At 70.9% G+C, this 57,671-nt stretch carries 43 protein-coding genes, 3 pseudogenes and 1 riboswitch; of the genes and pseudogenes, 17 read left to right on the top strand and 29 right to left on the bottom strand.

Annotated elements, in window-relative coordinates; translation table 11 throughout:
• Positions 1-423 precede the first annotated feature (423 nt).
• Positions 424-630 (top strand): annotated as a pseudogene (locus tag CED_RS22095) (transposase domain-containing protein); the annotation flags it as partial.
• A 150-nt stretch (positions 631-780) separates the two neighbouring features.
• Here CED_RS22095 and CED_RS02885 read toward each other — a convergent pair.
• Positions 781-1,356, bottom strand: a complete 576-nt coding sequence (locus CED_RS02885; protein ID WP_035908505.1) for a hypothetical protein — start codon at positions 1,354-1,356, stop codon at positions 781-783.
• A gap of 258 nt (positions 1,357-1,614) precedes the next feature.
• Between CED_RS02885 and CED_RS02880 the strand changes: the two genes are divergently transcribed.
• The 3 genes and pseudogenes from CED_RS02880 to CED_RS25990 form a co-directional block, all read left to right on the top strand.
• The gene (locus CED_RS02880) at positions 1,615-2,175 is read left to right on the top strand and encodes a GNAT family N-acetyltransferase (protein ID WP_035908504.1); all 561 of its coding nucleotides are present in this window, start codon (positions 1,615-1,617) and stop codon (positions 2,173-2,175) included.
• Between the two features lie 587 nt (positions 2,176-2,762).
• Entirely contained in the window at positions 2,763-3,809 is a 1,047-nt protein-coding gene (locus CED_RS23330; protein ID WP_035908503.1) for a DUF1003 domain-containing protein, read from the top strand.
• A gap of 42 nt (positions 3,810-3,851) precedes the next feature.
• Positions 3,852-4,790, top strand: a pseudogene (locus CED_RS25990) (D-alanyl-D-alanine carboxypeptidase family protein); the annotation flags it as partial.
• Between the two features lie 476 nt (positions 4,791-5,266).
• On the opposite strand, the gene CED_RS02860 reads toward CED_RS25990, so the two are convergent.
• The 3 genes from CED_RS02860 to CED_RS02850 all read right to left on the bottom strand — a co-directional run bounded on the left by CED_RS02860 (position 5,267) and on the right by CED_RS02850 (position 8,365).
• Entirely contained in the window at positions 5,267-6,445 is a 1,179-nt protein-coding gene (locus CED_RS02860; protein ID WP_369807769.1) for a YihY/virulence factor BrkB family protein, read from the bottom strand.
• Between the two features lie 86 nt (positions 6,446-6,531).
• Positions 6,532-7,194 (bottom strand): 2'-5' RNA ligase family protein, encoded by a 663-nt coding sequence (locus tag CED_RS02855; protein WP_035908499.1) that lies wholly within the window; start codon positions 7,192-7,194, stop codon positions 6,532-6,534.
• Between the two features lie 274 nt (positions 7,195-7,468).
• The gene (locus CED_RS02850; RefSeq protein ID WP_035729730.1) at positions 7,469-8,365 is read right to left on the bottom strand and encodes a serine hydrolase; all 897 of its coding nucleotides are present in this window, start codon (positions 8,363-8,365) and stop codon (positions 7,469-7,471) included.
• A gap of 469 nt (positions 8,366-8,834) precedes the next feature.
• Here CED_RS02850 and CED_RS02845 point away from each other — a divergent pair, with 469 nt between their 5' ends.
• The gene (locus CED_RS02845) at positions 8,835-10,064 is read left to right on the top strand and encodes an NAD(P)/FAD-dependent oxidoreductase (RefSeq protein WP_369807772.1); all 1,230 of its coding nucleotides are present in this window, start codon (positions 8,835-8,837) and stop codon (positions 10,062-10,064) included.
• Between the two features lie 74 nt (positions 10,065-10,138).
• On the opposite strand, the gene CED_RS24980 is transcribed toward CED_RS02845, so the two are convergent.
• Entirely contained in the window at positions 10,139-10,540 is a 402-nt protein-coding gene (locus tag CED_RS24980; RefSeq protein WP_235186861.1) for a DUF3017 domain-containing protein, read from the bottom strand.
• A gap of 920 nt (positions 10,541-11,460) precedes the next feature.
• On the opposite strand from CED_RS24980, the gene CED_RS02835 reads away from it, so the two are divergent.
• Complete coding sequence (locus tag CED_RS02835; RefSeq protein WP_011435111.1) at positions 11,461-11,784, top strand: hypothetical protein; 324 nt, start codon at positions 11,461-11,463, stop codon at positions 11,782-11,784.
• A 580-nt stretch (positions 11,785-12,364) separates the two neighbouring features.
• Here CED_RS02835 and purH read toward each other — a convergent pair.
• From purH to CED_RS02795, 8 genes are all read right to left on the bottom strand, one after another.
• Positions 12,365-14,011, bottom strand: coding sequence for a bifunctional phosphoribosylaminoimidazolecarboxamide formyltransferase/IMP cyclohydrolase (gene purH / locus CED_RS02830; protein ID WP_035908497.1), 1,647 nt, complete (start codon positions 14,009-14,011; stop codon positions 12,365-12,367).
• The gene (gene purN, locus CED_RS02825) at positions 14,008-14,658 is read right to left on the bottom strand and encodes a phosphoribosylglycinamide formyltransferase (RefSeq protein ID WP_011435109.1); all 651 of its coding nucleotides are present in this window, start codon (positions 14,656-14,658) and stop codon (positions 14,008-14,010) included. The genes purH and purN overlap by 4 nt, the downstream gene beginning before the upstream one ends.
• A gap of 196 nt (positions 14,659-14,854) precedes the next feature.
• Complete coding sequence (locus tag CED_RS02820) at positions 14,855-15,400, bottom strand: helix-turn-helix domain-containing protein (RefSeq protein WP_011435108.1); 546 nt, start codon at positions 15,398-15,400, stop codon at positions 14,855-14,857.
• 180 nt (positions 15,401-15,580) lie between these two features.
• A complete protein-coding gene (locus CED_RS02815; protein WP_035908496.1) occupies positions 15,581-17,068 on the bottom strand; it encodes a DUF6350 family protein in 1,488 nt (495 codons plus the stop codon).
• A 184-nt stretch (positions 17,069-17,252) separates the two neighbouring features.
• Positions 17,253-18,011 (bottom strand): hypothetical protein, encoded by a 759-nt coding sequence (locus CED_RS02810; protein WP_035908494.1) that lies wholly within the window; start codon positions 18,009-18,011, stop codon positions 17,253-17,255.
• A 185-nt stretch (positions 18,012-18,196) separates the two neighbouring features.
• Positions 18,197-19,069: a succinate--CoA ligase subunit alpha gene (sucD, locus tag CED_RS02805; protein ID WP_011435105.1), complete on the bottom strand. Its 873-nt coding sequence runs from the start codon at positions 19,067-19,069 to the stop codon at positions 18,197-18,199.
• 25 nt (positions 19,070-19,094) lie between these two features.
• Positions 19,095-20,261 (bottom strand): ADP-forming succinate--CoA ligase subunit beta, encoded by a 1,167-nt coding sequence (gene sucC / locus CED_RS02800; protein WP_035908493.1) that lies wholly within the window; start codon positions 20,259-20,261, stop codon positions 19,095-19,097.
• 419 nt (positions 20,262-20,680) lie between these two features.
• On the bottom strand, positions 20,681-22,357 hold the full coding sequence (locus tag CED_RS02795) for a serine/threonine-protein kinase (RefSeq protein WP_035908491.1): 1,677 nt from the start codon (positions 22,355-22,357) through the stop codon (positions 20,681-20,683).
• Positions 22,358-22,593: 236 nt separating this feature from the next.
• On the opposite strand from CED_RS02795, the gene CED_RS02790 reads away from it, so the two are divergent.
• Positions 22,594-24,258: a carboxyl transferase domain-containing protein gene (locus CED_RS02790; protein ID WP_051868635.1), complete on the top strand. Its 1,665-nt coding sequence runs from the start codon at positions 22,594-22,596 to the stop codon at positions 24,256-24,258.
• Positions 24,259-24,420: 162 nt separating this feature from the next.
• Positions 24,421-24,987 (top strand): annotated as a pseudogene (locus CED_RS25720) (esterase/lipase family protein); the annotation flags it as partial.
• Between the two features lie 288 nt (positions 24,988-25,275).
• Here the strand turns inward: CED_RS25720 and pcrA are convergent.
• The 3 genes from pcrA to guaA all read right to left on the bottom strand — a co-directional run bounded on the left by pcrA (position 25,276) and on the right by guaA (position 31,107).
• On the bottom strand, positions 25,276-27,792 hold the full coding sequence (gene pcrA / locus CED_RS02780) for a DNA helicase PcrA (protein ID WP_035908489.1): 2,517 nt from the start codon (positions 27,790-27,792) through the stop codon (positions 25,276-25,278).
• Between the two features lie 359 nt (positions 27,793-28,151).
• Positions 28,152-29,306 (bottom strand): threonine/serine dehydratase, encoded by a 1,155-nt coding sequence (locus CED_RS02775; RefSeq protein ID WP_035908488.1) that lies wholly within the window; start codon positions 29,304-29,306, stop codon positions 28,152-28,154.
• A gap of 232 nt (positions 29,307-29,538) precedes the next feature.
• Positions 29,539-31,107 carry a glutamine-hydrolyzing GMP synthase gene (guaA, locus tag CED_RS02770; protein WP_173645780.1) on the bottom strand — a complete coding sequence of 523 codons (1,569 nt, stop codon included), beginning with the start codon at positions 31,105-31,107 and terminating at the stop codon, positions 29,539-29,541.
• Between the two features lie 539 nt (positions 31,108-31,646).
• On the opposite strand from guaA, the gene CED_RS02765 reads away from it, so the two are divergent.
• From CED_RS02765 to CED_RS02750, 4 genes are all read left to right on the top strand, one after another.
• A complete protein-coding gene (locus tag CED_RS02765; RefSeq protein ID WP_035908487.1) occupies positions 31,647-35,552 on the top strand; it encodes a nitrate- and nitrite sensing domain-containing protein in 3,906 nt (1,301 codons plus the stop codon).
• Positions 35,549-35,971 carry a roadblock/LC7 domain-containing protein gene (locus tag CED_RS02760; protein ID WP_084680666.1) on the top strand — a complete coding sequence of 141 codons (423 nt, stop codon included), beginning with the start codon at positions 35,549-35,551 and terminating at the stop codon, positions 35,969-35,971. Before CED_RS02765 ends, CED_RS02760 begins: the two co-directional genes overlap by 4 nt.
• Positions 35,972-35,996: 25 nt before the next feature.
• A complete protein-coding gene (locus CED_RS02755) occupies positions 35,997-36,356 on the top strand; it encodes a DUF742 domain-containing protein (protein WP_011435095.1) in 360 nt (119 codons plus the stop codon).
• Positions 36,337-36,933, top strand: a complete 597-nt coding sequence (locus CED_RS02750) for an ATP/GTP-binding protein (protein ID WP_011435094.1) — start codon at positions 36,337-36,339, stop codon at positions 36,931-36,933. The genes CED_RS02755 and CED_RS02750 overlap by 20 nt, the downstream gene beginning before the upstream one ends.
• 59 nt (positions 36,934-36,992) lie before the next feature.
• On the opposite strand, the gene CED_RS02745 is transcribed toward CED_RS02750, so the two are convergent.
• The 5 genes from CED_RS02745 to guaB all read right to left on the bottom strand — a co-directional run bounded on the left by CED_RS02745 (position 36,993) and on the right by guaB (position 46,176).
• The gene (locus CED_RS02745; RefSeq protein ID WP_011435093.1) at positions 36,993-38,414 is read right to left on the bottom strand and encodes an ABC transporter substrate-binding protein; all 1,422 of its coding nucleotides are present in this window, start codon (positions 38,412-38,414) and stop codon (positions 36,993-36,995) included.
• 134 nt (positions 38,415-38,548) lie between these two features.
• A complete protein-coding gene (locus CED_RS24165; protein WP_160172357.1) occupies positions 38,549-39,826 on the bottom strand; it encodes a hypothetical protein in 1,278 nt (425 codons plus the stop codon).
• A gap of 1,994 nt (positions 39,827-41,820) precedes the next feature.
• Positions 41,821-43,038 (bottom strand): hypothetical protein, encoded by a 1,218-nt coding sequence (locus CED_RS02730; RefSeq protein ID WP_023839777.1) that lies wholly within the window; start codon positions 43,036-43,038, stop codon positions 41,821-41,823.
• A gap of 193 nt (positions 43,039-43,231) precedes the next feature.
• Positions 43,232-44,362 carry a GuaB3 family IMP dehydrogenase-related protein gene (locus CED_RS02725; protein WP_011435090.1) on the bottom strand — a complete coding sequence of 377 codons (1,131 nt, stop codon included), beginning with the start codon at positions 44,360-44,362 and terminating at the stop codon, positions 43,232-43,234.
• Between the two features lie 212 nt (positions 44,363-44,574).
• Entirely contained in the window at positions 44,575-46,176 is a 1,602-nt protein-coding gene (gene guaB, locus CED_RS02720) for an IMP dehydrogenase (RefSeq protein WP_023839778.1), read from the bottom strand.
• 394 nt (positions 46,177-46,570) lie between these two features.
• Between guaB and CED_RS02715 the strand changes: the two genes are divergently transcribed.
• On the top strand, positions 46,571-46,987 hold the full coding sequence (locus CED_RS02715) for a DUF5319 domain-containing protein (RefSeq protein ID WP_023839779.1): 417 nt from the start codon (positions 46,571-46,573) through the stop codon (positions 46,985-46,987).
• Positions 46,988-47,429: 442 nt separating this feature from the next.
• Positions 47,430-47,762, top strand: coding sequence for a WhiB family transcriptional regulator (locus CED_RS02710; RefSeq protein ID WP_011435087.1), 333 nt, complete (start codon positions 47,430-47,432; stop codon positions 47,760-47,762).
• A gap of 216 nt (positions 47,763-47,978) precedes the next feature.
• On the opposite strand, the gene groL is transcribed toward CED_RS02710, so the two are convergent.
• Positions 47,979-49,619 (bottom strand): chaperonin GroEL, encoded by a 1,641-nt coding sequence (gene groL, locus CED_RS02705; protein ID WP_011435086.1) that lies wholly within the window; start codon positions 49,617-49,619, stop codon positions 47,979-47,981.
• Positions 49,620-49,743: 124 nt separating this feature from the next.
• Positions 49,744-50,052 (bottom strand): co-chaperone GroES, encoded by a 309-nt coding sequence (groES, locus tag CED_RS02700; RefSeq protein ID WP_035729604.1) that lies wholly within the window; start codon positions 50,050-50,052, stop codon positions 49,744-49,746.
• A gap of 307 nt (positions 50,053-50,359) precedes the next feature.
• On the opposite strand from groES, the gene CED_RS02695 reads away from it, so the two are divergent.
• Positions 50,360-50,635, top strand: a complete 276-nt coding sequence (locus tag CED_RS02695; protein WP_035908485.1) for a hypothetical protein — start codon at positions 50,360-50,362, stop codon at positions 50,633-50,635.
• Positions 50,636-50,745: 110 nt separating this feature from the next.
• Here the strand turns inward: CED_RS02695 and CED_RS02690 are convergent, their stop codons facing one another.
• Complete coding sequence (locus CED_RS02690; RefSeq protein ID WP_035908482.1) at positions 50,746-51,345, bottom strand: MarR family winged helix-turn-helix transcriptional regulator; 600 nt, start codon at positions 51,343-51,345, stop codon at positions 50,746-50,748.
• Between the two features lie 151 nt (positions 51,346-51,496).
• Here CED_RS02690 and CED_RS02685 point away from each other — a divergent pair, with 151 nt between their 5' ends.
• Positions 51,497-52,132 (top strand): FMN-dependent NADH-azoreductase, encoded by a 636-nt coding sequence (locus CED_RS02685; protein ID WP_035908481.1) that lies wholly within the window; start codon positions 51,497-51,499, stop codon positions 52,130-52,132.
• A gap of 117 nt (positions 52,133-52,249) precedes the next feature.
• Here the strand turns inward: CED_RS02685 and rimI are convergent, their stop codons facing one another.
• The 5 genes from rimI to glyA all read right to left on the bottom strand — a co-directional run bounded on the left by rimI (position 52,250) and on the right by glyA (position 56,875).
• Positions 52,250-52,777: a ribosomal protein S18-alanine N-acetyltransferase gene (gene rimI / locus CED_RS02680; protein ID WP_023839783.1), complete on the bottom strand. Its 528-nt coding sequence runs from the start codon at positions 52,775-52,777 to the stop codon at positions 52,250-52,252.
• Positions 52,778-52,833: 56 nt separating this feature from the next.
• Positions 52,834-53,598 carry a tRNA (adenosine(37)-N6)-threonylcarbamoyltransferase complex dimerization subunit type 1 TsaB gene (gene tsaB / locus CED_RS02675; RefSeq protein ID WP_051868642.1) on the bottom strand — a complete coding sequence of 255 codons (765 nt, stop codon included), beginning with the start codon at positions 53,596-53,598 and terminating at the stop codon, positions 52,834-52,836.
• A gap of 112 nt (positions 53,599-53,710) precedes the next feature.
• On the bottom strand, positions 53,711-54,184 hold the full coding sequence (gene tsaE, locus CED_RS02670; protein WP_011435079.1) for a tRNA (adenosine(37)-N6)-threonylcarbamoyltransferase complex ATPase subunit type 1 TsaE: 474 nt from the start codon (positions 54,182-54,184) through the stop codon (positions 53,711-53,713).
• Positions 54,181-55,452: an alpha/beta fold hydrolase gene (locus CED_RS02665; RefSeq protein WP_035908558.1), complete on the bottom strand. Its 1,272-nt coding sequence runs from the start codon at positions 55,450-55,452 to the stop codon at positions 54,181-54,183. Before CED_RS02665 ends, tsaE begins: the two co-directional genes overlap by 4 nt.
• A 160-nt stretch (positions 55,453-55,612) precedes the next feature.
• The gene (gene glyA / locus CED_RS02660; protein ID WP_035908557.1) at positions 55,613-56,875 is read right to left on the bottom strand and encodes a serine hydroxymethyltransferase; all 1,263 of its coding nucleotides are present in this window, start codon (positions 56,873-56,875) and stop codon (positions 55,613-55,615) included.
• Positions 56,876-56,902: 27 nt separating this feature from the next.
• A riboswitch (ZMP/ZTP riboswitch) is annotated at positions 56,903-56,989 on the bottom strand.
• A gap of 278 nt (positions 56,990-57,267) precedes the next feature.
• Here glyA and CED_RS02655 point away from each other — a divergent pair.
• A complete protein-coding gene (locus CED_RS02655; protein ID WP_035729718.1) occupies positions 57,268-57,591 on the top strand; it encodes a hypothetical protein in 324 nt (107 codons plus the stop codon).
• Positions 57,592-57,671: the final 80 nt, after the last annotated feature.

Genomic DNA, 57,671 nt, shown 5'->3' with positions numbered 1-57,671 from the left:
CGTCTGGACGTGGGCCATCTGGCCGTTGCAAGTCGGGTTGTGTACACGGTTGCTTGGCACCCAAGCGCCCCTGAGCCACGCATCCCGTACGGTGCCTGCGCACGGGATCGGCGCTCACCCCGCCTCACTACCCCGGTCCCCGTAGTAGCCTCCCATTCAAGATCCAATCCAGGAAGAGATTGATGGGCCATTTGACCCGTGTTTGCTCCTACGTACGCAGCAGCAAGACTAGACGGTTTTTGTCGAACCCTGCACTTCCGCCAGCAAAAGCCGAAGAGTCAGGCTGTGCTTTTCAGGTGGGAGTCGATCCAAGGCGCAATGCCAGTGAATTAAGAACCGCACCGAAAAGATCCACTTCAGTGGATTGATCTTGTTGGTGCGGTTGTCGTCGTGGAGCGGTCATATCGGTCGCGGTAGAATTCCGTGGTGACGAGTAAGAATGGGTGCGGCAGGCCGGCAGGAAGGTTGACGGATCATATTTCGCTCGGAGTGCTGACTGGCCTCGTTCACCATGATCTTGTGGACGATGTTCTGGTGGAGACGGGCCGGGTTGAGAAACGGTCCCGGAAACTGCCCGCACGGGTGATGGTGTACTTCACGCTGGCGATGTGGCTGTTCTTCGATGACGAACGAGGAGGTCATGGAGAAGGGCACACCCAGCGGGAATCGCGACCACGGCACGGATAGTCGCGCTGCGAGGTCGATCGGACAACCCGGCCCGGAGGGGCCGGCCGACGAAGAACCACGATCCGACGACCATGGCCTTCGACGTCCCGCGGCTCACGCCCGCAGGTGCTGGAGCGGCCCGGCGAAGGTCCGCATCACCTCGCTGAACGTCGTGTCGGGANGGTAGGCGGGCGGCTGGACCGATTCCCCGGCCCCGCTGCGGGCCGCTCCGAACCGCATGGTCCACAGCATCGTCTCGGCCACCGGGAGGGTGGCCACGACCGCGTCGTTCTCATCCTCCAGCTGGCCCGTCAGCCAGGAGACGCGGTCCGACTGCAGCGCGCAGACATAGATCACCTCGCCGGCCGCGTTGCCCGGGGCCGCACGCAGCCGCGCCGCCTGGTCCCCGGCGGCCAAGGCCTCGCCCAGCCGGTCGGCGACCAGCTGACGTTCCCACAGTTGCGCATCCTGGGCGATCCGGACGGCGACGCCACCGCACAGCCTCCGCTCGACGTGGATCTGCGCGTCGATCTCGGTGGCCTCACCGAAGTACCACGCGAGGACGTCGGGCAACGCGGCCCGCAGCTCCGCGGCGGACGGCTGGGCCATCGCCAGCCCCGGGCACTGCGGGGACCAGGCCGACCACGAAGGCCCGTCATGCCGCACGATCAACGAGACGGGCCTACCCACGATAGATCATCTCGCGCGACTCCTCCGCCGTCCCGCCGCTTTGATCAGTATCCGCGCTTCCCTCGCTGCCCGGGAGCACTTTGCGGTAAAGGCCGGACCGATTACGCGCAACACCGGCCTGTCCCGCACAACACCGACCTCTCCCGGCCGACGGTCTGGTCACGGGCGGCACTGACACGGAGGATGCGCAAGGGATCCGCAAGGCGGGCCAGGTCGGCGGGCCAGGTCGGCGGGCCAGACGGCGGGAGGGAGGGAGCGGTGGNGGGGGCCGACGACATCCGGGGGCGCCGGATCGGACCAGACGAAGGAATGCTGTTGCGAAGGCTGCGTCTTGCCGCGCTCACCGATGCTCCTTCGGCGTTCTGGCAGACCCTGGCCGAGGCGAGCGCGCTGCCCGCCGAGGAGTGGGACGCCCGCGCCCGCGCCGGGGCCTACTCGTCCGCCGATCTGGTGGCCATCGTCGCCGTGGCTGGCGAGGCCGCCGGGATGGTGCAGGGCTTCACCCCGGTGGGCCGTCCCTGGTTACGGGAACTCGGCGCCATGTGGGTCGCTCCCGAGGCGCGGGGCACCGGAGCCGCCGACACCCTCCTGGCCACCGCGATCGACTGGGCCCGCCAGGCGGGCGCGGAGGCGGTGAAGCTCTGGGTGGTCCCCGGGAACCGTCCGGCGCGGCGCCTCTACGCCCGCCACGGATTCCTCGTCCTGGGCGGGCCGAAACCCGTCACCGACGATCCGACCGTCAAGGTCTTCGTTCCGATGCTGCTGCCGCTGTATCCCGCCCGGCCCCCGCCGCCCGCTGACAGTCCCCGCTTCGGGTGACGTCACCGCGACCGGTATCACGGGTGCCCCGGTGGGTTGGGGAACAGCTCCGGCGGTTATCCTTGACAAGCCCCCGAAAAATCCTCTACGGAGGACCAACACGAGGAGGTGGCCGCTGTGAGTCCTGGCGGGTGCTCCAGTAAAGGCCGCTTCCTGCTCGTGGACGTCAGCCAGCACTGAATCCCGGGCCGATGAGCGCGCACCGTCGCGCCCGGCCCGCGTCCACGGAACCCGGGTAGACGACGCCCGGGGCACTGTTCGGAAGTCCGGCCTGTTCGGACGCACGGCCCTCCTGTCCGGTGCGGCCGTGCCGTCGGCGACGTCGTCTCCGCCTCGGAGACGACGGTCACCGCTCTCCCGGCCCGACCGGTTCATGCCGGTAGCACGGAGCCATCCTGTCCCGGCCGCGCTTCCCTGATCCGTCCGGGTCGGCAGTCGCGTGGGCCGCGAGCAGTGCACAAGCAGGTGCGGTCGATCGAAGTCGTATCGACCAGAGGTCGCCGTGGCGATGCCGCCCGCGGCCTGCTCGAGGAATGCGCGCTCGCAGCTGTCCGGCAGTGGCTGGGGCGCGCGGAGGGGGACCTTCCATGAGCATCTCAACATCGCGGACCGCGGGACGTCGTCGTGCCTGCACCGAGCGTCTCGACCTGCCCGCCTCCGGCCGGGTCACACTGATCCCCCGGGGCATGGACCGGGAATCGGTCAGTCGCTTCGCGGAGGCCATCGCCCGTTTCCTGGGAACCGGGCGCTACCTCGCCATTCAGACCTGTATCGTGATCGTCTGGATAGCCTTGAACATCGCGCTACCGCTGCTGCGGTGGGATCCCTACCCTTTCATCCTGCTGAACCTGGCCTTCTCGACCCAGGCCGCCTACGCGGCACCGTTGATCCTGCTCGCCCAGAACCGACAGGACGACCGTGACCGTGCCTCGCTGGCCGAGGATCGGGCGGTCGCTGTACGTATGCGGGAAGACACCGAGTTTCTCGCGCGTGAGATCGCCGCGCTCCGGCTTGCCCAGAGCGATGCGGCGACCCGGCAGTACATGCGCGGCGAGCTGGCCGGCCAACTCGAATCTCTTCGCGGCGACATCGAGAGTCTGGTGCGGGACGCGGTTCGCGTTCCGCCCCAGACGGCGTCGGATGAACGGGAGCCGACCGCCGCACGATCGCCGTCACGGCACGGCGGGCCGACGCCCNCCCCCGGTGGTGCCCCCCGGGAAACGAGCGNCCCCGAGACCGAGGNCCCNCCCGCCACGGGCAAGCCGAACATCGGGAACCCGGAACGCCCCCGGCGGCCCAAGCACCACAAGCGCAGGAACACCACGGGTGTGAGCACGACCGGCATCCCCCCTCACTCCACGGACGCCGGGTATGCCACCCGCACCGGGAACCGCGAAAACGGCGGTCCCGACAGGAAAACGACGCCGACCATCGCCACCGGTCCCACCCCGAAGACCACGCTCGACGACCCCACCCGGGAGGCCGGCGCGACGACGCACCTCAAGAACAGAGGAGTTACAACGCACGGGCACCATAGTCTCTCTGCCNATACGGGCTCCTCCTGGCATTCATTGGGAAAGCCGCAACCAGTGGATTCCTACCCAGGAAACGTCCACTCGCGACACGGGTCGTAACCACCCTTCTGCGGAACGGGTCAACCCAGTAGCGTTCGGCAGGTGCGTGTCCCCTGTCCGCCCCGGCATGACCCGCGTCGCCTCCGCGGAAGCCTCGGGCGGGCGCTGGTGGCCGTGGCGGTCCTCGGAGCAATCCTCACCCCGTTCCTGAAGATCGTTCCAGCGACCGCGGCCGTCCCCGCACCCACTCCCGGTCCCACGAGCGGCCTGGGTACCGCCGCGTCCCCCGCGGCCGGCCTCGGGCCGCCGGCTGCGGCCAGCGCCCCACCCGCGGTCCCGCCCACCGTCCCGCTCGCCGCACCGGCACCCACCGCCGCTTCCGACTCCGCTCCCCCGGCCGGTCTCACGGCCGCCGAGTGGCTTGTCGCGGACGCGGGAAGCGGCGCCATCCTCGCCGCCTACCGCCCACACGCCCAGGATCTCCCGGCCAGCACGATGAAAATCCTGACCGCGCTGACCGTGCTGCCCGGCCTGCCGCCGGACCGGGTCGTGACGGTCGACGAGAACGCCCCTCGGGTGGACGGCACGAAGGTCGGTCTCGTGCCGGGGGTCGGATACACCGTCCGTGACCTGGCGACCGCCATGCTGATCTCCAGCGGAAACGACGCGACCATGGCCCTGGTCCAGGCGAGCGGGGGAACTCCCGCCGTGCTGCAGCGGATGAACGCTCTAGCCAGGTCACTCGGCGCAACGGACACCGTCGCCGGTGACCCGACCGGACTGGACAGTCCCGGCCAGGTCACCAGTGTGCACGACCTAGCCGTGCTCGGTCGGGCGGCGTTGGACAACCCGACGGTGCGCGGCTACCTGACGATCCCGCGCGCCTCGCTCGCCGGCCGGGGGAGCACCCGCTTCGAGATCCAGAACCACAACGCCCTGCTGCGTTCCTACGAGGGGACTATCGGGGTGAAGAACGGCTACACCATCGCGGCCGGCGCGACGTTCGTCGGCGCGGCCACCCGCGGCGGCCACACCCTCATCGTCGCCCTGCTGCGGACGGCTCCCGCCTACGGCAAGGACGCGCGCGCGCTGCTCGACTGGGGCTTCGCGCACGCCGACACGGTCACCCCGGTCGGGTATCTCGCGAACCCCGGGGCGACGGCGGCGGCGTCGAGCGGGCCCGCGGGAGACCGGCCCTCCATCAGCCCGGCGGGTCCAGGGGNCGCGCCGACCGCCGGCACGGCAACATCCTCCTCTTCCTCCTCGCGGCACGGAGTCGCCCGCGCGGGCGATCCTGGCAGCGACATCGGCCCGATAACCTGGATCGCGATCGGCTGCACCGTCGTAGCATGCCTGCTCACCGCACTCACCCATCGGGCCGCCCGGGTACGCCGACGCCAGCGCCGGCGGCGGCACGCGGCGGCGGGCCTCCGGGACGTCGAGCGCCCGTCGGGTCGGCCGCCCGCACCGCGTTACGGACACGTGTCCGTAACGCTGAGGCCGGCTGCCGGACCTGATCAGTCCGATCTGCTGGATGTCCCCGAGGGTATGCGGCGGCGCAGAAATGCCCGTACCCGGGCGGGGAGGGGCACCGTGCCACGCGGGTTGCTCTCCGACGCCACCCGCACCGGTCCGGCCGAGGATGGCTTCGCCGACGACGGGTCGGATGAAGCAGGCGCGAGCGGCGTCGAGCCGTTCTGGGAGCCGGGCACCAGGCGGCGGGAGGCCTCCGGGTTCGGCGAGCCGCTCGACCGGTAGGACTCCGGCCCCGTGGATCCCGCGCCTGCCGCGCCCGCGCTCCCCGCCGCCGCGCGGTCGGCCGCCTCGGAGACGGTATGCCGGGCTGCCGAACCGGAGGGGAAGACGTCGGAGTTGTAGGGCGCCGTCACGGTCCAGGCCGCGACGAACAGCGTCCATCGCATGACAATGTTGATCCAGATGAGCAACCCGACGATCACCGCGAACGTACCGTACACCGGATTGCTCATGGTTTGCCCGACTAGCCAGGTGCCGACGATCTTGAGGATCTCGACTCCGACGGCGCCGAGCACCGCACCCCGGACCGTCCGCACCCGGTCGGTCTGCTGCGGCAGCCGCCAGAACAGATAGAGGAAAACCGCGGTGTCGATCGCGAGGGCGACAAGCAGGGCCAGTAGGCCGGTCACCCAGGCCGCGGCGGTGCTGCCGGACAATCCGATCCAGCTCAGGAATGACCCGGTGGCCGAGGTCGAGAGGCTGGTCACGACGAGTGAGGCCAACAGAGTCAGCCCCAGTCCCGCGAGCACCGTGACATCCCGCAGCCGCCGGGTGATGATGTTGCCGACATCGATGTCCTGGTGCCATACGAGACGGATGGCGTCCCGCAGCGCGTCGATCCACGCGAGTCCGGCGAGCAGGAGGCCGGCAAGACCGATAATGCCCACACCGACCTTGGCGTTGCCAATCGAGGCGACGTCGAGCTTGTCCGCCAGGCCCGGAAGATAGTCGTTGATCTGCCGGGTCAGGCTCTCCTGCACATCGGGGTACGCGTCTACGACGAAGCCGGTGACCGCGAAGGCCAGCGCGATCAGCGGGAAGAATGACAGGAACGCGAAGTAGGTCGCCGACGCCGCGAGACGATCACCGCCATCGGCTGTGTAGCGGGAATATGCCCGGACGAGGTGATCGAGAAACGGACGTTTCCGGCGTACCGCCACAGCGGTACCGGAAACCGTCCCGACACCGGCCCGTACCGCCTGACGAGGTCCCGTCACATTCGTTACTGTCCCCCGACGACGTGCGCTCACTCCCGAGATCCGAGTGTGGCGCGTCGCCCCCCGCCGCCCACCGGTTCCGGCCCACGCTCAGGGCGACCGAACGGGAAGAAGCGTAGTTGCCGCCAGCGCAGGTCGGCGCCTCTTTCGTACAGCCCGAATCCGTTGACCTCGAACTGCGCCTGATATTCGGCGAGCGCATCAAAGGCGCGATCTAACGCGTCCTCGGCAAGATCGTGCGCGACGGTGACGTGCGGATGGTAGGCGAAGCTGAGCGGCCGGTCGAGAGGACCGGACCGTACCACCGCCGCCAGTTTCTCGCACCGGAGAATACCCATGGCGAGGGCGACGAACACGACCGGGGACAACGGCCGGAACGTGCCGGATCCCCGCAGGCGGATGGTGAACGGGGAGTTCGTCCGCGCCGTCTGCGCGAGGTGGCGCTCGATCATGGGCAGCTCCACGANCCCGACGGAGGTCGGACCCAGCAGGGTGACGTGNGGGACGATGNGGGCTGCGTTNGGGTCGCCGAGTCGCTCCCGCCAGTCCTGAAGCTCTGTGCGGTACGGCTCGGGGATGCCGATCGCCACCCCGATGTCCACCCGAGCCGCGGAACCGAGCGGATCGACCGATTCACCGGGATCAACGGCCGGGACAACCTGGACGGTATGACCGTTCACCCCCTCAGTCATGCGGGACCGGCTCCCCGACGAAAGCAGTGACGATCGCTACTCTGCGTATCCACATGCCTGCCTGCGCCGGGTGAAGAACCGGCCGTCGGGATCGGTCTCGCCGAGGAAGCATGCCGACATCATGGCCCATGAGCCACGGCCGTCCCGCGCGGACCATGGGAAGGGGATGCGGATTCCAGATCATGACCAAAAGCTGACAATACCCTCGGGAAAAACCGGCATCCGACCGGAAATGCTCACCGACGGCTGCGCCGCACCCGCCCTTTCTCGCACGTCACGCCAAGCGGTTTGCGGACCACGAGGGGGCCTGCGCCAGGATCGCGTCCGCCAGCGGTGGCCAGACTCGCTGGGCCCACTCGCCAAAATCACGATCACAAAGAGTCACACATGCGAGGCGGGCGACGGGATCCACCCACAGGAAGGTCCCGCTCTGCCCGAAGTGGCCGAAGGTCGACGGCGCGTTGGAGCTGCCCGTCCAGTGCGGGTGCTTGTCGCCGCGGATCTCGAAGCCGAGTCCCCAGTCGTTGGGGGTCTGCTGGCCGAAACCCGGCAGCACGCCGGCAAGTCCGGGAAAGGCGACCGAGATGGCCGTGGCGAACGTCGCGGAGGTGATCAGCGTCGGGGCGAGGAGCTCGGCAGCAAAGCGTCGCATGTCGGCAAGCGTCGCCGTCACGCCGGAGGCCGGGGATCCCGTCAGCCGGGCATCGTGCATCCCGAGGGGCTCGAAGACCGCCTGGGCGAGGTAGTCGGCGAAGGCGATGCTGGTCGCCTTCTCCAGCGCCTCCCCCAGTCGCTCGAACCCGGTGTTGGAGTAGATGCGACGGGTACCCGGGGGGGCCAATACGCGGGTCCCCGAGAACGCGAGCCCGGAGGTGTGGGCGAGCAGATGAGCCACGGTGGACCTGGGGGGTCCGGCGGGATCGTCGAGCCCGATCGCGCCCTCCTCCACGGCGATCAGGACCGCATAGGCGCTGAGCAGCTTCGACACCGAGGCCAGCCGGAAGAGATGATCGAGTGGTCCGGTCCGCGCCACCTCCCGGACCCGCGGGGTCACCGCTGCGCCCGGCCACCCGGACCCCGCACCCGGTCCGACCGCCTCGTCCTCCCGACCCATCACCACGACCGCGACGGTCTCGACCGGCCACGCCGCCACCTGTCCAAGAGCGTCCACGTTCCGCACTGTACGAGGTTTTCCCGCCGGTCCCGACGACCCAGGCACCCGGTTCCACCCCGCGGGCCCGGCAAGGCGGGGCATGCGTCCCCCCGGGGGGCAGCCGGCTGCGAGACTGGCGGGCGTGCAGACCCCCNCATCCCCNTCCGGCCCNCCCNCCCCGCGTGACGAGCACCTCGGAGAGAACCCCCCCACGGATACCCGAGGATCCGGCGTGGCCCCGGGGGACGGCGTGGCCCCGGGGGACGGCGTGGCCCCGGGGGACGGCGTGGCCCCGGGGGACGGCGTGGCCCCGGGAGACGGCGTGGCCCCGGGAGACGGCGTGGCCCCGGGGGACGGCGTGGCCCCGGGAGACGGCCCAGGTCCGCGGGAACGGGCGGAGAGACGTGACAACGCGGGAACCGCGGGACCACGATACGTGACGGCAGGGCCGGTCAAGGATGCTGACACGATCACCGTCGCCACCCCGATCGTGCGCGTGGACGAGGCTGCCGACCTGCTCTCCCGTACGATTGACGTCCTTGTCGTCGGGGGCGGCCCGGCCGGCAGCGCGGCGGCTCTGGGCGCCCTGCGGGAACGCCCGGGCGCACACGTCGTCATCGCCGACGCCGCCGAGTTCCCCCGGGACAAGACCTGCGGTGACGGCATCGCCCCACACGGCCTGGACGTCCTGCGTGATCTCGGCGTGACCGATGCGGTCGCCGGGTACCGGCCGGTGGACCGCATGCGCCTGCGCACCCCAGGGGGCGCCGAGGTGGCCACTCCCTCAGCCCGAGCCAACTACGTGGTACCCAGGGAGGTCTTCGACGCCCGTCTCGTGGCCGCCGCCCAGGCACGTGGAGCTCAGCTGATCCGGCGGCGCGTGCGGTCCCTGGAGTTTACCGACCGGCCGCGCTTGGACGGTCGGGGACGGGAGCCGGTCGTCGTGGTCAACGGCTCGCTCACGGCGCGGGTCGTCATCGGCGCGGACGGCGCAAACTCCGCGGTACGCCGCGGGCTCGGGCTGCCGGGTAACCCCCCCGGGGCAATGGCGATCGCCGTGCGGGCCTATACCGAGGTCGCCTTCGGCGACGGCCCCCCCGAACAGTTCATCCACATGACCGACGAGGGTTGGCCGGCCTACGCCTGGTCGTTCCCGATCGGCGACGGCCGTGCGAACATCGGCTACGGGATGCTGCGGTCCCGGCTGGCCGGCGGGACGGACGGAACGAGTGCCAAGACCGTCCTGCGTCGCACGCTCGCCCGCATGCTGCCCGAGACACCGGCGCACCCGGCCACGCTGCGGGCCCATCATCTGCCGCTGTCGACCCATCGCCCCCGGCAGCCGAACGGTCCCGTGCTGCTCGCCGGGGATGCGGCCTCCCTGATCAACCCCCTGACCGGGGAGGGCATCTACTACGCGGTGCTGTCGGGGTCGCTGGCCGGGCATGCCGCCGTCCGCGCGGCGCACCCGGCCGCCGCGGGCCGGGTCTACCGACGCGCTCTCGACGCGGAGCTGGGACGGCATCTGCGGCACACGGCTCTGCTCGCCGGTCTCGCCGGGCGGCGCCGCACCCTGATGGACGCGGCGGTCCGGGCCGCCCGCACCCGTACCGAGCTGTACGACATGCTCGTCGAGATCGGGCTGGGCCGCGGCACCATCCCGACGAGTTCCCTGACCCGTCTGGCGATGCGGCGCACCATGACCGGCCTGCGCTAACCCGTCACGGGCCGCGCCCGACCCATCCCGGCAAGACCCGCGACGGCCACGGGCCGAGTGCGGTGGACAAGCCGTCACGGGCCGACGTAGGGAACGGCGAATGTGAGGATTATCACAGATACTCCAAACAGGAGGAGAATACTCACATCGAAGGCCCGTCCTCGCACCGCCAGCAGGCCGATCCGCCGTGCCGGCAGCACCAGACGGGCCAAAGCGGCCATCACCAGGACCACGCCGACGACCACCATTCCTCGGCGCCATCTGTCCTGGAAGACCAGCATCAGCCCGACGGTGACCCCGGCGAGCACCAACGCGAAGGTGGCCTCCTGCCGTAGCCAGCCGCCGATCCCGCCCCCGTCGCCACGCCTGCCGGGCTCGGCAGGCCCGGGCCCGGCGGGTGCGCCGGGCGTGACGAGTGGCGGCGGGGNGGCAGCTGGGNCCGGTGTTCTCCGGGATCCGGAGATGGTCCCTGCCACGGGTGGCCCAGGCTCCGCACCGACCGCCGGCTTCCGGTGCTCCCCGAGGCCGACCAGCGGGGAGGACACCGAACGCCACGGGTCGTGCGATGGGATGCCGTCGCCCGCGACCCGCTCCGGTGGGGACGATCCGGGCTGACCCGGGGCGGCCGGCGGGGCCGGCGTCGGCGGAACGGGACGGTCGAACCGGCGCAACCCGCGATACTCGGCAGGAAGGCGCTCGTCACGATCCTCGCTCGGACGGAAGACGTCAACGCGGGCGGTGCCCGGCCACGACGGACGCCGCCGGTCCGCTTCCGCCCCAGCGCGGCGCGGCGGCAGCTCTGCCCGTTCCGCCCGGGGATCGGGCGCCTCATATCCGCCGGAATATCCGCCGGATCGGTGCCGCCCCCCCGGCCCGGGGCGGCCTGGATCATCCCCGGGTCGAGCCGGGCCGGAGCGGCGCACCGCGTCGGTCACCCTCGCCTCCGGCAGCGGTCGAGATCTCCTGCTGGACAGTGGTCCCGTACGGGACATGGTGGCGNCCCCGCCGTCATCGGCGACGACTTCCACCCAAGTGCAGGATGCATCGAACACCAATCCAACCAGGGCATCGGTCCTTACGGACACACGGTAGGCCGCCTGCGGCATCGGCGCCCACGGGCGCAGGGAGCACGGCGGGGCCACGCCGAGGCCACGCAGGGGTGGCCCGGGNGAACGGCCGGCCCGTCGGGCGGCGGATCCTCCACGACGGTGATCTGCCCGATGCCACGACCTGCCGAAGCGGGGATGACAGCCCTATATCACATGCCAGCGACAAAGGATACGATTACCCCATCCGAGCACATCACGCGCACAATATGCAGCACCCCCACCTATAGGCATCATGCAGGCTTAGGGCAGACTTCCGGCCGCAGTGCCCAAGTGGGATGGAGCGTGACGTGACAGACGAATCACCACACAGCAAGAAGCTGCAGGAACTGATGTTCCGGGCCTGGGAGACCTTCGGGGACGCCCGACACCTGGACAGCGACGACCGGGTGTTCGTCCAGGCGCTGGCGAGGCAGACGGCGGATCGGATCTCGGTGCTCTACGGCGCGAGCTGGCGCGACGCCCTGGACTGGGTAGCCCAGCGCTATGTGCCGAACGGCGACCAGCCCGGCGGTGTGCTCGCGGCGGCGGCCAGCCCAACGGCAACGACGTCCAACGGCAGCGCCAGCGGGCGCCGGGGCTCGGCGGCCGCGGAGGCGAACGCCGCCTCGTGAAGTGAGGGCACCGAACGGCGCACGGCGCCGTTGGGCGGCGCCACGGACGAACCACCAGAGCCACCAGAGCCGGTCGGAACATCGACCGAGGCCAGCCTGCCGGCGGGTCGGGACAGAACGTCCGGGGACAGACGACCGGGCACCGATCAGCAGTCGTCCGATCCGCCATGGCCATCCGGAGCGGACGGGTGGACGGGAGGCCGGCCCGGCGCGGCCAGATTATCGCTGTCCCAGGCCGATCATCGATCTGACAGCGATCATCTACCGGAGGTCGACCGGCATCCCGGACGCCTGCCCAGTGCCCCACCGGACACGCGCGCCGACGGGCCGGGGGCACCCGGCGTCGTGGCGAGCACCGGGACCGGGACCGGGATCATCGGCGACGCCGTGGAGCCGACTCCTTCGATCGAACTGGAGTATCGGCGTACGGACGGGCATCTGCGATGGGGCCGCCGATTCCGGTGAAGACATGCGCCGGTGAAGACATGCGTGCCGGGGCCGCCGACGACCTCCTCGACAAAGGCTTCGGCCGATGGCTGGCGGAACACACGCCGGTGCCACCGGCCTGGGTGGCCCGCTGTCAGTGCGCGAAGTGGCGGACACCGCTGAAGTAGAGCGTGACGCCGGCCTCCCGGGCAGCCGTGATGACGAGCTCGTCGCGCACCGACCCGCCCGGTTCGACCACGGCCCGCACCCCCGCCTCGGCGAGCACCTCGAAACCGTCGGGGAACGGGAAATAGGCGTCGCTCGCGGCGACAGCCCCCTTCGCCCGGTCCCCTGCCCGGGTCACCGCGAGCCGGGCAGCGTCCACCCGGTTCACCTGGCCCATCCCGACTCCGACGGTGGCACCGCCGGACGCGAGGAGGATGGCGTTCGACTTCACGGAGCGCACCGCCCGCCAGGCGAACCGCAACTCGGCCAGCAGGGCCTCGTCCGCAGGCGATCCCGCCTCCAGCGTCCATCCGGACGGCTCGTCGCCCGGCGCATCGACGGCGTCCCGCGACTGCAGGAGCAGGCCTCCGCTGATCTGGCGCAGTTCGATCCCGCGCTGGTGCGGCGGCGGTGGGCACTCCAGCAGCCGGATCGACGGCTTACGAGAGAGGATCTCCACCGCGGCGGGTTCGTAGGCCGGTGCGACGACGACCTCGGTGAAGATCTCCGCGATCTGTTCGGCGAGCTCGCCCGAGACCGGACGGTTGGTCGCGATCACCCCGCCGAAGGCGGAGACCGGGTCGCAGGCATGCGCCTTGCGGTGGGCCTCGGCGATGGTGGCGCCGATCGCGATGCCGCAGGGGTTGGCGTGCTTGATCACGGCCACGGCGGGCTCGGTGAAGTCGAACACCGCTCGGCGGGCGGCGTCGGNGTCGGNGTAGTTGTTGTAGGACATCTGCTTGCCGTGCAGCTGACGGGCCGAGGCGAGGCCGGGCCGACCCTCGGCGTCGCTCTCCACGTAGAGCGCGGCGCGCTGATGGGGGTTCTCGCCGTAACGCAGGACCTCCGTACGGTGCCACTGCGCGGACAGCACGTCGGGCCATCCGCTCTCCCGCGCCACCTCGTCCGGCGCGACGACGCCGGCGAACCACGAGGACACGGCGATGTCGTACGCCGCGGTGTGGGCGAACGCCTTCGCGGCGAGCCGGCGGCGAGCGGGAAGATCATATCCGGATCCGCGGACTGCGGCGGCCAGCTCGGCGTAGNCGCCGGGTGCGACGACAACGGCGACCGACGCATGGTTCTTCGCCGCCGCGCGGATCATGGCCGGACCGCCGATGTCGATCTGCTCGATCGCCTCGTCCTCGCTCGCACCGGCGGCGACTGTCGCGGCGAACGGGTACAGATTGACGACGACCAGGTCGAACGGAGCGATGTCGAGTTCGGCCAACACCGCGGCGTGCTCGGCGTTACGCAGATCGGCCAACAGACCGGCGTGCACGTGGGGGTGCAGCGTCTTGACGCGACCGCCCAGCACCTCCGGAAATCCGGTCACGGTGCTCACCGGTGTGACCGCCAGCCCGTGACGGGCCAGGACGTCGGCGGTCGAACCGGTCGAGACCACCTCGACGTCGGCCGCAAGGAACGCCTCCGCGAGGACGTCGAGCCCGCTCTTGTCGTAGACGCTGACAAGCGCCCGTCGCAGCGGCCGCCGCCCGGTGGGGACCACTTCGCCGGGTTCGGATCCGCGGACAGCCCCGCCCTCGCCGGCCACACCTTCGCCCGATGACGTCATGATTCCTCCTGTACCCAAACTTCTGCCGATGCGGGAGACCCATGCTCGCCCCGCCGATGTCCGGCCGGGGTCGAGTCGCCGCTCCCGGCCCGCACGATCCCGCCGATCGTCGCGACGAACAGTCCTCGCTCGACGCTCTGGATCCGTGCATGAAGTGTCTGCTCGGTATCGCCTGGCTCAACCGGCACCGCCCGCTGAGCGATGATCGGACCGGTGTCGACGCCTTCGTCGACCCAGTGCACCGTCACCCCGCTGACCTTCACCCCGGCGGCCAACGCGTCACGCACCGCGGTGGCTCCCGGAAAGGCAGGCAGCAGCGACGGGTGGGTGTTGATCGTCCGGAACCGGCCGATCACCCGGGCACTGAGAATCTTCATGTAACCCGCCAGGACCAACAGATCGGGCGCGAATTCGGCGATCCGCCCGGCCGTCGCGGCGTTGAAGGCATCCCGGTCCGGGTGGTCCTCGAGACGAACGGTGAACACCGGGACCCCCGAGGCCCGGGCCCGCCGTTCCGCTCCGGTGCCGTAGCGGTCGGTGCCGACCGCCACGACCGCCGCGCCGAACCCGGGGTCCGCGGTTGCGTCGAGGATCGCCTGCAGGGTGGTTCCCGCTCCCGAGGCGAGTACGACGAGACGAGCAGACACAAACACACTCCGTAAGCAGAATCAGGCGACGCGACGAGCCGCCCGCTGCGCAACCGCCACCTGCGGACGACGGCGGAACAATGGCCGGTCCGACTGTACTGACTCGACCAGCTCCGCCGCTTCCCACCGGAAACGCGCGCACCGGCGCCCGCCGGGCGCGGCCCGCCAGGCGGCCACCCGAGCCCGGGACTGCCGATCATGCCGCCGGAACCCATCCGGCGAGGAGATTTGCCAGCCACGCGTCGAGGGCCTGGGCGGACGGGACCTCGCAGGCCGCCGGAGACGACAGCCCGTCAGCCAACGAGCGCAGCCCCGCACACCCGTCCTCCTCCGTGCCGCCTGCTGCGCAGGTGCACCCGACGGAGGCCGCGGGGCCCGCCCCTCCCTCGAAGCCCTCGTCGAGTTCGCCGTAGTCCCGCCCGTCCAGCAGATCACCCGGCCGGCACAGGTAGAGCTCAGCCAGCCGTGACAGGACCTGCGTGGAAGGCGCCCGGCTGCCCTTGGCCGGCCAGCTCTCCCAGTACGAGAAGGTCTTACCGGTCTTGGCCGGCCCAGAACCGGGCCACCGCTCGTTCCAGCGGCGTGCGGCCTCCTCCTGCGTCCAGCCGTGCGCGAGGCGGAACGCGACGAGCGCGCTCAGGTGATGGCGGGCCTGCAGTCTTCGGGCGATGCGGCGATAGGACCAGCCCAGCTCCCGCAGGCGGAGTGCTTCAGCCCGGATACGGGCGACCGTGACCGCCACGACGACCTCCGTGAAGATGATCCAGTGCGGTCACGGTAACCGACTGCGCGGACAGTTTTCGGATGCCGACGGGGTGCCGGGCGGGCGGGGAGGGAGCGGGCGGGGAAAGATCCACGCCGGGCGGGAAGCTGCGGACCCACAGACCTCGACGAGGCCGCGACAGCGGGGCCGCGAGGCCAGTCAGGGGTGTCGTCGTGACAGCCGGGCTGACGACCATGAGCCGGATGGCTGCAGCCGGCGCCACCAGGAGGACGCCGCCGCGTCGTCGGCGACGAACGGCCGCTCGGCCCGACGGGCCGCCAGGTCGATGCCGCCGATCAACAGGAGTCCGACAAGCGCGGTCTCCCCCCCGGCAATCAGGCCGCACAGCCATCCGGACGAGGGACCATAGTGGTTGCCCTGACCCGTCACGGTCCCGACCTGTCCCATCGACACCTGGACCGCCAGACCCACGAGGGCACCGCAGACCACCGCCCCGAGCAGGACGGTCAGGAGGCGAGCCCGGGAGCGGCGTCCCAGGCTCGCCCGATGGACCATGACAGCAAGCACGACTCCGGCCACGACGGGCACCAGCGCCAGCACGAGCCACCCGGGCCTGGGCAACGCGCTCGGCGGAAGGGCCGCCAGCACCGGGAGGTCCGGTAGATCGGCCGGGCGGACGACATCCGCCCGGACCAGACCCGAACCCGTTCGAAATCCTGGTCCAAGGGCGTAGGACAGACCCCAGAGGACCAGGTTGGGCAGCAGCGCAAGCTGGGTCGCCGTGAGCCCGAGACCCCCGAGCGCGCCCACGTCGAGCGAGCGCTCGGCGGCGGCGACCTCGGGCTCGGTCGCCGCGAGCACCAGCGCGACCCCGAACGCGGCGGCCGCCAGCAACGCCATGAACGCCGCCGCGCCGGACAGCAGGGGGACGCGCAGCATCACGGGCAGCATCCGCCATGCCGTGCGCAGCCGATGGCGACCGGCCAGCGCGCCGAGCAGGGCGGCCGGTATCCCGAACGCGACCGTCCCCAGCGCCGCGGAACCGGGGGTCGGCCGTACCGAATGCGTGCGCACGATGACCGCGACGACCACGACGAAGAGAGTCTGGGCGCCCACGACGCCGATGACGTCGCCCGCCACGGCCCGCCAGGGGACCCCGGGGGCGCCATCCGACCGGCATCGGCCCCCGCGGGAGTCCCCGGGGTTCGCCCCCGAAGCGGCGGGGCGCCCTCCGCCGAACCGTGCGGGCCGCAACCGCGACACCCGGCCCAGCGGCATCCGACCGAGCGAGACCCGGTTCAGCGACNCCCGGCCCAGGGGCGTCCGGCCCAGGGGCATCCGGTTGAGCACGGCATGCGACTGCAGTGGTGCCGCGCTCGCCCGCCGATGCGCCGCGCTCAGCGCCGCGGCCAGCGGAAAGAGGGCGAGGCCCAACGGCCGGAACGCGATGATCCCGTCAGGGAGCCGCAGCGTCGTTCCGTGAGCGGCAAGCCACAGATCGGCTCCGACGCGCAGAGCCGCGGCGGGTCCGGNGGAGGAGCCGGTGTCGGCTCCCCACACAACCAGAACGACGAATTCGATGAAGATCAGGCCCGCGGCCGACGCGGCGACCGCCTCCGCCAGAGGCCGTCCGCCCCGCTGCCAGATCCGATCGGTGAGGCGTCGCGGCAGTCGGGGCGGCTGCATGGAGGCGGGCACGTTAGGACGCTCGCACGCAGATGCGCGGCTCAGCGGACAACACGCCGTCGTCGGCGCGGGAAATGCCCGAAGTAGGACGAATAGTTATGGTTGGCCGGAGAGGTCGACCCACCGCATCCCCCACGCCACATCCCCCGAGCGACCGTCATGAACCACTCGCCGGGGCATCGGATCAACGACCGGGAGGAGACTCCTGCTGGCCGTAACCACCCGGCCCCGGCGGAGGCGGCTGCTGGCCATAACCCGTGGGCGACTGACCATGACCCTGCGACGGCTGGCCGTAACCNCCCGGCTGGGCCGGCTGCCCATACCCGCCAGCGGGCGGCCCATAGCCCGGCGGCGGCCCGTACCCCGTGGGCGGCTGACCGTAACCGGGCGTGGGCTGCTGGCCGTAGGGCTGGCCGTAAGGCGGCTGACCACCATACGGAGGCCAGGCGCCCGGCTGACCGGGCCCGGTGGGACGGGCACCTGGCCGGCCGGGAATGGGCGCTCCGCTCGCCAGCGCCGTGAGCACCCCGAAGACGGTCTGCACGATCGTCAGCAGCAAGGCGAGGTAGAACCCGAAACTCGGCCCGGCATCCACTCCGCTCGGCACGTCGGGGAACCGAATCCATCTGATCAACAGCAGGAGGACGGCGAACGCCGAGACGGCCGGCAGTATCCACAGGATCGAGACCGGACCAACGTCCGGGATGCGGACGTTGGCGGCGACGCGCGCCGTCACCAGACCGGCGACCACGACCACCAGGAATACCGGGAACCAGGAGTTGAACCCGAGCCCCCAGGCGTTCTTGTGAGCCTCCGCCGAGCGGCCGAAAAATCCCAGGCTCACCGAATACCACGGCAGGAAGCTCACGATGAACGTGACCGCCCCGGAGGCGATCNCCCCGATGTCGTTGGTGGCGACGCTACGACCGCCGATTTGTGCCACGACGGCAACCCCACTTCGTCTGGTCGGTCGGTGCGGGGACGAGAGTCGTCGATGCACCGATGCAGGAGTCTTGCAGCCGTCGGAAGCGAAGGGAAGACGTCCGTCCCGAAGCCCCGCGGCCGAGACCCCTACCTGTCCCGGTGCCGAGCCCCCGCGTCCCGCGGGGGCTCGGCATCAGGATAGGCCTACAACGACCGCATGATGTCAGCCATCAGCCGGGCGGTCTCCGACGGGGTCTTGCCAACCCGGACGCCGGCCTTCTCCAAGGCTTCCTTCTTGGCCTGCGCGGTACCGGACGAACCGGACACGATGGCGCCCGCGTGGCCCATCGTCTTGCCCTCCGGCGCGGTGAAGCCGGCCACGTAGCCGACGACCGGCTTGGTCACGTTCTCCTCGATGTGCGCCGCGGCCCGCTCCTCGGCGTCACCGCCGATCTCACCGATCATCACGATCGCGTCGGTGTTCGGATCGGCCTGGAAGGCGTCGAGCGCATCGATGTGCGTGGTGCCGATGACCGGGTCGCCACCGATGCCGACACAGGTGGAGAAGCCGAACTCCCGCAGCTCGTACATCATCTGGTAGGTCAGCGTGCCGCTCTTGCTGACCAGGCCGATGCGCCCGCCGGGGGTGATGTCGGCCGGGATGATGCCGGCATTGGACAGACCGGGGCTCGCGATACCCGGGCAGTTCGGCCCGATGATCCGCGTCGTCGCCTTGGACCGGGAGTAGGCGAAGAACTCGGTCGTGTCGTGGATCGGCACGCCCTCGGTGATGACCACCGCGAGTGGGATCGCCGCGTCGATCGCCTCGATCGCCGCGTCCTTGGTGAACGCAGGCGGAACGAAGATCACCGAGACGTTGGCGCCGGTCTGCGCCATCGCGTCGGCGACGGAGCCGAACACCGGCACGCCCTCGACCTGCTGGCCCACCTTGCGCGCGTTCACGCCGGCGACGACGTTCGTGCCCGCGGCGAGCATGCGGCGGGTGTGCTTGCTGCCCTCCGAGCCGGTGATGCCCTGCACCACCACCCGGCTGTTCTCGTCAAGCCAGATAGCCATCGGTTCGCAATCCCCTTCGCCCAGGTCAGGCCGCGGCCGCGGCGAGCTCGGCGGCGAGCTTCGCCGCGCCGTCCATCGTGTCGACCGGCTTGACCACCGGCAGGTTCGCCTCGGCCAGGATGCGGCGGCCCTCCTCGGCGTTGTTGCCGTCGAGGCGCACCACCAGCGGGGTGCTGACGTCGCCGACGATCTTCAGGGCCTGCACGATGCCGTTGGCCACCGCGTCGCAGGAGGTGATGCCACCGAAGATGTTGACGAAGACGCTCTTGACCGCCGGGTCACCAAGGATGATCGACAGACCGTTCGCCATGACCTCGGCGGACGCACCGCCGCCGATGTCGAGGAAGTTCGCCGGGCGCTTGCCGCCGAATTCCTCCCCGGCGTAGGTCACCACGTCGAGGGTGGACATGACCAGGCCGGCACCGTTTCCGATGATCCCGACCTCGCCCTCGAGCTTGACGTAGTTGAGGCCCTTCTCCTTGGCCTTCTGCTCCAGCGGGTCCACCGCGGCCACGTCGACGAACGCCTCGTGCTCCGGGTGGCGGAAGTCGGCGTTGTCGTCCAGGCTGACCTTGCCGTCGAGGGCGACGACCCGGCCGTCACCGGTGAGGATCAGCGGGTTGACCTCGACGAGGGTGGCGTCCGACTTGACGAACACGGTCCAGAGCTTGGCCAGCAGCTCGCTCGCGCCGTCCAGAGCCGCCTCGGGCAGCTTCGCCGCGACCGCGATCTCGCGAGCCTTGGCCGCGTCGACTCCCTTGAGCGGGTCGATCGCAATCCGGGCCAGCGCCTCCGGCTTGGTCGCCGCCACCTCCTCGATCTCCATGCCGCCCTCTCGGGAGGCCATGGCGAGGAAGGTGCGGTTCGCCCGGTCCAGCAGGAAGGATGCGTAGTACTCCTCGGCGATGTTGCTGGCTTCCTCGACGAGCACCGAGTGGACCGTGTGGCCCTTGATGTCCATGCCGAGGATCGCTGTCGCCTTCGCGAAGGCGTCATCCGGCCCGTCGGCTACCTTGACGCCACCGGCCTTGCCCCGGCCTCCGGTCTTGACCTGCGCCTTGACGANGACCCTGCCACCGAGCTCGGTGGCGATCGCGCGGGCCTCCTCGGGGGTGGTCGCGGTCTTCCCGGTGGGCACCGGTACGCCATGTTCGGCGAACAGCTTCTTCGCCTGGTATTCGAAAAGATCCACGGTCCGTCCAGTCGGATGCGGTCGTTACGGGTTGGGATACGTAGAGCTGCACAGAACGCCTGCGAGCCTACTGACGAGGGCGTTACGGCGCGCGCCACGCGCCGTGCACCACCGCCGTCGCTGGCGGCCCGCGGGTGGGATCGAACGGGCCGGTCCGGCGCATCCTTCGACCCGCTCCGGGGACCCGGCAGGGTCGTCGATACAGGACAGATACAGGACAAATGAGGTGGACACCTGTCGCACCGAGGGTGGCTTCCGCCTCGCCGCTCTCAGAGCGCGGGTCCGCCGGGAGCCGCTGAGCGTGACCGCCGGGATCTGCCCTAGGCCGTCCCGTGTCTGACGTCACGAAAGTTGAGACCCTCATTATGCCGGAAATCACATGGAAGAAACACCGATCGTGGCCGGCCCCTCCGGACCAGTTAGACGAATTTCAGGATAACGACGATCAAGATCATCGTTAGTCCGATCCCGAGCCAACCCAGGCCGATGCCGAAGGCCGCCACTGTGGCGCCACGCTCATCCCTGTGGCGGATCCGAACCCGCGCGACCAGGCCGACCACGACAGCCGCGGCACTCCCAATCCCGAAGATCCAGAGTACCGCCAGGAGAACCGACAGCATCGCGGCGCTGTTCCAGTGCCGGCGCCGCGACGCCTCGGCCCGCCTGGCGTCGGTCCACCGCCCGACCCGCGGCGCAGCCGGTCGACCCGCTGGCGGGAAGGCCGATGGATCCGGAGGACGCGCCGGCGGAGTCGGGTCGCTGGAGCGATAGGTCACCTCCGACCGTCCCGGATCGGACGCCACGTCCGCGGCGGTCGTGCCCCGACGCCCCGCGGGCGCCTGATCCGCCCACCCCCCCGGGGAAACCGCTCCCGACGATGGTGGCGGGGCGACCGCTGGCGGGGCGACCGCTGGCGGGGCGACCGCTGGCGGGGCGACCGCTGGCGGGGCGACCGCTGGCGGGGCGACCGGTCGCAGCGGAGCCGCGGGGGGTAATGGCACGGCGGGCCGAAAGGCCGATGCGGGTGGCGGCGGTCCGACCGGCCACAGGCCGGGTGCCGGGCCTGGTCCCTGCACATCCGGCGCCCAGCCGCCGGCCGAGCCGGCCGCCCCCGGCGCGGGCCGGGCCGGAACTCGCCCCGCGCCGGGGACACGCGGACCGGAACGATTCGGCGACGGGGAGGAGACCGGCGCGGGGAACGGGGCGGGCACGCCGAACGCCGGAGACGATCCGGTCCAGGTCCGCTCCAGGACGTCACCGGCGGCGGCATCGGCCTCGGTGACCCCACGCACCTCCCGGCCTACCAGCGCGGCCAGCAGCGAGGCGGCGTCCGGCCGCTCCCGCGGGGCCTTGGACAGCGCCCTCGCGACCTGGTTGAGCAGGTACCCGGGGAGCGCGTAGAGATCGGGAGAGTCCCGCTGCACCCGGACGGCAAGCAGGTCCGGCGTCTCGGCATGGAAGGGATGTCGCCCCGTCGCCGCGTACGTCACGCAGCTCGCCCAGGCAAAGACGTCCGCTGAGGCGTCCGACGGCTCGCCGCGCATCTGTTCCGGTGACATCCAGGCCAACGTGCCGATCACATGACCGGTGCGGGTCAGCGTGGCGCTGTCGGTCAGGTGCGCGATCCCAAAGTCGATCACCTTGGGTCCGTCCCAGGCCAGCAGGATGTTGGACGGTTTGAGATCACGATGGACGACGCCGGCGGCGTGGATGGCGACCAGCGCGTCGGCGAGGCCGACGGCAAGACCCCGGACGAGGTGGTCCTCCAGCCGACCGCGGGCCCGGACGGCCTCGGCCAGGCTGGTCCCCTCGACGTACTCGGTGACCATCCACGGCGCCGCGGCCTCGGTGTCGGCGTCGAGCACGGCGGCCACCGCCGTGCCTCGCACGCGCAGCGCCGCCCGCACCTCACGTTCGAAGCGGCTGCGGAACTCCTCGTCCTCGGCGAGATCCTCGGCTGCGACCTTCACGGCGACGGGACGCCGATCCGGGGCGAAACCGAGATACACGGTCCCCATCCCGCCGGCACCGATCCGGTTCTGCAGGCGGTACGGGCCGATCTGGCGAGGATCCTCCTCCATCAGCGGTGTGAGCATCGCTTCCCTCGCTGCTCCCCTCGCCGCACCGGTGTAGCGGGTTCGATCCGGGTTGCCACCCGCCGGGGGGCTGTGGATGAAAGACTATGTCCCGGCCGCCATCGGGCCGAGGGCACGAAGCGTCCCAGGCGTGCGGGCCTGCGAGCACCCGCTGGCGGGGAGCGCCCGTCCGTGTTCCACGACACCGCGGCCGCGACGACGGACATCCGGTCGGCCCCGGGCGCGAAGATGCGGACGTGGACAACGACNCCCGGCCGGGCNAGAAGACGNCCGCCGACTGGCGTGCCGCCCTGCTCGCAGGCATCNCCCTGCGGCCCGCCACTGCCGCGGCCGTCAACCGACTGGGCTGGCCCGACTACGACGCTCGACCGGCCCTGCGCTGGGGCGAAGGCGCGGTGGCCGGCATCCCTGCCGTGGTCGCGGTCTGGGATTTCACGGTTTACGGGGGAAGCTTTGGCGAGCGGGACGCACGTGGGTTCGCCGAAGCCGCCACCGCGGCCGCGGCCAGCCGCCGTCCCCTGGTGTCGTTCCTGCGCAGCGGCGGCACCCGCCTGCAGGAAGGGGTCGCCGGACTCGTCGGGCTGCCCCGGGCCGCACTGGCGCTCGCCGCACTGGACGCGGCGGGGGTCGGTCACATCGCCGTCGCGGACCAGCCCACCACCGGTGGTGTCTGGGTGACGATCGGCTCCCGCGCGGACCTTCGGTGCGCGGTGCGCGGGGCGACGGTCGGCTTCGCCGGGCCTCGGGTGGTCGCGGCGGCCACCGGTGCCGCCCCGCCCCCGGGCAGCTACACCGCGGACTCGGCGTACGCCGCAGGGCTGGTTGACGCGGCGCCGGCGCCCGGTGCCATCCAGGTGTGGCTGCGGCGGGCCCTGACCGGCCTGGCGGATCCACCCGATCGGGAGAGCCGGGCCGGTCCAGGNACCCGGACCGGCCCGNNNGGCCAAACCACTCCGGGCAGATCGGGCGACCAGGCAGACAGAGGCGACCAGGCAGACGGATCGGACGGCGGCCCGTCACGAGCCGGCGACGGGACCACCCTCCCCGTCCCGCCCGACGATCCGGACACCCGAACCGGGTCCGACGGACCTGCGCCGGGAGCTGAACATGCCGCCGCGCGCTCCGGGTGGGCGCAGGTGCGGGCGGCCAGGGATGGCATCCGCCCGGACGGCATCGAGGTGCTGCGGACGCTGCTTCCCGACGGCGTCGACCTGGTCGGGCCGGATCCCCGGGTCGTGGCCGGTGTGGGGGTGCTCCTGGGCGACATCGCAGGGCCTGCGGGGGCTACGGGGCCTGCGGGGGCTACGGGGCCTGCGGGGCGGGGAGGGCCGATGCGTGCGGTGGTCGTGGCTGTCGGGGCCCGTCGCGGCGACGCCCCGGGGCCGGCCGGGTACCGGTTGTTGGTCCGCGCCGCCCGGCTCGCGGGGAAGCTGGGGATCGGTCTCGTGACCCTGGTCGACACGCCCGGCGCGGCGAACGACGCGGACGCCGAGGCCGCGGGCATCGCGGCGGCGATCGGGGATGCGATGGCCGCGGTATTGGCCTGCCCCTCGCCGACGCTGTCGATCGTGTTGGGTGAGGGCGGCTCTGGCGGGGCTCTCGCCGCGGCGGTCACCGACGTCGTCGCCATGACCCCGGACAGTTACTTCACCGCGCTCTCCCCGGAGGGCACCGCCGTCACGCTTCGGATACCGGTCGAGCGGGCCGCAAACGTCTGCGGGCTACGGCCGACCGACCTGAACGCGCTGGGATTCGCCGATCGGCTCCTGTCCGCCACCACCGCAGCCGAGACGGCGCGCGACGCCGCATCGCTGCTCGCATCCCTGAGCCGGGGGGACCAGGACGATCGGCTGCGCCGACGGCAGGCTCGATGGTCGACAGGGCTACCTAACAGTCTGTAGCATCTTTCTCCGGTCTTTACTTGGCCACCGGGATATCTGCCGACCTGGGGGGCGAGCACCACGGCTGGCGGCACGGATGGTACGGCGAGGGAAGGCGAGCGGGCCATCGGCGAGTGGATACTGCCATCGTTGTCCGCGGCCACGGCCCGCCTGAGGCGGGCCGTGGCCGCGGACAACATCGCCGCTCCAGGGCGGTCGGTCCTCACCGGCCTGCGCACGACCCCGGTGAACGCCCGCGGGCTCGCCGTGGAAGCGGCCTGGATCGCCACCCACCTCGCCCTCTACCCGGCGAGTGCGCTGCGCCGGCAGCGCCCGCGCGAGCACGAGCCCTACTCGCTGAGCGCGCTCTCCCCGCTGCACCGCAGCCTGCTGGTCAACGCTCCCGACGCGGCAGGCACCCCGATCCTGCTGATCCACGGCCTGATCGACAACCGGTCCGTGTTCACCCGGTTGGGCCGGTCGCTACGCCGCCGCGGTTTCCGCCGGGTGCGCACGGTGGAGCTGCCGCTGCTCGTGCCGACGGTGCAGGAAGCGGCGCTCCGACTCGCCGCGTCCGTGCACGCCGCGATGACGGACAGCGGCAGGCAGCGCGTGCACATCGTCGCCCATTCACTCGGCGGGCTGGTGGCCCGCTACTACGTGCAGCAACTCGGGGGCGATCAGTACGTGGACACGCTGATCACTCTCGCGACGCCTCATTCCGGCACCCGTCTCGCCGGGCTCGTCCCCCGGTCGGTGCCGTACCGGCTCGTCACCCAGCTACGGCCGGGATCGGCGCTCCTACTCGAGCTCGCCGCNCCCGCCCCCGGCTGCCGGACCCGGTTCGTCGCGATCGGCGCCGGGCTGGACAGCGTGGTGCGGCCCGCCGAGGCGGCGCTCGACCATCCCGATCTCGACATCGAAAATTACACCGTGCCGGGCCTCGGGCATCATTCCCTGGCGTTCAGCGGCAAGGTTGCCCACCTGGTCGCGAGCTGCCTCGCCGGGGCGGCGGACCGGCCGGGACTCTCGGGACCGTCAGAGCTTCTCGACGGGGGCGTACCGCAGGAGCAGGCGCTTCGTGCCGGTGTTCTCGCCNAAATCGATGGTCNCCNCCGCGGAGNNNCCGNCCCCGCCGGTGGCGACGACAACTCCGAGACCGAAACTGTCATGCGTCACCCGGTCGCCCTGACGCAACTCCAGGACGGCCCGAGCGGCCGGCCGCGCGCGACCCGAGAACGGCGAGTTCGGTAGCGGTTTACGCGCCGCCGGGGCGCCGGCGGCGCCCCGGCCGGTCGCGCCCGACCCAAACCCGCCAGACGAGCCCCAGGACGTCCCCGCGGGCGCTGGCGGGGGATCGGCCAGCCGGCGCCAGTCAACCAGCGTGTCCGGCACCTCGCCGAGGAAGCGCGACGGCGGGTTGTAGGCCGGTTGGCCCCAGGCGCTGCGCATCACCGCGCGGGTCAGGTAGAGCCGGATCCGGGCCCGGGTGACACCCACATAGGCGAGCCGACGCTCCTCCTCGAGCTGGGTGGGATCTCCCAGGGTCCGCAGGTGCGGGAAGACGCCGTCCTCGAGACCGGTAAGGAAGACGACGGGGAACTCGAGGCCCTTGGCGCTGTGCAGCGTCATGAGAGTGACCACACCATCGGAACCGTCGTCGGTCGGAACCTGGTCCGCGTCGGCGACGAGCGAGACCTGCTCGAGGAACTCCGCAAGCGTACCCTCGGGCAGCCGCCGGGCGAACTCCTGGACCACTCCGACCAGTTCCTGCAGGTTCTCCACCCGGCCCTGGGACTCGACGGTGTCCTCGGCGAGGAGTTCCGACAGGTAGCCGGTGCGTTCAAGCACCCCCTCGACCACGGCCACCGGGTTGTCGGCCGCTACGGCGCGTAGCTCGGCGAGCAGCGCGGTGAACTCGCGCACCGCCTTCGCCGAGCGCGCGGCGATCCCCGGCACCTCGTCGACACGCTCCAGTGCCTGCGCGAACCCGATCCGCTCGACATCAGCGAAGCCCGCCAGGGCCGCCTCGGCCCGCTCGCCGATCCCGCGCCGGGGCACGTTCAGGATGCGACGCAGGTTCACCGTGTCGCTAGGATTGGCGAGGACCCGCAGGTAGGCAAGGAGATCACGGATCTCCTTGCGCTCGTAGAACCGCACCCCGCCGACCACCCGGTAGGGCAGCCCGACCCGGACGAAGATCTCCTCGAACACCCGGCTCTGGGCGTTGGTCCGGTAGAACACCGCGACGTCGGCGGGCCGCGCGAGCTTCGCGTCCGAGAGCCGGTCGACCTCCTCGGCGACAAAGGCCGCCTCGTCGTGCTCGTTGTCGGCGGCGAATCCGACGATCTTCTCACCGTCACCGGCGTCCGACCACAGTCGCTTGGCCTTGCGCTGGTTGTTACGCGCGATCATCGCGTTCGCGGCGGAGAGGATGGTCTGGGTGGAGCGGTAGTTCTGTTCCAGCAGGATCACTGCGGCGTTCGGGAAATCCTCCTCGAACTCCACGATGTTGCGGATGTTCGCCCCACGGAAGGCGTAGATCGACTGGTCCGCGTCGCCAACCACGCACAGCTCCGCCGGTGGGACGGCGCCCGAGGCCCAGGTACCCGGCCCGGCTGCCGGCTCGGCCGGCTCCACCGGCGCGGACCCGCCACCGAAGTACGCCGGTTGGCCGACGAGTTCACGCACCAGGACGTACTGCGCGTGGTTCGTGTCCTGGTACTCGTCCACGAGCACATGTCGGAATCGGCGCCGGTAGTGCTCGGCGACGTCGGGGAACGACTGGAGGAGGTTCACCGTCATCATGATCAGATCGTCGAAATCAAGGGCGTTGGCCTGAGCCAGCCGCTGCTGATAAGCGGCGTAGACCTCGGCGACGGTCCGCTCGAGGTGGTTCGTGGCCCGGTCCCGTGCGGCCTCCCAGTCGATCAGTTCGTTCTTCAGGTTGCTGATCTGCGCCGCCAGACCTCGGGCGGGATGCCGTTTGGGATCAAGATCAAGGTCACGGGTGACCAGAGTGATCAAACGCTGCGCGTCGGCGGCGTCGTAGATGGAGAAGGTCGAGCCGAACCCGAGACGCTTCGCCTCGGACCTCAGGATGCGCACGCAGGCCGAGTGGAAGGTGCTCACCCACATCGCCCGCGCCCGGGGACCGACCAGCGCCGAGACCCGTTCGCGCATCTCGTTGGCAGCCTTGTTGGTGAACGTGATCGCCAGCATCTCCCCCGGCCGGACCCCCCGGGCCGCCAGCAGGTACGCGATACGGTGGGTCAGCACCCGCGTCTTGCCGGACCCCGCGCCCGCGACGACGAGCAGGGGTGCCCCGATGTGCACCACCGCCGCCCGCTGCTGCAGGTTGAGCCCGTCGAGCAGGCCCTCGGCATCCAGGCGTGGCGAGGAGAAGCCACCGGGCTCGTCCCCGCCCACCGGCGGCGCCAGCACCGCCGGGCCGAACAGGTCGTAGGGCACGTGCGCACCGCCGTGGACATCCGTCCCGACCGACCCGGCGATGCCGGATCCGCCGCCGTGGGAATCGCCGAAAAAGCCGCTCATGGGACTCCGATCGTACGTTCGACGTCGGGCAGGTCGGACCGCGGCATGCCCGGATCGCACCCAACGGCCCGGTCCGCGGTGTGGTCCGCGAGATGCACCGACGGCCCCACCCGGCCGCGGTCCTCGCGCGTCCATGCCACCGCATGACCATCACACGTCCACGCCCAGTGGTCGTCGACCCGCGTGCTGACCAGCCTATTGTCCGTCGTTCCCGCCCCGCCCCGCGCGCGAGGGCGGGTCGTCGATGGCCGTGGTCCGCGTCAACGCCCGGCCCACCGGCGGTCAGGCGGCCCCGCGGCCAAGCGGCCACGCCACGTGGCCACGCGGCCACGTAGTCGCGTAGTCGCGTAGTCGCGTAGTCANGCGGTACTCGACGCGCTCGGCGGGATGGCCGCGAGCGCCTTCACCCTGCTGGCCACCCCCGGGTCGATGTTGCCACCCGACAGGATTGCCACCGTCGGGCCCTGCGCGAGATCACTTCGACGCAACAAGGCCGCGACCCCCGCGGCGCCGGCCGGTTCCACCTGGTGGCCGGCCCGGTGCAGCAACACCATCGCCTCCCAGAACGCCGCCTCATCGACCGTGACGATCTCGTCCACCAGGCGTGCGGCAAGGGCGAAGGTCAGGACCCCCGGAGCNTTCACCGCCATACCGTCGGCGATCGTGGTCGACGCCGGGACCACCCGTGACGAACGTGGCGCCGTCGGCTGTTCGGACGTCCGGCTGCCCGGAATCGTCCCGACTCCCCGCAGTGTTCCGGCACCGGGCGTCGTTCCGGCACCGGGCGTCGCAGCCCCACCGGGGGGCACCGTGAGCCGCCGGCCAGCCCGCAGCGACGCGGCAAACGCCGACGACAGCACGGACTGCACTCCGACCACTCGCACATCGGGGCGCCGGGACCGCACCGCCGCGGCCAGCCCGCCGATCAGCCCTCCGCCGCCCACCCCGACCAGAACGGTGCCGAGATCGGGCACCTGATCGAGCAACTCCAAGCCGATCGTGCCCTGCCCGGCCACTACCGTCGGGTCATCGAACGGGTGGACCAGCAGCCGGTCTCCCCGGGCGGCGAAGGTGGCGGCCGCAGCGAGCGCCGCTTCCACCCCCCCGGGTATCTTCTCGACCCGGGCGCCCCACCGGCGCGTCCGCGCCACTTTGACCGGATTGGCCCCTACCGGCACGAAGATGGTCGCCTCGACGCCGAAGGCCGCGGCCGCGAAGGCCACTCCCTGGGCGTGGTTACCGGCACTGGCCGCCACCACCCCCCGGGCCCGCGTCGCCGGATCCGCGGTGGCCACCCGGTGGTAGGCGCCCCGAAGCTTGAACGAACCGGTGTGCTGCTCGTGCTCACACTTGAGCCAGACGGGCGCACCGACCGCCGCCGACAGGCCGAGATCCCGCACGACCCTGGTCCGTCGTGCCACCCCGGCAAGGACGCGGGCCGCGGCGCGGATGTCCGACGCCCAGAGTTCGGCGTCCGGGGCTACCGATCGGTCGTCTGCGGCTGCTGCGGTCATGGAGCATCTCCCGGCGGCTGAGCGGCCACCTCACCATGACCGCGGCAATAAAAAAGCCCCCCGCCAGGACAAGGCGGAAGGGCGAGGCGCGGACCCGATGATCGGTCGCGCGCCTAGGTAATGGCCATCTCGTGCGGGGTCACATCATCCAGGGTGCTCCGGTCCCGCCCAGACGTCAAACGTGCCCGTCGGCGGGGGTCGTCCGACGGGCACGCGCTCCGATCCGGGATCGTCACTCCCACTCGATCGTGCCGGGAGGCTTGGAGGTGATGTCGTACACCACCCGGTTAACCTGCGGCACCTCGTTGACCACCCGGTTCGAGATGCGTTCCAGCAGGCCGTAGGGCAGCCGGGCCCAGTCGGCGGTCATCGCGTCCTCGCTGGTGACCGCGCGCAGGACGATCGGGAAGCCGTACGTACGCTCGTCACCCTGGACGCCCACCGACCGCACGTCGGCGAGCAGCACCGCGAAGACCTGCCAGATCTCGCGGTCCAGGCCGGCCTTGCGAATCTCCTCCCGGATCACCGCGTCGGCCGCCCGCACCACGTCGAGCCGCTCGGGCGTGACCTCGCCGATGATGCGGACGGCGAGGCCCGGGCCCGGGAACGGCTGGCGCCAGACGATCTCCTCGGGCAGCCCCAGCTCCTCGCCGAGCCGACGGACCTCGTCCTTGAACAGGGTCCGAAGCGGCTCGACCAGATCGAACCGCAGGTCCTCGGGCAGTCCACCGACGTTGTGATGCGACTTGATCTTCGCGGCCGTCGGCGAGCCGGATTCGATCACGTCGGGATACAATGTCCCCTGCACGAGAAAGTCGATCGTCGCGCCCTCCGCCTCCGCCCGGACCTCCAGTTCGCGGGCGGACTCCTCGAAAACCCGGATGAACTCACGACCGATGATCTTCCTCTTCCGCTCCGGGTCGGTCACTCCGGACAGCGCGGCGGAGAACCGGTCGGCCGCCTTGACATGGACCAGATCCACGCCGGTAGTCGCGACGAAATCGCGTTCGACCTGTTCCGCCTCGCCGGCCCGCAGCAAACCATGATCGACGAAGACGCAGGTGAGCGCGTCTCCCACCGCCCGGTGCACGAGCGCGGCAGCGACCGCGGAGTCCACCCCGCCGGACAGACCGCAGATCAACCGTCCGGTCCCGACCTGGGCCCGGACGGCCGCGACAGCCTCGTCGACAATGTTGATCATCGTCCAGGTGGGCCGGCAGCCCGCACCCACGAGCAGGAAGTGCCGCAGCACGTCCATGCCTCGCTCGCTGTGGACCACCTCCGGGTGGAACTGCACGCCATAGAGACGACGCGCGGGGTCCTCGAAGGCGGCGACCGGGGCCGACGGCGTGGAAGCCGTTACCCGGAAGCCGGGCGGCGCGGCGGTCACCGAGTCGCCGTGCGACATCCAGACCTGCTGGACAACGGGCAGACCGTCGAAGAGAACCCCGGGATCCGACACCGACAGACGAGTTGCTCCGTACTCGGCGGTTCCCGTGCGCGCGACGGCGCCGTCAAGCGCCTGAGCCATGACCTGATGGCCATAGCAGATACCGAGAATAGGCACTCCGGTAGCGAACAACGCAGGATCGACCCGGGGCGCGCCAGGCGAGTAGACGGACTTCGGGCCGCCAGAAAGGATCAGTGCGGACGGACGCCGGGCGAGGATCTCGTCCACCGACATATCCCACGGGACGATCTCCGAATACACATGACATTCGCGTATGCGCCGGGCGATCAGTTGGGCATACTGAGCACCGAAATCGATCACCAGCACGGTGTCATAGCCCGCAGGCCCCACCGCGGACGGGCCGCTGGGGCCGTCCGCCGGGGACCGCGGAACATCCCGAACCGCGCCGGTATCCGTCGGCTCCGCACCACGGCCAGCACTGCTACGCTGCAACTCGCTCACCCCGCAAGCCTACGGACACGGCGACCCCACCGGTCCGTCCAGGCGCCCAACCATCTCCCACGGCCTTCACCGGAACAGACGAAGCGCACCGGGCACCGCCGCGAAGGCGGTAAGGGCTCATGTAGGAGATGTCTAGGATGCCGAGTTTGCGCCTTCAGCCCGGTTCACTCACCCCGACAAGCGCTTCGATCATCAGTGACGCCCGATGTCGGGCTTCCCCGGCGGTTACGGTAGTGGTGACTCCGCGCGCAGTAGCGACAACTGACGTGCGGCCACCAAGGCGCTTACGGTAGGCGCCTTTCGGATGCCGACTTCGTACCGCTATGGTGCCTGACAAGGGACATCCGGGCCCGATACCGAGCCATCCTGGTACGACCTGTTCCGGGAGGCTGGCGGAGAGGTTGCGAAGGTACGTGCGCAGACAACCGATGGCCAGCAGCACGGGCATCGCCGCAGACTCGGAGCCGACAGTGGCGCCGGGTTCGCCCGTGGACGCCGAAGACGGCGGGCAGCGCGATGGTCGATCCGCCGCGCCACCGAACCCAGCCGGGTCGGGACTGGCGCGCCTTCGTCGCGCCGCCGCCAACCCCACCAACTGGCGGGTACGCACCAAGCTGATCGCGATTCTGGCCGTGCCTGTCATCGCGATCCTCGCCTACTCGTCCATCGAGGCGGGTACGGTGCTGACGAGCACGCGGGACGTCAACCGGGNGTCCGATCTGACCGAGATCAGCCGCTCCGCGGCCGGGCTGGTCCACGCCCTGCAGGCCGAGCGCACCTACAGCACCGGATTCGTCGCCAGCGGTCCCGTCGGCGCCCGGGACGGGAGCACGATTCCAACCCGCCGGGCGGCGGTCGATGAAGCCTACAGGGCGTACAAGTCAGCTGCGAACGAGCGGCGAGGGTCCTTCGGCAGCGAGGTACGCCGCGCTCTCGACGACGTCAGCAGCCGGATGGACACGCTGCCCGCCAAGCGGCAGACGATCGAAAGGCTGATCGACAGGAAGGCGGTCGAGACCGCCTTTCAGCCGATCATTGACTCACTGGTCAACCTGATCCGGCTGATCCCACAGGGAAATGACGACCAGGAGCTCAACGCCGGGGTCAACACGGCCTACTTCCTGATGTCCGGGACGGAACTTCTCGCCGAGGAGCAGACACTCATCCACGGCCTGTTTACCCGCAACGGGAACCAGGTCTTCACGGCAGACGACTATCGCGAGTTCCTGTCGGCCGAGACCCAGCGGGGCCGCCAGCGCAACGATCTCGAGAACGCCGCTCTACCGAACCAGCTCGCGGTCTACGAACCGACGATCGACACCGAGACCAACGGGGACATCCGCAACACCCAGAATTACGTCGAAGAAATTCTGAACGCGCCCATCGGTCAGCCGCTGACCGCGCTGGAAGCCGAGAAATGGGACCAGGCGACCCAGCGAACCATCGACACCGGCACGGAAGCCGTTGACAAGCTCCTGGGCCTCGTCGACGCCCGCGCGGGCACCCTGCGGGGCAACATCCAGCGCCACGCGCTGCTGTCCGGTCTGCTGATCCTGCTCATCCTGGCCCTCGCCCTGCTCGCCGCACTGATCGTCGCGCGATCGCTGGTCCGCCCCCTGCTGGCGCTGCGGACTGCCGCGCTGGACGTCGCCGACCATCGGCTTCCCGAGGCCGTCCGTCGGTTGCGCGATTCCACCGAGCTGGACATCGACGACTCGATCGAACCGGTCGGTATCGACACCGACGAGGAGGTCGGCGAAGTCGCGCGGGCTTTCGACGAGGTTCACCGGGAGGCGATCCGGCTGGCCTCCGAACAGGCGTCGCTGCGGAACAACGTCAACGCGATGTTCGTGAACCTCTCCCGGCGCAGTCAGGGACTGGTCGAACGGCAGCTGCGTCTCATCGACGAGCTGGAGAACCGCGAGCAGGATCCGGACCAGTTGTCCAACCTGTTCAAGCTGGATCACCTCGCCACTCGTATGCGGCGGAACAACGAAAGCCTGCTCGTCCTCGCCGGCACGGACACCGCTCGGCGCTGGACACACCCCGTCCCACTGAACGAGGTCGTACTGGCGGCCATCTCCGAGGTGGAGCAGTACACCCGCGTCAAGCAGACCTCGGCCGCCGCGGTGTCCATCGCCGGCAACGGTGTCAGCGACGTCGTCCATCTGGTCGCCGAGCTCCTCGAGAACGCCACCTCGTACTCGCCGCCGGCCACCAGCGTCCTCGTCACCAGCCGCTCGCTCGGTCCGGGGGCNGGGGCGATGATCGAGATCGAGGACCAGGGCATCGGCATGCCGGCCAAGGAACTCGAACGGGTCAACGNCCGACTGGCGANCCCGCCGGTGGTCGACGTGTCGGTGTCACGGACCATGGGCCTGTTCGCGGTCGGTCGGCTGGCCAGCCGCCACGGCATTCACGTCCAGCTGCGTGAGTCCGCCTCCGGAGGTATCACCGCTGTCGTCCGGCTGCCTGCCAAGCTGGTGACCGGAGACGGCGGGGCCGGCACGGGACCGGCCCGGCCCGCCGCGCCGGCGTTGGGAACCCGCGTCGGCGACTCGCCGGCCATCCCCGGTTCCCCGACCGGACCGCGTGCCCCGCAGCGGCCGGAACGCACCGGCTCGGGAACTCCCGAACCGGTGGACGGCAGGGTCGCGTCGACGAACGGCACCGGGGCCAACGGGCACCGGACCGCGAGTGAATCCGACGGACCAGAAAGCCTCTTCGACGACTCCAGCGGGCCCCGGCGGTTCCCCAGCACCGGGCCGTTCCCTCTCACCGGGCCGCTGGCCGCCGCTCAGCTCGGATCCGACCGGACGGGTTCGCCGCCCACCGCGGATGATCGCGACTTCGGGCCGGACGACTTCGCTCCCGGCCTCGACGGCGGCACCGAGCGCGACAGCGAGACGGATGGCATCAGCGCCGCTCCGCCGACCCTGCCGCACGATCTACTCGGGCGGGGAGGAAACGACGAGGACCACCCGGTCCCGGGAGCCCGGGAGCGGCCCGGCTCCAGTGGGCAGGACGATCCCCGTGACCCACGGCAGCTCGACGACCGGGGGCTCGACCTCGATGCCCTTCGCGGCCGCGGCCGCACCGCTCCCGGTGGCCGGCTCGAACCGCCCCCCGACGTCGTACCGGACACCCAGACCATCGACCGGCGCGGATTCGGACGACGGGACGATCCGGTCACGGACGAGACGAGACCGGTGTCGTTCGGGGACAACCGCTGGGGGACCAAACCACGTTCCGGCGGCGCCACCGGGCCCGGTCGGACCGGGCAGCCCGACACCACCCCGACACCGCCCACCCCGACACCGCCCGGCCCGACACCGCCCGGCCCGACACCGCCCGGCCCGACACCGCCCGGCCCGACACCGCCCGGCCAGAGCCGGCCCGATGCCGGTGAGCGGCCCCGGTCGGCCGAGGAGCCGCCCCCCGGGGCCGGCAGCGTGTTCGCCCGCTCCGAGAACCGGCCCGTTCCGCAGGAACGATCGGAGTCCACGGAGTCCACGGAGTCCACGGAGTCCACCGGTCCCCGCGACCGGCTGGCGTCGGCGCTCGCGTCCCGGCGGTTGCGCGACACCGGGACGACAGAGGCGGNCTCCGGCGAGGACACCGGCGAACAGACCACGGCAGACCGGGACACCGACGACATCGAGACGTCGCCGATCTTCGACTCCGTGTCGGCGTGGTTCCAGCGACGTTCTCCGTCCGATCGGGCGCCCGCCCAGCATTCGACGGCGGCCGCGGCGGCCCGCCCCACCGGGCCGGGNGCCGGTGGGGCGGCGCCACCGCCCCGTTCCCCGGTCCGTCCGGGGCTCGGTGGGGCCTTCGGGCAACGCGGCCCCGCCCGCTCCGGAGTCGATCCGCTCACGGCTACCCGGACACCGGCACGGGAGGAGCCCGCGACGGACGCGCCGTCAGCGGCTCCGCCCGTCCCGGCCTTCGCGGCCCAGCATCAGACGGCCCCACACCATCAACCAGCAGGGCAATACCAGCCAGCACAGCACCAGGCAACGCCCCAGCAGCCCCCGTCCCGGGNGAACTGGACATCTCCCGGGGACGCCGGCTGGCAGGCGGCCGAGTTGTTGCGTCAGCCGAGCACAGGCGGCGTGACGCGGTCGGGCCTACCGGTGCGAGTTCCCATGACCCATCTCGTGCCCGGCAGCGCCGAACCCGCGCCCCGCCGGCGTCCCACCGACACCTCGGCCAGATCTCCTGAGGCTGTAGGAGGCCGGCTTGCCAGCTTCTACCAGGGCGTACGGCAGGGACGTGATGTCGGAGTCGACACCGCGAGGAATCCTCGACGTGACGCGCAGGAGGAACGGTGACACCCGTGAGTTCTGAAGCCCAGAACCTCAATTGGTTGATCAACAATTTTGTCGATCGCGTCCCGGGTGTCGCCCACACCGTTGTGGTGTCCGCAGACGGCCTGCTACTCGCCGTCTCCGACGGTTTCCCCCGGGATCGCGCCGACCAGCTCGCCGCGGTGGCCTCGGGACTGGTGAGCCTGACCCAGGGCGCCGCCCGCGTCTTCGAGGCGGGCGGCGTCACCCNGACGGNCGTGGNGATGGAGCACGGCTTTCTCTTCATCATGGCAATCAGTGACGGCGCGAGCATGGCAGTGCTCGCGGCACCGTCCTGCGACATCGGTCTGGTCGGCTATGAGATGGCACTGCTGGTCAGCCGGGCGAAGGACGTCCTGACCCCGGCGTTGCGCGCCGAACTGCAGGGAACCCTTCCGCGGTGACCGGACGGCAACACAGGGAGTCAGGGTGAGTATCGATCCCGAGGGCACGCCCGGGCCGGTCGTCCGTCCGTATGCGATGACCGGTGGGCGCACNCGGTCGCGCTATGAACTCGCCATCGAGGCACTCGTCTTCACGACGCCTCTCGGCGAGGAACGAGCGATCGGCCTCAACCTGGAGCAACAGACCATCGCCGCCATGTGCCGGCAGGTGCGATCCATCGCGGAGATCGCAGCCGGCCTCCGGGTGCCCCTCGGGGTGGCCCGCGTGCTGGTAGGCGATATGGCGGACGAAGGCTTCGTCCGCGTCCACCAGCAGCCTGACCGCGACGAGGCACCGGATCTCGCGTTGCTCGAAAGGGTTCTCAGTGGCCTTCGAAAGCTCTGACAACAGGCGGGTCAACTCCGCCGTCGCCACGACCTCGGTGAAGATCGTGGTAGCGGGCGGATTCGGCGCCGGGAAAACCACATTCGTGGGTTCGGTGTCCGAGATCGTCCCGCTGCGCACCGAGGCCGTCATGACCGAGGCGGGAGCCCACATCGACGACCTCACCCACCTGATGGACAAGACCACCACCACGGTCGCCATGGACTTCGGCCGAGTCTCGCTGGACGAAGATCTGATCCTGTATCTGTTCGGCACCCCCGGGCAGTACCGCTTCTGGTTCATGTGGGACGATATCGTGCGGGGAGCCATCGGTGCGATCGTGCTCGCCGACACCCGCCGACTGGCCGATTGCTTCGCCGCGGTCGACTACTTCGAGCAGCGGCAGTTGCCCTTCGTGATTGGCGTCAACTGCTTCGACGGGATCCTGCGGCACTCGATCGAGGACGTCCGGGAAGCACTGCAGGTCAGCCCGGCCGTTCCCGTCATCACCTGCGACGCCCGCAACCGCGACTCCACCAAGAGCGCGCTGATCGCGGTGGTCGAGCACACGATGTCGCGGGCGACCGCAGGGACCTGAGGTGATCCGCCCCGGGGCGGCCGGTGCCAGTCGCCCCGGGCAAGCGAGCCGACCCGAGCTCAGACGGGCGGGGGAAGCTTGCGGAGTTCGGCATCCAGCGGGACCTTGGTATTACCCGTATTGTTGACAATCTTGAGGTCGAAATCGTTCGCCTGCTGGTTCTGGTTCCACTGACCACCGACGAGGGCGATACGAGCCACGTTCTTCGGGACGTTGGGCTGAGCTCCGAACGCCACGGGTCCGACGATGGTCTGGGCGTCGACGTCGCGGATGGCCGTGGCGACGGCTTCTCGGTTGTCGAGGGAGTCGACGTTGCTCAGCGCCTTGACGGCGACCTCGAACAGGGCGTACGAGAATCCAAGGATCTGGGTCCACCCTTGGCCGCGGGCGCTGGTGAAGTCGTTGGCCAGCTCCAGGGACGTCTTGTTCGTCAGCGAGCTGCGGAAGGGATGCGCCGGTGACCACGCCACCTCGGTGGTAAGACCGTCACCACCGGTACCGAGGCCACGCACATCCTCCTGGAAGTAGATCGCCTTGGAGATCGTCAGGGCGTTCGGCGAGTAACCGAAGGTCCTGGTCTCCTTCCGGAAGGTGGCGAAGTCCGCGGCCCGGGACACGCCGACGACGGCCTGCACCCCGTTCTTCTCGAATTCATCGATATAGGTCTTGAATGAGGGCGCCCCGCTTGCGTAGCCGGCTGACATCGGCGACGTCAGCCGGAGATTGTTGTAATTGCGGATGGTGGGAATTCCGAAGTCCGGGTTGGCGAACGCGCGGCCGTCGTCGTCGTCCGGATACATGAGCCCCACCTTGGTGATCCCGAGCTGGCTCCACATCGCGACGTAGGTCGCCACCAGGTCCTCCATGCCCCAGAAAAAGTGGTAGGTCCAGCGGAAGGGCATGTCGACGTTGCCGCCCCGGCCATTCCACCAGGCCTGCCACGGGGCGATTGTGGAGATACAGGGAACCTGGTTGATCTCGCACTGGTCCGCGACGGGAACGGCAGTGTCGGAGGTGCCACCGACCAGCACGATGTCGACCTTGTCCTTGAAGATCAGGTCGGTTGTCGCAATCCCGGCGCCATGGCGGTCCGACTCGGAGTCCCGGACGAAGATCTCGACGGGATAGGTGCGGTTCCCCACCTTCACGCCATCGGCCAAGATCGTGCGCATCGTCTGCACCACATACGAGTCGACCACGCTGTGGCTGCGGAACGCCCCCGTCCGGGACGTCACATAGCCGAGACGTACCTTGCGCGCCGCGCTGGCCGAGGAGGATGAGCCCCCACACGCGGCCAACAGCCCGGCGGCCGGTGCCGCGACCGCCGCGGTCCCGGCCCAGCGAAGCAGACCACGCCGGTTAACGGTCCGTCGGCCGCTCTCCCGGGGAACGGGGACGCCCCCGTCCGCACCGCCAGCCACATCCGTCCTGCCAGCGGCGGCACACCGTCCGCCACCCTCACCACGGTCAGACCTGAGCATGGCACCTGATCCTGCCCCATGCCATCCTGAATCCGACAACGGGGGTCGGAACTCGGCAGATCCCGGGCTACCAGAGGCGCCTTAGATCCGACATATCGGTGTTTCACTTACCGTCAGCGTGGGGATGGATCTCCTCAGTTCACCCCGCAGTATCGGTGCGGTGCGCTGCCACTCGCGGTGAGTTCCAGCGTGCCCTGCGCCTTGTCGCGGATTCCGGCCCCGGGCTTGGCGATGTGCACCCCCGAAAGATCCTTCAGTGGCCCGCTGGTGAACTTCACGTTGCCGATCACATTCCCGCCGTCGTTACCGGCCACCGGCGTGATCGTGTACTGACCGGCGGTGCCGTCCCAGCTGTAGGCACCGGCGGTCCGTTCGACCACGAGCACACCGACGACATTGTCGGACAGCTTCAGGGGATTCGTCCCGGTAACCAGCCGGCATTCCCAACTGCCATCAATCATCGCCTTGCCATTGATCGCGTCCGGGCTGGTCGTGGTGGGCGTCGGCGAGCCACTGGGGGGAGCCGGCGAAACCGACGGCGCGCTCTTGCCGCCGCCATCGCCGCGCAGGAGTGCATAGCCGCCGACCGCGAGCAACGCGAGGACCAACGCAACGGCCAAAGGACCGATCCAATCCTGACGAAGCCAGGCGAGGCGATCCTCGCCGGAGAAGTCCTCGCCCTCCGGCTCATCCCGGGCATCCCCCTGTTCCCGCAGCCCCACCGCGCGGGCATCACGTCCGTAGGCCCGCCGCCCGGGCCCGGAATGGCCGCCGACCCCGGCGCCCTCCTCATGCCGGCCAGCATGTCCACGGCTCCTGGCGCCGGTTCCGCCCGCGCGACCGGCCCGGTCCGCGGTGCCACGCCGGCGCTCGCCGGCGCTCGCCGCACCCCCCTCACCCGATCGCGTCGATCCTGATGACCGGATGGGCTGGGGAGCCGAGACCGGTTGGAGACTGTTGGTGTCGGTCACCGGATTCGGGGTGCGGCGGCGGTCGGCAGGCACACTGCGACCACTCGGTTTGCGCACCGACCGGGAGGGCTGCCAGCCGCTGTCGTCATCCGGCGCGGCGCCGGCACCTCTGGCCTTTCCCGATCCCCGCCGGGGCACCAGGGACGTCCTCTCCGAGGGAGACTCGGGTCGGCGCCCCACCGGCGACAACGGAGTTCCGACCAGGCCACGCGCACCGGTCCCGGCCGGCAACGCGGAGGCGTCTGGCCGGTACAGCGGACGAGCGGTCGTCATCGTCTCCTCGACCCGAGGTACAGCCAGGTCGCCGGGCCGGCCGCTGGCCCGCGACGCATCGGCGTCGACCTCGGCAGCCGCCCGCCGCTCCGGGGCCGCGAGCGCCCGGCCGCGGGCCGGAGCGGACGGCCCGTTCTGGCCGGACAGCCGGTCGGTCGGACCGGCCAACGAGTCCCTCGGNCCAGACNCCCGATNCGCCGNCNCCCGCCAGTCGCTCCCCGTCGCAGCCTCCACCGGCGATCGTCGCCGGGCCACCGGGAGCGGTCCGGAGAGCGGGTCCTGGCGGCCGGGGACCAGTCCGGCGATCCCGTTGGGCCCGTTGGGCGGGAGAGAACGGACGGCATCTCCGGTGCCGGGCAGGGGAGTCCGCCAGCCTGCAAGATCCGCTCCGCCGTCGCGGGGGTCCCGCGGACGATCCTGGCGGGAGCGCAGACGGTCCTGGCGGAAGTGTGGGGGCAGGCCCCCGGTGGCCGGGCCCTGCCGGCCGACGGTGAGGTCGGCGGAGGCGGGGAACGCGCCGTTCCCGCCGGCGGCCTTACCCACGGGAAGGCCGTTGAGGCCCCCGGCGCCGTTGACCCCGGAACCGCCATTGACCCCGGAACCGCCATTGCCCCCGGAACCGCCGTTCGGGCCCCTTTTTCCCGGACCCGGGTCCCTGCCGGGACGACTCGACGCCGATCCCGGCAGATAGGCTTCCGCGCCCCCGAATCCGCGGGGCGGAGTTGATGAGGTCGCGCCCGGACCAGCGGATCCGCCGCCACCGGGACGGACCTCGCCGGCCTCCCGGTTCGGGGCGCCCGGGCCCACTGCGGGCGTGCCCACACCGGGCAGTTGAACACGGGGCAGTTGAACACGGGGCGAGCTGTGCCCGTTCCAGGGATCCGTCGAGGAGTATGCGGTTTGGGGCCCGGCATCAGACGGCGGCGCGGCGGCGGTCACGCCAAAGCTCTCGGGCACCACCGGGAAGGCCGGGCCGGTGACCCGGCTCGGGGTGCCCGACTGGCCCGGAACTCCCCTGAGGTCCGCCGGCGACGTGGGAACGGCCCGGGACGGCAGCGCGGGAACCGGTCGGGCGGAGATCGGAAACCCACCGGTGAACGGGTCCGCGGAAGCCCCNCCCCCCGGTCTCGCCCCGGAGGTGGTTCCCGCCGCCCCGCCGGCCCGTGGGGAACGGCCCATGTGCACCGGTCCCGACGGCGGACCGGTTGGGACCGGGTAGGTCTCCTGACCGGGTCCGCCCACCTGCGGGTCGGACGGCGTCGTAGCCGTCCTGGACGCCGCGGACGGTGGCGGGGAGGCCGAGGGGAGGTAGGACGTCGGCCGGGACGCAGCCGGCGGCGGACCGGCGGAAACCCGAGGACCCCTGGGAACAGGAGGAGCAGGAGAAGCCACCGGAGCGGCGGATGACACCGCCGGGGTGGACGGGCCCGCGGGAGCGGGGGGGGTCACCGAGATGCCCGGCGGGCGTCCACCGGCGGGTCCCGGCGCCGGACCGTCCCAGGTGGTGGTCACGTCGAAGGGATCGGCGGGACGCGCACCGCCGCCTGCCGGCGGCATGGCTGGTCGCGGTCCCGGCGCCGGCTCACGCCGGGACCGGGGGTTCGGATCCCAGGATGTGGGCGCGGGCTCACGGGAGACAGGACGGGCTGCCTGCTCGCCCACCCGCTCCACCGCGAAGAAATCGTCGTCACGACGGGGGGCAGCCGGGCGCCCCGTGGCACCGTTGCGGTCGGTGTCATAGGTCGTCACAGAACTATCACCCGCCTCCGGGTGCGGGCGCCGGGCGTCGGCGACGTTATCCCAGCTTCAGGCATCATGGCCGCTGANCCGCTGTATTTGATCATAGGGCGGCATCTCCTGCCCCCCCTGGTCAGCACGATGCGGGCAGTCATCGTGTGGACGTGCGTCGGGTAAATGTGTGATCTGGTCACGCCGCCGGGTCCCCCGCCCAGCCGGACGAATGCACGTGGAGCAGCCTCGCNCCGGCNGGGGCGGTCTNGGGATGTGNCCCGGANAATCGCACCGCCATGACCGCCCACCGATGCGCGAAGGACGTCCTATCACATCACCGACGAAAAAGCAATAGCACTCTCGTCCGTCGTCCCGTAGCTCATCCAGGCATCTGACAATAGTTCTATCAGCCCACTGTACACTGGTAATCGTCATCGCTTGTCACGGCAGGCGGCATAGATCTCCCGCACGATGCGCTGCGACGACTCGGACTGGACGTTGTCACTGAACCGCTGGTACTCCTCCTGGGTGTAGCCGGCTTCCAACTTCTCCAGCGTGCAGGTGCAATAGCCTTCGTTACCGTTGCTGACGTCGAGGCACGAGCTGAGATATGCCTGACGGACCTCCGGGGAGTAACGGCCCTTCTCCGCCGCGGCCGGGCCGGCCGCGGTCCCGGAGTCCGATCCACCGCCGCCGAGGGCGAGGAATCCGATGACGCCGAGCCCGAGGCAGACGAGAACGACGGCGGCGCCGATCAGCAACGGCGGACGGTCGCGCACGTGCTGGACGAACGCGGTGACCCGTGCCGGCAGCCCGCCGGCCTCGTCGCGCCGGGCCGTCGCCCCGCGCCGGGCCGTCGCCCCGCGCCGAGCCGTCGATTCACGCCGGGAGATGGGCCCGGACGGTGCCCATCCACTGTCGTGCTCGTCGAACGACCCGGCGTACGGCCCCGGCTCGTCGTCCGGATCGTCGTCCCACCGCGATGTGCCGTCCGCCGCACCGCCGGCGGACGGGGCGTACGTCGCCGCCAAGCCCCCGACACGCCGGATCTCGCCGGTCGAGTCGCCGTCGCCCCAGGTCGTCTGCGCCGCGGCCGGCCCGGCGGACGCAGCCACCGGATCGACGGGATCCGCCGCACCCGCGCGGCGGGCCGGACCGGTCAGATCGCCCCGCTCCGACGGCCCGTGCGGTGCAATGACGTCCGCGGCCGGTTCCCCCCACCGGCCGCGCTGGCCGGTGGGGCCGTAGGGTGCCAGCCCCCGCGCGTCCGGCTCTGACGGCGTGGCCACCACCCCGCCCATGGTGCGGGGTGGATCGGTGAGCGCCCCGCCCCAACTCGGCGGTGCCGGAGCCGCTTCCACGGCACCGGGTCCGGCACCGGGTCCGGCACCGGGCGACGAGCCGGCAGCACCGGGCCGCCCACCAAACGAACCGCCCTGCGCTCCTACCTCGGACCCGACCCGACCGGACCCGGGCTCCCCGGCCGGACCGGCACCGAAGGCGGGCCCACCGGGATGGTTGCCGAATCGCGCCGAGGCCGACGAACCAGCCGGCGGCGCTGCCGATGACGGCTGCCAGGTCTGGGCAGCCTCGTCCCAGACGTAGGCACCGTCGTCGCTGACCCAACGGCCGTGCTCGTCGAGGCGCATCTGTCGTCCTTCATGCCGGAGACGGACCGCTTCCAGGGTGCCATGTCGGGTAAGAGGCCGGATCGACCGGGTACCGCCGGTGGTGACACACCATGGGCACATCCGTCGAGCTCGCGCATCAGCGAGCGACACCTCACGCGACGGCTACCGCCTCGCGGGACGCCCGACGACCACGCATGACGTGCGTCGTCGGTCACGGACCGGCGGTCACCATGATCTCCGCCTTCTGGAACTCCTTCAAAGTTGCGTATCCCGTCGTCGCCATTGCCGTGCGCAGACCGCCGGCCAGGTTGAGGACACCGGTTCTGGTCGCCGTGCCCGGACCGGTCACGATCTGCGCGAGCGTCCCGGTCGGGGTCACCGGCGACCAGCGTCCCCGCGGCAGGTCGGAGTGCAGCACGTCCATCGGCCAGGCCCCGCCCTGGCCCGGGGCCTCCCGTGCGGCCGCGAGCGCCGCGTCCACCATGACCGCGTCCGCGCCGCAGGCCACCGCCTTCGCGACGTCGCCGCCAGTCCGAAGATCACCATGCACGACGACGTGGACGTAGCGGCCGCCCGACTCGTCGAGATAACGCATGCGCGCACCGGCCGCATCCGCGATCGCGGTGGCAAGCGGCACGCCGACCCCGAGCTCGTCCCGGGTGCGGTCACCGAAGCCGGACCCGACGCCCACGATGACACCGGCCGCCCCGGTGCGCATGAGGTGCAGTGCGGTGGAGAACGACGCGCACCCGCCGACCAGCACCGGGATGTCCAGCTGGCCGATGAACCGTTTGAGGTTGAGCGGCTCGCTGCGGCGGGACTGATGCTCCGCCGAGACCGCCGTACCGTGGATGACGAGCAGATCGATCCCGGCGGCCAGCACGTGCGGGCACAGGGCCTTGACCTTCTGCGGACGCAGCGCCGCGGCCACGACCACCCCCGCGTCCCGAAGCTCGGTGAGACGCTGCGCGATCAGCCCCGGCTGGACCGGCGCGGAGTACAACGCGCGCAGCCGCTCGGTCGCCGCGTCCGGGCCCTGGGCGGCCCCGATCTTGCTGAGCTCGGCGATGTGGTTCTCCGGCTCCTCGTACCGGGTCCACAGCCCCTCGATGTGCAGAACACCGAGACCACCGAGCCGGCCGAGCGCGATCACCGACGCGGGTGAGGTCACCGCGTCGGCCGGAGCGGCCACGAGCGGCAGGTCGAACCGGTAGGCGTCGATCTCCCAGGCGAGCGAGACGTCCGCCGGGTCACGGGTCCGACGGGACGGAATGATGCCGACGGCGTCGAGACCATACGCGATCCGCGCGCTCTTGCCGATGCCGATCTCGACCTCTGCCACTGCTGGCGCCTCCTGATTGGGCCGGCGGGCTCGTGCCGACCGGAAAACTGACGTATCTGCTCCACGACTGACCGAACATCCCGGTGACCATCCGATCGGGTGGCCACCGGCTCGTCCCACCCTGCCGAGGTGACCGCGCCCGAGACACGACGGCCGTCACCGGCCTGGGGACGGCCCGGCGACGGCCTGGTCGGTCGCGCGACGCGATGGCGTCAGCGCGCGGAGTTGTAGTTTGGCGCCTCGACGGTCATCTGGATGTCATGGGGGTGGCTCTCGATCAGCCCCGCCGAGGTAATACGGATCAGCTGCGCCTCGTCCTGCATCCGCCGGATGGTGGGCGAGCCGGTGTAGCCCATCGCCGCCCGCAGACCGCCGACCAGCTGATGGGCCACGGCCGCCAGCGGACCCCGGTAGGGCACCTGGCCCTCGACGCCCTCGGGAACCAGCTTGTCATCGGAGAGCACATCGTCCTGGAAGTACCGATCCTTCGAGTACGACCGCGCGCCGCCGCGGCTACGCATGGCGCCGAGTGAGCCCATACCCCGGTAAGCCTTGTACTGCTTGCCGTTGATGAAGATCAACTCTCCCGGGCTCTCGTCGACACCGGCCAGCAGGCTGCCCAGCATGACCGTGTCGGCGCCGACGGCGATGGCCTTCGCGATGTCACCCGAGTACTGCAGGCCGCCGTCGCCGATCACCGGCACACCGTGCTCCCGGGCGATGCGCGATGCCTCGTAGATGGCCGTGACCTGGGGGACGCCGACGCCGCTCACCACCCGGGTGGTACAGATCGAGCCGGGCCCGACCCCGACCTTGATGGCGTCCGCCCCGGCCGCGATCAGCGCCGCCGCGCCGGCTCCGGTCGCCACGTTGCCACCGATCACGTCGAGCGGCCGACCGTCCACCCCGGTCGGCATGTCGGTCTTGATCCGGCGCACCACGTCGGGCACGGCTCGATGATGCCCGTGCGCGGTGTCCACGACGAGGAAGTCGACCCCGGCGGCGACGAGGACCTGGGCGCGCTTGTAGGCATCCTCCCCCACGCCGACGGCGGCGCCGACCATCAGCCGGCCGTCGGTGTCCTTGGTGGCATGCGGGTACTGCTCCCGCTTGGTGAAGTCCTTGACGGTGATCAGACCGCGCAACCGGTCACGCTCGTCCACGATCGGCAGCTTCTCGACCTTGTGGCGGCGGAGCAGGGCGAGCGCGTCCTCCGGCGAGACGCCCACCGGTGCGGTGATCAGCGGCATCGGAGTCATGACGTCCTGCACTCGACGCGAGTAGTCCCGCTCGAAGCGGATGTCCCGGTTCGTCACGATGCCGACCAGCCTGCCGTCGGATTCCGTCACCGGGACACCCGAGATCCGGTACCGCGCCATGAGGACGTTCGCGTCCTCCAGGGTGGCGCCGGGTCCGCAGGTCACCGGCGCGGTGATCATCCCGGACTCGGAACGCTTCACCATGTCGACCTGCTGCGCCTGTTCGTCGATCGAGAGGTTGCGGTGCAGCACCCCGACCCCGCCCTGGCGCGCCATCGCGATGGCCATGCGGGCCTCGGTCACCGTGTCCATGGCCGACGACACCAACGGCACGGCGAGATCGATGCTCCGCGACAGGCGGGTCGTCGTGTCCGCCTCCGCCGGTACCAGATCGGAGGCGGCCGGAAGCAGCAGCACGTCGTCGAAGGTCAGCCCGAGCATCGCCAGCTTCGGCGGTACCGCGGCGGCCTCGGCCCCCAGCAGGTCGGGACGCGCGCCGACGTGGGTGCCCACCCCGGCCGGCAACGTGAAATCGGTGGCGAGGGGACCGTTCATGGCACCTTCCATTCCGCGTTGACCGAGGCCGCGGACCCAGACCGACGCCGCGGCACGAGCCCGCCCGCCGTCCTGGAGTGACGGGCCGCGCGCAACGGCGAAAAAGTCTACCTACTACCAGAACCGGGTTACCAGAACTGGGCTACCAGAATCGGGCACCGAGCGGCGGCACGGACTCCATCGTAGAGGTCACCGGCACCTATCGGCGGTTCCAGCGTGACCGACATCGCCATGGATGACATCTTCCTATACCACAGCGCCGTCCAACGTGCCTGATCCGGACCCACGCGCCCGGCAGAACAGCGGACCGACCACGACGGACCATGTCCGGAGGGCCGCACATCGGTGCCGAGACTCCGGATCGGGACCACTAAGCAGTCCGGGCAAGCGTAGCGTGGTCGTCGTGAGCGACGAGCCTGTCGACCCCTTCGCGGGCGACCCCGAGGATCCGGCTGCCGAGCTCGCGCGCCTCGACTCCGTTGACGACCTCGACCTGCTCGAACCGCTGTCCTTGCACGAGCGGGAGGAAGTCCTCGCCGAGCTGGGGGACCTCGACGTCTTCCGCACGCTGCTCGAGCCGCGCGGCTACCGCGGCCTTGTCGTCGACTGCGAGGGCTGCGCCGAGCCCCACTTCTTCGACTGGGACCTGCTGGTCGGCAACCTGCGCAACCTTCTCAACGAGGGGCGGACGAGAGTCCACGAGCCGGCGTTCGCGCCGAACCCGTCGTGCTACGTCAGCTGGGAGTACGCTCGCGGCTTCGCCGACGGGATCTACGAGGCGTCCGCCGCCTCGGAGGCGGACTCGCGCTGAGGCGGCCCCGCGTCGCCGCCTGGCCGGACACCCGGCCGGGTAGATCCCGCGTGCCGGGGATGACCCCGGCCGGGGTGGATGCCGCGCGCCGGCAGAGCGCGGCCGGCGGTGGCCACGCTAATTCCCGCTCAGGCCGTGTGACCGGCCGACCACCGGGGTAGGCGTTCGACCGTCAACAGAAGTTCCGCCGGACCTGCGGATCCGGCGCGGTCGGTCGGCCATGACGGAACACGGCGCCGGCCGGGAGTCCCGCGGCCGACTCGGACCCTGATCCGCCTGAGATCCCTGGACATCCAGGGACTTCCCGACCGTGTAACGGCCGGGCGGAACGACCCGTGACGCAGGCTCACCCGGGTGAAATTTCAAGATCATCCAAAGGGTGGCCCAGTACTACGGTGAAGCGGCGGCGCTTGCCGCTCAGGTCGAAAGGGGGCTCAGACCGATGACCGACGTCCGACGACTTCCAGGCCCCGGCGCGGAAAAGTGGGAATGGCAGCTGCACGGGGCGTGCCGTGGTGAGAGCACGGAGCTCTTCTTCCACCCGGAGGGCGAACGGGGGCCGGCCAGAGCCGCCCGTGAGGCCGCGGCCAAGGCGGTCTGCGCCCGCTGCCCGGTCATCCGCGACTGCGGTGAGTACGCGCTGACCGCCCGGGAGCCCTATGGCGTATGGGGCGGGCTGAGCGAGTCCGAACGGGATGCGATCCTCACCGGCCGCTCCCGGCGGGGGGCCGCGAGACGCACCCCGGCCCGCCCCGGACTCGCACCGGCCTGCTGAAGGAGGGCCGCCGGGTGCCGATAGGCGGACGGGTCGGGATATCCGGTCCTGGTCTCCTGGATCACCCACGACGGGTGAGTGACCCGGCAGCGACCCAACGCGCCGACGGCCCAACGCGCCGGAGCCCGGTCGATCCTCTGGGACCGACCGGGCTCCGGACGTACCGGGGCCCGGGGGCCGGGCCGCACCCGGCGGGGCCCCACGACGCCAATCCGGTCAGAAACCCGGGCCCTGCGGGTGGCTGTGCCCGTGGCCGTGGCCGTGGCCGTCCTGGGGAGCGGGCTCCGCCGGCTTCTCGACGACCAGGCCCTCGGTGGTGATGAGCAGAGCCGCGATCGAGGCGGCGTTCGCCACCGCCGACCGGGTGACCTTGACCGGGTCGATGACGCCGGCCGCGATCAGATCGGTGTACTCGCCGGTGGCCGCGTTGTACCCACGACCCGGCTCGAGCTCCTTGACCTTGGAGACGATGACCGCGCCCTCCAGACCAGCGTTGCGCGCGATCCACGACAGCGGGGCGTCGAGCGCGCGGCGCACGATCCGCACCCCGGCGAGCTCGTCCCCGGTGCGACCGAGCCCGTCATCGAGCACGGACGCCACGTGGGTGAGCGCGGAACCGCCGCCGGCGATGATGCCCTCCTCGATGGCCGCGCGGGTAGCCGACACGGCGTCCTCGAGGCGGTGCTTCCTCTCCTTGAGCTCCACCTCGGTGGCGGCGCCGACGCGGATGACCGCGACCCCACCGGCGAGCTTGGCCAACCGCTCCTGCAGCTTCTCGCGGTCCCAGTCGGAGTCGCTGACCTCGATCTCCTGCTTGAGCTGACGCACCCGATCGGCGATCGAGGAGGCCTCGCCAACCCCGTCAACGATGGTGGTGTTGTCCTTGTCCACCACGACCCGCCGGGCCCGGCCCAGGTCGGCCAACGTCACCGCGTCGAGGGAAAGACCGACCTCCGAGGCCACCACCTGGCCGCCGGTGAGCACGGCGATATCCTGCAGCAGTGCCTTGCGGCGGTCCCCAAACCCGGGAGCCTTGACCGCGACGACCTGGAAGGTCTTGCGGATCGAGTTCACCACCAGGGTGGACAGGGCCTCGCCCTCGACCTCCTCGGCGATGATCAGTAGCGGCTTGCGCTCCTGGACGACCTGCTCCAGCACGGGCAGGATCTCGTTCAGCGCCGAGATCTTGCCCGGGTAGAGCAGGACGTAGGCGTCCTCGAGCACGGCCTCCTGGGCCTCGGCGTCCGTGACGAAGTACGGCGAGATGTAGCCCTTGTCGAACTGCATGCCCTCGGTCAGTTCAAGGTCCAGCCCGAGGGTCTGGCTCTCCTCGACCGTGATGACGCCGTCCTTGCCGATCTTGTCGATCGCCTCGGCGATCAGTTCCCCGACCTGCGGGTCCTGAGCGGAGATGGCGGCGACCTGGGCGATGGTCTCCTTCGAGTTGACCTCGATGGCCTGCTTCAGCAGTGCCGCGGAGACGGCCTCGACGGCGGCCTCGATGCCCAGCTTCAGCGTCAGTGGGGCGGCCCCCGCGGTCACCTGCTTGAGACCGAAGCGCACCATCTCCTGGGCTAGCACGGTCGCCGTCGTGGTGCCGTCGCCAGCCACGTCGTTGGTCTTGGTGGCGACTTCCTTCGCGAGCTGGGCGCCCAGGTTCTCGTAGGGGTCCTCCAGCTCGATCTCGCGCGCGATCGTCACCCCGTCATTGGTGATCGTCGCGGCGCCGTAGTGCTTGTCGATGACGACATTGCGACCACGCGGGCCGATCGTCACCTTGACCGCGTTGGCCAGGGCGTTCACCCCGTGCTCGAGCGCGCGGCGGGCGTCCTCGTTGAACGTCAGAATCTTCGGCATACCTGGTTGTCCTCCCGACACCGAATACCGGTGAAAAACAGCAGGAGCGCGCCCCGCCGGCGAGCCCGGCGGAAACCGGGCGGCCGCCAGCGGGACGCGCCCCTTGGTGCTACCGGCGAGCGACCTACTTCTCGATGATCGCGAGGACGTCGCGAGCGGAGAGCACGAGGTACTCCTCGCCCGAGTACTTGACCTCGGTGCCGCCGTACTTGCTGTAAAGCACCACGTCGCCGACCTTGACGTCGAGCGGGACGCGCTTGCCGTCCTCGAACCGACCCGGGCCGACCGCGAGAACGATGCCCTCCTGGGGCTTCTCCTTCGCCGTGTCCGGAATCACGATCCCGGACGCGGTGGTCTGCTCCGCGTCGGAGGGCTGCACGACGATGCGGTCCTCGAGCGGCTTGATAGCAACCTTGGTGGCGGTCGTCACGATCGACCTCCCCCTTCCTGCGCTGGATGAGAGAGCGACCCTGGCGGCCTGCCGTCGCGGGTGAACAGGCGCCTGTTGTCGCTGGCACTCTCACGTGCCGAGTGCCAACTTAGCACCCGCGCCGCAGACGTCAACCAAGACGGTCGGATCTGTCAAGACGGCAGGAATTCGGGTCGNCCCGAGCCGGCCTGGCCAAGGCCCGGCTCTCCTTCGCGACGGCCCGTTCCCGCCGGTCGGCGCCCGGCGCCACGAGGCCCCATGAGCACATGAGCACATGAGCACCCGGGGACATGGGGGGCACCATGAGGACATGATCTGGATGTGGGAGGCCAAGGCGGCGCCCGGCCGGGCGAGCGGCCTGCGGGACTGGGCGATCGATGCGCTCGCGGGGCGGGACGGCGAGGTCTACGTCAGCAGCCAACGGGGCGAGGATCTCGTCGTCATCATGCTACGGACGCCGCCCGATGCGGGCATGTCCGTACAGNCCNCNGGGNACNCCCGCTGTCCGCTGCCGAAGCCACCGGCCGAGCTGGCGAACGGCGATCCGCATACCTGGCAGTTCGAGCAGGTACACCCGCCGCACTGATCGGCCGCGTCCGGCACTGCCGCGTCCGGGCCGTGTCCGGCACCCGGCCAGGGCCGGATCACCCGGAGGCCGAACCACCCATCGGAAAGGGACCGCCAAGCGGAACAGGACTACCCGTCGGACGGGGCCGACTGACCGGGGCACGTCCCGTCCGGTGCGCACGCCATCCCAATGTCCCGCGCGTCGATCTCCCGCCTGGCGGCGTCGCAGGCGGCCGCTCCGTGCGTGGGGTCCACGGCAAGCATGTGGGCAGCGACACGCCGCAACAGATCGATGAAGGTCGCCCGTTCCGCCGCAGTCAGCGGGGAGAGCACGTGCTGATCGACGAGAAGCCGATCCTCCTGGCTGGCCCGGTACAACTGGNCCCCGTGCTCCGTCGCGGTGATGATCCGGGCCCGCCGGTCCGCGGGATCGGGGTGCCGCTCAACCAGGCCGGCCCGCTCCAGATCATCGACCAGGCGGACCATCACCGTCCGGTCGATGCCGAACCGACGGGCCACCTCGATCTGGTTGCGCGCCTCACCCTCGACCGCGGCACCGAGAACGTGCAGCCCACGCAGCCCGCCGGGCACCCGGCCGACGGCGGCGGCCGAAGCGGCCGCATAGCCGTACCGCACCTGCCCCAATAGCCAGCCGAGGTCCTTCCCCGGGCCGTCGGGGAGGCTCTCCAGCCCCGGGGGAAGCCCGGCGGCCACCGCCGCGTCGCTCACCCTCACAAGGTACAGGCCCACAGAGGAATAATCTACCGCGATATAAGTGCTTAAGTAGACAATCTACTGTTAAGATGTTCCATGAATCCGATCTTCCCGTCAAAGAAGATCGATCATATTGATGATCGAATAATGATGGAGGGTTCCCCCGATGCCGCACCTGCTGCACGTCGACTCGAGCCTCGCCACCGAGAGCTCGACGTCCCGATCGATCGCCACCATCTTCGCCGAGGCCTGGCGCGAGGCGCACCCAGACGGGATCATCACCTATCGTGATCTGTCTGTCACCCCTCCTCCGCACCTGGACTGGGCGACCGTGTCGGCGAGGTTCACCCCGCCCGAGCAGCTCTCGGCGGAGCAAGCCGAGGCGGTCAAGAAAGGAGAGGAGCTGATCGCCGAGGTGGAGGCGGCAGACGAGTACCTGCTGTCGGTACCGATGTACAACTACGCGGTGCCGTCGACGTTCAAGGCGTGGATCGACCAGATCATCGTCATGGGACGCACGGTGCGGCAGGCTCCGGACGACAGCGCCCTCACCGGCAAGAAGGTGACGGTGGTCACCGCCCAGGGCGGGTCCTACGGGCCAGGCACACCCAAGGAGGGCTGGGATCACCAGNAGCCCTACGTGGCACACATCCTGGCGGCACTCGGCGCCACGGACATCGAGTTCATCCGCGTCGAGATGACGCTCGCCCCGGTGAATCCNGCGCTGGCCGAGTTCATCGACCTGTTCCAGCGCTCCAAGGCGGAGGCGGCGGCCGCGGCTCGGCTACGCGCCTCCGTCTGAGCCGTCCGCCCCACCCGTCGCGCGCCCGGCCGTAGACAGGCCGGGACGCCGGCGGGATACGAGGAGAGGACGGCTGGCCGGGCTGTACCGCCTGGTGACGGTGGGGTCAGGCGGGNGTCAGGGCTCGACCCGAGAGGTGATGAGCAACGTCGCCTCGACGCGGTCGAGCAGCTCCGCGTAACCAACGGTGTCGATCTTCCGGACCCGCATCACGTAGGCATCTCCACCGGAAGGCTGGTAGTAACCGCGGCGCAGCCCAATGTCGACAAAGCCAAGCCGGCTGTAGAGAGCACGGGCCGCCTGGTTGTCGGTGCGGACCTCCAGCCCACAGTTGCGGGCACCGGCCCGCCGGGCGTCGCGCAGCAAGGCGATCATCAGACGGGCGCCCACCCCCCGCCCGCGCATCCGGGGCACGACGCCGATCGTCTGGATGTAGGCGCCGTCCTCGGCGAGCGCCAGCCCCGCATAACCGACGATCGCGGACGTGTCGTGCGTCGGGACGCCCTGTGGACGCCACAGCGCCGTCAGGTACCGCCGCTGCTCGCCCTGCGCGAGTTCGGACCAGAACAGCTCGGCCGTCCACGGATCGATGTCGAATACCGTCTGCTCCAGCTCGGCGACCATCGCCACGTGCCACCAGCGCATCGGAGCCAGGAGCAGATCCGGCCCATCCGGACCGGCGGGGNGTGGTCGCGGCTGCGTCAAACCGTGACCGGCTTCGGTGTGTGCGGTTCGGCCGCGTCCGGCCGCCGCAGGTAGAGCGGGACGAGGGGCTGGGGAGCACGCCCGGCCAGCACGTCGGCCCCGGCGAGACCGACGAGCAGCTCTGGCCGGGGATAGCCGTCGTCCGGCTGACCTGCGCCGGGCGCGGGCACCTCCCCGGCGGTGGCACCGGCCGTGGTACCGGCGAGTTCGGCGAAGATCTCCGGGTAGAGCACCGTTCCCGGGCCNACGACGCGGTCGACACCGAGGCCGCGCAGGAACCGGACGACGTCGGCCGGACGGCCAACGGCCGGATCGCCGACCCGCACCCCGTCGCGGTAACAGGCCCAGAAGACCTCGCGCCGACGGGCATCCGTCACGACGGCGACGGAGCCGCCGGTGGCGGCACCGATGGCATCCAGCGAGCACACCCCGTGCACCGGCACGCCTAGTGCGTCGGCGAAGGCGGCGGCGGTCACCATCCCGACCCGCAAACTGGTGAACGGCCCGGGACCGGCGCCCACGACCACGGCGTCGAGATCGGTAGGGCGGGCACCCCCCTCGGCGAGCACCGCGCGCATCGACGGCGCCAGCAGCTCCCCGTGGCGGCGGGCGTCGACGGTGACCATGACCGCTCGCGGCCACACGTGCACCCCGGGCGCGGCGNGCTCACCACCCGTCCCACTCACCGGCCGCGCGGGGTCGGACGACGTCAGCTCGGCGAGCGCAACCGAGCACGCTGCCGTGGATGTGTCAAGAGCCATCACCAGCACTCGTCCAGACTACGGATCGCCTCGCCGACCACGGCGGGCACCCACCCCACCACCACGATGCCACCGATGTCACGCCGCGCGCGGCGGGNCGATGCGGGGAGTCTCAACTCACCGGCGCACGTGCGCGCAGCCGTTCGATCCAGCTGGCCCCGGACGGGACGAGGCGGACTATCCGAGTCTCCCCGACCTCGTCGGCACGTGGCCGGGAGATCACGATCTCCAGATGATCCTGCGTGAGACGTTCCGCGAGACCGGCACCCCACTCGACCACGGTGACCGAGGTGTCGACGTCGGCGTCGAGGTCGAGATCGTCGACCTCGACGACCCCACCGAGCCGGTAGGCGTCCACGTGCACGAGGGGAATCCGCCCGTCCGGGTAGATCCGGGCAAGCACGAACGTCGGCGAGGTGACCGTTTCCCGCACGCCCAGCCCGGCCGCGATCCCCTGGGCCAGAACCGTCTTGCCCGCGCCGAGCGGGCCGGAGAGCACGAGCAGGTCCCCGGGCCGCAGCAGGGTAGCCAACCAGGCCCCGAACTCCCGCATGCGCTCCGCCGTGGACACCTCGACCGTGTTCATGCGCCTTCCGTCGTCGCCTCGCTCCGGGGCCCGCGTGGGGAGACGGAGGATGTCTCGGACCGCGCCGACCGACCGGTCCGTCCCGACCCCGACCGACCGGTCCGTCCCGACCGACCTGTCTGTGCCGGCGCCGACCGACCTGTCTGTGCCGGCGCCGACCGGCCTGTCTGTGCCGACCCCGACCGCGGGCGCGGCATGGCGCGTGGCGCCGTCGCCTGCCGCGCAATCTCCCGGATTGCGGCGTTCACCACGTCCGGGCGTTCCAGCATGATGGCGTGCCCGGCGCCCTCCTCGACGATGAGCTCCGCCCGGGGCAACGCCTCCGCCAGGGTACGGCTGTGGGCGAGCGGGGTCATCAGGTCAACGTCCCCGACGATGAGCACGGTCGGGATCTCCGCCAGTCGCTCGGCCGCCGCGAGCCGATCGTGGTCGAGCAGGGTGGGCAGGAACGCCGCGATGACCGGGATCGGGGTGTCCGCGACCATGGTCTCCAGGAAGGAGACCACCGACGGCGGCAGTTCGGTCGATCCGAACCCGATGCGCCGCGTCAGCTCCCACGACAGGTCGCTGCCCCGCCGCCGGGCACGTTCGAGCAGGCTCGGCGCGTGCCGCATACCAACCGCGAAACCCGGCAGAACGCGGCGGACCACCCCGGTCACCGACGCCGGCAGCCCGAAGGTCAGCCGGGCCAGCTCACCGGCGCTGGTGGCGAGCAGGGCCACCCCGACGATGCGGTCATCGAACAGTTCCGGGTGGGTGTCGGCCAGGCCCAGCACCGTCATGCCGCCCATCGAATGGCCCACCAGGATAATCGGCCCCCGGGGGACCCGCTCGGTGATCACCCGGAAGAGGTCGTCGGCGAGTGCGTCGATAGTGCAGTTCTTGACCTCGGACGGCCCGGAACGCCCATGCGCCCGCTGATCGTAGAAGACCATCCGGCCGAGGTCTGTCAGCGCCCGCTGCTGCAGGATCCAGGAATCGGCCGTGACGCAGAACCCGTGGACGAACACCAGCGTCACCGGGGCGTCCGACGGGCCGGTCTCCTCGATATACAGCGGAACACCGTCCCCCGCGATCACGGTGGTGACCCAGCCCCCGATCGGCCCCATCCGCGCGTCGGACGCGAGATCGGCCGTCTCACGCCGACGGCGGATCANCCGCCGCTCGGCGACCAGGCCCGCCGCGACGGCGGCGGCACCAACCACCCCGAGCGATCCCGTGGCCCGAGCCGTGCGGGAACCCGCGATCGCACCCACGGTCTTCGCCATCGGCGCCACCTCTCCTCGGTGCCTCTTCTGCACCGATGATGCACCCGGCCACGCCGGCCGACGGGCCCCCCGGCCGGGACGTGGGGGGCGTCGGCCGGGACCTGGGGACGTCGGATGCGCGGCCGGGGAAGATCACCGGTCCTGTGCGCGGATCCCGTGCTCAGGCGAAGCCCGGCATCGGGAAGGCTGCGGTCAGCTCGGTGACCTGCTCCCGGACCCGGGTGATGGTCGCGGTGTCGCCGACCACGGCGGCCTTGACGACATCGTCGATCCAGCCGGCGAGCACCGGCATGTGACCGACCCCCAGACCGCGGGTGGTGATGGCGGCGGTTCCCAGCCGGATACCGGACGGGTCGAAGGGCCTGCGCTGGTCGAAGGGCACCGCGTTGTAGTTCAGCTCGATCCCGGCCTGGTCGAGCGCCCGGGCCGCGGGCTTGCCACCGATGTCCCTGCTGGTCAGGTCGATCAGGATCAGATGGTTGTCGGTACCGCCGGTGACCAGGTCGAAGCCCCGCTCCACCAGGGCCTCGGCCAGCGCGCGGGCGTTCGCCACGACCGCGTGCGCGTAGTCGCGGAACGCGGGTGCCGCCGCCTCGCGCAGTGCGACGGCGATCGCCGCGGTGGTGTGGTTGTGCGGCCCGCCCTGCAGGCCCGGGAACACCGCCTTGTCGATCGCGGTGGCGTGCTCGGCGTCGGAGAGGAGCATCGNCCCACGCGGGCCGCGCAACGTCTTGTGCGTGGTGGTGGAGATCACCGGGGCGTGCCCCACCGGCGAGGGGTGTGCCCCACCCGCGATCAGCCCGGCGATGTGCGCGATGTCCGCGACGAGCACCGCCCCGACCTCCCGCGCGATCGCGGCGAACCCCGGGAAGTCGATCGTCCGAGGGATCGCCGTACCGCCGCAGAAAATAATCCTGGGACGCTCGGCCAGAGCGAGGTCGCGCACCTCGTCCAGGTCGATGCGGCCGGTGTCGGCGCGCACGCCGTACCGGACACTGCGGAACCACGTGCCGGTCGCGGAGACGCTCCAGCCGTGGGTCAGATGGCNGCCCATCGGCAGCGACAGGCCCATCACGGTGTCCCCCGGCTCGGCGAAGGCCAGATAGACGGCGAGGTTCGCCGGGGAACCCGAGTACGGCTGGACGTTGGCGTGCTCGACCCCGAACAGCGCCTTGGCACGGTCGACCGCAAGCGTCTCGATCGGATCGATGACCTGCTGGCCCTCGTAGTAACGCCGACCGACGTAGCCCTCGGAGTACTTGTTGGTCAGCACGGAGCCGGACGCCTCCAGCACCGCGGTAGAGACGTAGTTCTCCGACGCGATCAGCCTGATCGACGAGAACTGGCGCGTGGCTTCGGCCTCGACGAGACCGGCGAGTTCGGGATCGGCGACGGCGAGGTGGGGAATCGGTGGTTGATGCACCTTGACCTCCGGCAGGTCTGATCCGGCCGGGGGTGCCCAGGCGCGCGGCACCGTTCCGCTCGATCGCTCCCCGGTGGTCAGTTCCACCTCGATGCGCCAGTCACGACTCCGGGCCGAGTCTAGGGGATGAGCCCCGCCCCACAGCACCGGATCCACGCCGGTGCGACGCGTCGCGACGGCACCGGGCGTCGCGAAGACGACAAATGTCGTGAAGACGACAAGCCGGGCGCAGGCCACAGCACCGACGTCCACCGGACCGGGTGGGAGCGGGCCGACTACCGTGGAAGTGCCGCCCCGGCTGGATCGGCTGGATCGGCTGGATCGAGAAGCCGGGAGCGGACGGATCCAGTGGGATCAGATCGATCAGCGAGTGTGGACCGGAGGCGGAGATCGTGCGGCTGAGGTGGCACAGGAGCAAGGACATCCCGGCGAGCGCAGGCCGTCGTCTGACGGGCCCGGAGCGCGCCGCCGCACTAGGGGTGCCGGACGACACCGAGCCGGCCGAGGGCCCCGGCGCCGCGGCTCCGGCTCCGGTGCCGGCCGGGCCGGTGATGCTGACACTGACCNCCCGCTCCCGCCTCGAGGAGGCCGAGCGCGAGGCCGCCGTCTCCCGTCCCGTGCGTCGGCGGATGGAGCGCGGCTCGCTCGGCGGCCACGTGTCGCCCACCGGCGGTCACGGTTCCGGCGGTGCCTGCGGCCCCGGCGGCTGCGGCTGAGCCCGCATCCCGCATCCCGCATCTTCGACTCGTCCGGCGCCGCCCGGCGGGCCGTCAGACGTAGCGGCGGGGGNCCCNAG

It is taken from the genome of Frankia sp. CeD, from assembly GCF_000732115.1.
GTDB lineage: Bacteria > Actinomycetota > Actinomycetes > Frankiales > Frankiaceae > Frankia > Frankia casuarinae.
Note: the sequence above shows the minus strand (reverse complement) of the source record. Positions and strands in the feature narration are given on the sequence as shown.

What these genes read in the sequence shown, in the direction of transcription:
- sucD (WP_011435105.1), bottom strand. Translation starts at nt 19,069, where the DNA reads ATGGCTATCTGGCTTGACGAGAACAGCCGGGTGGTGGTGCAGGGCATC.
- CED_RS02745 (WP_011435093.1), bottom strand. Translation starts at nt 38,414, where the DNA reads ATGCTCAGGTCTGACCGTGGTGAGGGTGGCGGACGGTGTGCCGCCGCT.
- guaB (WP_023839778.1), bottom strand. Translation starts at nt 46,176, where the DNA reads ATGAACGGTCCCCTCGCCACCGATTTCACGTTGCCGGCCGGGGTGGGC.
- groL (WP_011435086.1), bottom strand. Translation starts at nt 49,619, where the DNA reads ATGCCGAAGATTCTGACGTTCAACGAGGACGCCCGCCGCGCGCTCGAG.
- tsaE (WP_011435079.1), bottom strand. Translation starts at nt 54,184, where the DNA reads ATGAACACGGTCGAGGTGTCCACGGCGGAGCGCATGCGGGAGTTCGGG.
- CED_RS02710 (WP_011435087.1), top strand. Translation starts at nt 47,430, where the DNA reads ATGACCGACGTCCGACGACTTCCAGGCCCCGGCGCGGAAAAGTGGGAA.
- rimI (WP_023839783.1), bottom strand. Translation starts at nt 52,777, where the DNA reads ATGCGCTGGTGGCACGTGGCGATGGTCGCCGAGCTGGAGCAGACGGTA.
- CED_RS02795 (WP_035908491.1), bottom strand. Translation starts at nt 22,357, where the DNA reads ATGCTCACACCGCTGATGGAGGAGGATCCTCGCCAGATCGGCCCGTAC.
- CED_RS02730 (WP_023839777.1), bottom strand. Translation starts at nt 43,038, where the DNA reads ATGCGCCTCGACGAGCACGGCCGTTGGGTCAGCGACGACGGTGCCTAC.